51 protein-coding genes, 2 rRNA genes and 1 pseudogene (2 of these 54 only partly in view) are annotated in these 56,311 nt (G+C 65.8%); 24 read left to right on the forward strand and 30 right to left on the reverse strand.

Features of this window, described 5'->3' with window-relative positions:
* The 8 genes from ACSUZJ_RS21565 to rsmB form a co-directional block, all read right to left on the reverse strand.
* Window positions 1–114, reverse strand: the start of a protein-coding gene (locus tag ACSUZJ_RS21565) for an EAL and HDOD domain-containing protein (RefSeq protein ID WP_499411605.1). The gene continues 1,161 nt to the left of window position 1, outside the view; the window shows 114 of its 1,275 coding nt (coding positions 1–114); it begins with the start codon at window positions 112–114; the stop codon falls past the left edge of the window.
* Between the two features lie 98 nt (window positions 115–212).
* Entirely contained in the window at window positions 213–989 is a 777-nt protein-coding gene (locus tag ACSUZJ_RS21570) for a class II glutamine amidotransferase (protein WP_499411607.1), read from the reverse strand.
* Between the two features lie 101 nt (window positions 990–1,090).
* Window positions 1,091–1,348: a BTH_I0359 family protein gene (locus ACSUZJ_RS21575; protein WP_027865841.1), complete on the reverse strand. Its 258-nt coding sequence runs from the start codon at window positions 1,346–1,348 to the stop codon at window positions 1,091–1,093.
* A gap of 97 nt (window positions 1,349–1,445) precedes the next feature.
* Window positions 1,446–1,829 carry a GTPase gene (locus ACSUZJ_RS21580; protein ID WP_499411609.1) on the reverse strand — a complete coding sequence of 128 codons (384 nt, stop codon included), beginning with the start codon at window positions 1,827–1,829 and terminating at the stop codon, window positions 1,446–1,448.
* Window positions 1,826–2,554 (reverse strand): response regulator, encoded by a 729-nt coding sequence (locus ACSUZJ_RS21585; protein ID WP_499411611.1) that lies wholly within the window; start codon window positions 2,552–2,554, stop codon window positions 1,826–1,828. The genes ACSUZJ_RS21580 and ACSUZJ_RS21585 overlap by 4 nt, the downstream gene beginning before the upstream one ends.
* Window positions 2,555–2,723: 169 nt before the next feature.
* Window positions 2,724–5,000: a sensor histidine kinase gene (locus ACSUZJ_RS21590; protein ID WP_499411613.1), complete on the reverse strand. Its 2,277-nt coding sequence runs from the start codon at window positions 4,998–5,000 to the stop codon at window positions 2,724–2,726.
* Window positions 5,001–5,003: 3 nt separating this feature from the next.
* Entirely contained in the window at window positions 5,004–5,567 is a 564-nt protein-coding gene (locus ACSUZJ_RS21595) for a DUF4390 domain-containing protein (RefSeq protein WP_499411615.1), read from the reverse strand.
* Window positions 5,568–5,614: 47 nt separating this feature from the next.
* A complete protein-coding gene (rsmB, locus tag ACSUZJ_RS21600; protein WP_499411617.1) occupies window positions 5,615–7,189 on the reverse strand; it encodes a 16S rRNA (cytosine(967)-C(5))-methyltransferase RsmB in 1,575 nt (524 codons plus the stop codon).
* 176 nt (window positions 7,190–7,365) lie between these two features.
* Here rsmB and argS point away from each other — a divergent pair, with 176 nt between their 5' ends.
* The 7 genes from argS to ACSUZJ_RS21635 are packed head-to-tail and all read left to right on the forward strand — an operon-like array spanning window position 7,366 to window position 13,555.
* Window positions 7,366–9,102, forward strand: coding sequence for an arginine--tRNA ligase (gene argS / locus ACSUZJ_RS21605; RefSeq protein WP_499411619.1), 1,737 nt, complete (start codon window positions 7,366–7,368; stop codon window positions 9,100–9,102).
* A gap of 9 nt (window positions 9,103–9,111) precedes the next feature.
* Entirely contained in the window at window positions 9,112–9,819 is a 708-nt protein-coding gene (locus ACSUZJ_RS21610; RefSeq protein ID WP_499411621.1) for an SPOR domain-containing protein, read from the forward strand.
* Between the two features lie 17 nt (window positions 9,820–9,836).
* Entirely contained in the window at window positions 9,837–10,520 is a 684-nt protein-coding gene (locus ACSUZJ_RS21615) for a thiol:disulfide interchange protein DsbA/DsbL (protein WP_499411623.1), read from the forward strand.
* Window positions 10,517–11,308, forward strand: a complete 792-nt coding sequence (locus tag ACSUZJ_RS21620; protein ID WP_499411624.1) for an SDR family oxidoreductase — start codon at window positions 10,517–10,519, stop codon at window positions 11,306–11,308. The genes ACSUZJ_RS21615 and ACSUZJ_RS21620 overlap by 4 nt, the downstream gene beginning before the upstream one ends.
* Complete coding sequence (locus ACSUZJ_RS21625; RefSeq protein WP_499411625.1) at window positions 11,305–12,072, forward strand: biotin--[acetyl-CoA-carboxylase] ligase; 768 nt, start codon at window positions 11,305–11,307, stop codon at window positions 12,070–12,072. Before ACSUZJ_RS21620 ends, ACSUZJ_RS21625 begins: the two co-directional genes overlap by 4 nt.
* Window position 12,073: 1 nt before the next feature.
* Window positions 12,074–12,814, forward strand: coding sequence for a type III pantothenate kinase (locus tag ACSUZJ_RS21630; RefSeq protein ID WP_499411627.1), 741 nt, complete (start codon window positions 12,074–12,076; stop codon window positions 12,812–12,814).
* 3 nt (window positions 12,815–12,817) lie between these two features.
* Complete coding sequence (locus tag ACSUZJ_RS21635) at window positions 12,818–13,555, forward strand: SPOR domain-containing protein (protein ID WP_499411629.1); 738 nt, start codon at window positions 12,818–12,820, stop codon at window positions 13,553–13,555.
* Window positions 13,556–13,729: 174 nt separating this feature from the next.
* Here the strand turns inward: ACSUZJ_RS21635 and ACSUZJ_RS21640 are convergent, their stop codons facing one another.
* The 6 genes from ACSUZJ_RS21640 to ACSUZJ_RS21665 form a co-directional block, all read right to left on the reverse strand.
* On the reverse strand, window positions 13,730–14,731 hold the full coding sequence (locus ACSUZJ_RS21640) for a septal ring lytic transglycosylase RlpA family protein (protein WP_499411630.1): 1,002 nt from the start codon (window positions 14,729–14,731) through the stop codon (window positions 13,730–13,732).
* 15 nt (window positions 14,732–14,746) lie between these two features.
* Window positions 14,747–15,862 carry a rod shape-determining protein RodA gene (gene rodA / locus ACSUZJ_RS21645; protein WP_499411631.1) on the reverse strand — a complete coding sequence of 372 codons (1,116 nt, stop codon included), beginning with the start codon at window positions 15,860–15,862 and terminating at the stop codon, window positions 14,747–14,749.
* 4 nt (window positions 15,863–15,866) lie between these two features.
* A complete protein-coding gene (mrdA, locus tag ACSUZJ_RS21650; RefSeq protein WP_499411633.1) occupies window positions 15,867–17,876 on the reverse strand; it encodes a penicillin-binding protein 2 in 2,010 nt (669 codons plus the stop codon).
* Between the two features lie 41 nt (window positions 17,877–17,917).
* The gene (mreD, locus tag ACSUZJ_RS21655) at window positions 17,918–18,436 is read right to left on the reverse strand and encodes a rod shape-determining protein MreD (protein ID WP_499411635.1); all 519 of its coding nucleotides are present in this window, start codon (window positions 18,434–18,436) and stop codon (window positions 17,918–17,920) included.
* On the reverse strand, window positions 18,437–19,639 hold the full coding sequence (mreC, locus tag ACSUZJ_RS21660; RefSeq protein WP_499411637.1) for a rod shape-determining protein MreC: 1,203 nt from the start codon (window positions 19,637–19,639) through the stop codon (window positions 18,437–18,439).
* A 110-nt stretch (window positions 19,640–19,749) separates the two neighbouring features.
* Window positions 19,750–20,793: a rod shape-determining protein gene (locus ACSUZJ_RS21665; RefSeq protein WP_056338938.1), complete on the reverse strand. Its 1,044-nt coding sequence runs from the start codon at window positions 20,791–20,793 to the stop codon at window positions 19,750–19,752.
* A 319-nt stretch (window positions 20,794–21,112) separates the two neighbouring features.
* Between ACSUZJ_RS21665 and gatC the strand changes: the two genes are divergently transcribed.
* The 3 genes from gatC to gatB all read left to right on the forward strand — a co-directional run bounded on the left by gatC (window position 21,113) and on the right by gatB (window position 24,494).
* The gene (gene gatC / locus ACSUZJ_RS21670; protein ID WP_499411639.1) at window positions 21,113–21,412 is read left to right on the forward strand and encodes an Asp-tRNA(Asn)/Glu-tRNA(Gln) amidotransferase subunit GatC; all 300 of its coding nucleotides are present in this window, start codon (window positions 21,113–21,115) and stop codon (window positions 21,410–21,412) included.
* A gap of 27 nt (window positions 21,413–21,439) precedes the next feature.
* Window positions 21,440–22,915 (forward strand): Asp-tRNA(Asn)/Glu-tRNA(Gln) amidotransferase subunit GatA, encoded by a 1,476-nt coding sequence (gene gatA / locus ACSUZJ_RS21675; protein WP_499411640.1) that lies wholly within the window; start codon window positions 21,440–21,442, stop codon window positions 22,913–22,915.
* A gap of 118 nt (window positions 22,916–23,033) precedes the next feature.
* Window positions 23,034–24,494: an Asp-tRNA(Asn)/Glu-tRNA(Gln) amidotransferase subunit GatB gene (gene gatB, locus ACSUZJ_RS21680; RefSeq protein ID WP_499411642.1), complete on the forward strand. Its 1,461-nt coding sequence runs from the start codon at window positions 23,034–23,036 to the stop codon at window positions 24,492–24,494.
* 97 nt (window positions 24,495–24,591) lie between these two features.
* Here gatB and pyrE read toward each other — a convergent pair whose 3' ends face one another.
* Both pyrE and ACSUZJ_RS21690 read right to left on the reverse strand, forming a co-directional pair.
* Window positions 24,592–25,254 (reverse strand): orotate phosphoribosyltransferase, encoded by a 663-nt coding sequence (gene pyrE / locus ACSUZJ_RS21685; protein WP_499411644.1) that lies wholly within the window; start codon window positions 25,252–25,254, stop codon window positions 24,592–24,594.
* A gap of 72 nt (window positions 25,255–25,326) precedes the next feature.
* Complete coding sequence (locus ACSUZJ_RS21690) at window positions 25,327–27,882, reverse strand: hybrid sensor histidine kinase/response regulator (protein ID WP_499411646.1); 2,556 nt, start codon at window positions 27,880–27,882, stop codon at window positions 25,327–25,329.
* 253 nt (window positions 27,883–28,135) lie between these two features.
* Here ACSUZJ_RS21690 and ACSUZJ_RS21695 point away from each other — a divergent pair, with 253 nt between their 5' ends.
* Window positions 28,136–28,906: an exodeoxyribonuclease III gene (locus ACSUZJ_RS21695; protein WP_499411648.1), complete on the forward strand. Its 771-nt coding sequence runs from the start codon at window positions 28,136–28,138 to the stop codon at window positions 28,904–28,906.
* A 92-nt stretch (window positions 28,907–28,998) separates the two neighbouring features.
* Here ACSUZJ_RS21695 and ACSUZJ_RS21700 read toward each other — a convergent pair whose 3' ends face one another.
* From ACSUZJ_RS21700 to gshB, 8 genes are all read right to left on the reverse strand, one after another.
* A complete protein-coding gene (locus ACSUZJ_RS21700) occupies window positions 28,999–29,922 on the reverse strand; it encodes a pseudouridine synthase (RefSeq protein WP_499411650.1) in 924 nt (307 codons plus the stop codon).
* Window positions 29,923–29,926: 4 nt separating this feature from the next.
* Complete coding sequence (locus ACSUZJ_RS21705) at window positions 29,927–30,808, reverse strand: M48 family metallopeptidase (protein WP_499411651.1); 882 nt, start codon at window positions 30,806–30,808, stop codon at window positions 29,927–29,929.
* A gap of 337 nt (window positions 30,809–31,145) precedes the next feature.
* A complete protein-coding gene (gene metW, locus ACSUZJ_RS21710) occupies window positions 31,146–31,760 on the reverse strand; it encodes a methionine biosynthesis protein MetW (protein WP_499411652.1) in 615 nt (204 codons plus the stop codon).
* Complete coding sequence (metX, locus tag ACSUZJ_RS21715) at window positions 31,757–32,878, reverse strand: homoserine O-succinyltransferase MetX (RefSeq protein ID WP_499416638.1); 1,122 nt, start codon at window positions 32,876–32,878, stop codon at window positions 31,757–31,759. Before metX ends, metW begins: the two co-directional genes overlap by 4 nt.
* Before the next feature lie 83 nt (window positions 32,879–32,961).
* Entirely contained in the window at window positions 32,962–34,716 is a 1,755-nt protein-coding gene (gene ptsP, locus ACSUZJ_RS21720) for a phosphoenolpyruvate--protein phosphotransferase (RefSeq protein ID WP_499416640.1), read from the reverse strand.
* 35 nt (window positions 34,717–34,751) lie between these two features.
* Window positions 34,752–35,021, reverse strand: coding sequence for an HPr family phosphocarrier protein (locus tag ACSUZJ_RS21725; protein ID WP_499411654.1), 270 nt, complete (start codon window positions 35,019–35,021; stop codon window positions 34,752–34,754).
* 74 nt (window positions 35,022–35,095) lie between these two features.
* A complete protein-coding gene (locus tag ACSUZJ_RS21730; RefSeq protein WP_499411656.1) occupies window positions 35,096–35,500 on the reverse strand; it encodes a PTS sugar transporter subunit IIA in 405 nt (134 codons plus the stop codon).
* Window positions 35,501–35,518: 18 nt separating this feature from the next.
* A complete protein-coding gene (gene gshB / locus ACSUZJ_RS21735; RefSeq protein ID WP_499411658.1) occupies window positions 35,519–36,466 on the reverse strand; it encodes a glutathione synthase in 948 nt (315 codons plus the stop codon).
* A 179-nt stretch (window positions 36,467–36,645) separates the two neighbouring features.
* On the opposite strand from gshB, the gene ACSUZJ_RS21740 reads away from it, so the two are divergent.
* Entirely contained in the window at window positions 36,646–37,359 is a 714-nt protein-coding gene (locus ACSUZJ_RS21740; protein WP_499411659.1) for a class I SAM-dependent methyltransferase, read from the forward strand.
* A 415-nt stretch (window positions 37,360–37,774) separates the two neighbouring features.
* Here the strand turns inward: ACSUZJ_RS21740 and gshA are convergent, their stop codons facing one another.
* The 4 genes from gshA to ACSUZJ_RS21760 form a co-directional block, all read right to left on the reverse strand.
* Complete coding sequence (gene gshA / locus ACSUZJ_RS21745; RefSeq protein ID WP_499411661.1) at window positions 37,775–39,076, reverse strand: glutamate--cysteine ligase; 1,302 nt, start codon at window positions 39,074–39,076, stop codon at window positions 37,775–37,777.
* Between the two features lie 137 nt (window positions 39,077–39,213).
* The gene (gene amt, locus ACSUZJ_RS21750) at window positions 39,214–40,617 is read right to left on the reverse strand and encodes an ammonium transporter (RefSeq protein WP_499411662.1); all 1,404 of its coding nucleotides are present in this window, start codon (window positions 40,615–40,617) and stop codon (window positions 39,214–39,216) included.
* A 10-nt stretch (window positions 40,618–40,627) separates the two neighbouring features.
* Window positions 40,628–40,966: a P-II family nitrogen regulator gene (gene glnK / locus ACSUZJ_RS21755; RefSeq protein ID WP_499411663.1), complete on the reverse strand. Its 339-nt coding sequence runs from the start codon at window positions 40,964–40,966 to the stop codon at window positions 40,628–40,630.
* A gap of 12 nt (window positions 40,967–40,978) precedes the next feature.
* On the reverse strand, window positions 40,979–41,716 hold the full coding sequence (locus ACSUZJ_RS21760; RefSeq protein WP_499411664.1) for a TorF family putative porin: 738 nt from the start codon (window positions 41,714–41,716) through the stop codon (window positions 40,979–40,981).
* A 270-nt stretch (window positions 41,717–41,986) separates the two neighbouring features.
* On the opposite strand from ACSUZJ_RS21760, the pseudogene ACSUZJ_RS21765 reads away from it, so the two are divergent.
* The 12 genes and pseudogenes from ACSUZJ_RS21765 to ACSUZJ_RS21820 form a co-directional block, all read left to right on the forward strand.
* Window positions 41,987–42,217: pseudogene (locus ACSUZJ_RS21765) on the forward strand (accessory factor UbiK family protein); the annotation flags it as partial.
* A 148-nt stretch (window positions 42,218–42,365) separates the two neighbouring features.
* Entirely contained in the window at window positions 42,366–44,843 is a 2,478-nt protein-coding gene (locus ACSUZJ_RS21770; RefSeq protein WP_499411666.1) for an adenosylcobalamin-dependent ribonucleoside-diphosphate reductase, read from the forward strand.
* 65 nt (window positions 44,844–44,908) lie between these two features.
* Window positions 44,909–45,835 (forward strand): protein phosphatase 2C domain-containing protein, encoded by a 927-nt coding sequence (locus ACSUZJ_RS21775; RefSeq protein ID WP_499411667.1) that lies wholly within the window; start codon window positions 44,909–44,911, stop codon window positions 45,833–45,835.
* Window positions 45,836–45,843: 8 nt separating this feature from the next.
* Entirely contained in the window at window positions 45,844–46,353 is a 510-nt protein-coding gene (locus ACSUZJ_RS21780; protein WP_499411668.1) for an OmpH/Skp family outer membrane protein, read from the forward strand.
* A gap of 102 nt (window positions 46,354–46,455) precedes the next feature.
* Window positions 46,456–47,028, forward strand: a complete 573-nt coding sequence (locus tag ACSUZJ_RS21785) for a DUF2239 family protein (RefSeq protein ID WP_499411669.1) — start codon at window positions 46,456–46,458, stop codon at window positions 47,026–47,028.
* A 127-nt stretch (window positions 47,029–47,155) separates the two neighbouring features.
* Window positions 47,156–47,536 (forward strand): DUF1801 domain-containing protein, encoded by a 381-nt coding sequence (locus ACSUZJ_RS21790; protein ID WP_499411671.1) that lies wholly within the window; start codon window positions 47,156–47,158, stop codon window positions 47,534–47,536.
* A gap of 236 nt (window positions 47,537–47,772) precedes the next feature.
* Window positions 47,773–48,285 carry an adenine phosphoribosyltransferase gene (locus ACSUZJ_RS21795; RefSeq protein WP_499411672.1) on the forward strand — a complete coding sequence of 171 codons (513 nt, stop codon included), beginning with the start codon at window positions 47,773–47,775 and terminating at the stop codon, window positions 48,283–48,285.
* 111 nt (window positions 48,286–48,396) lie between these two features.
* Window positions 48,397–49,914, forward strand: coding sequence for a YifB family Mg chelatase-like AAA ATPase (locus ACSUZJ_RS21800; RefSeq protein WP_499411674.1), 1,518 nt, complete (start codon window positions 48,397–48,399; stop codon window positions 49,912–49,914).
* Between the two features lie 461 nt (window positions 49,915–50,375).
* Window positions 50,376–50,909 (forward strand): hypothetical protein, encoded by a 534-nt coding sequence (locus ACSUZJ_RS21805; protein ID WP_499411675.1) that lies wholly within the window; start codon window positions 50,376–50,378, stop codon window positions 50,907–50,909.
* A complete protein-coding gene (locus ACSUZJ_RS21810) occupies window positions 50,909–51,640 on the forward strand; it encodes an ABC transporter ATP-binding protein (RefSeq protein WP_499411677.1) in 732 nt (243 codons plus the stop codon). The genes ACSUZJ_RS21805 and ACSUZJ_RS21810 overlap by 1 nt, the downstream gene beginning before the upstream one ends.
* Entirely contained in the window at window positions 51,637–53,193 is a 1,557-nt protein-coding gene (locus tag ACSUZJ_RS21815) for a putative ABC transporter permease subunit (RefSeq protein ID WP_499411678.1), read from the forward strand. The genes ACSUZJ_RS21810 and ACSUZJ_RS21815 overlap by 4 nt, the downstream gene beginning before the upstream one ends.
* Window positions 53,194–53,269: 76 nt before the next feature.
* Window positions 53,270–53,611 carry a DUF1840 domain-containing protein gene (locus ACSUZJ_RS21820; RefSeq protein ID WP_499411679.1) on the forward strand — a complete coding sequence of 114 codons (342 nt, stop codon included), beginning with the start codon at window positions 53,270–53,272 and terminating at the stop codon, window positions 53,609–53,611.
* 236 nt (window positions 53,612–53,847) lie between these two features.
* Here the strand turns inward: ACSUZJ_RS21820 and rrf are convergent.
* Window positions 53,848–53,960, reverse strand: a 5S ribosomal RNA gene (gene rrf, locus ACSUZJ_RS21825).
* Window positions 53,961–54,079: 119 nt separating this feature from the next.
* Window positions 54,080–56,311, reverse strand: a 23S ribosomal RNA gene (locus tag ACSUZJ_RS21830) (it continues 644 nt past the right edge of the window).

Consider the following 56,311-nt stretch of genomic DNA (forward strand, 5'->3'; position numbering starts at 1 on the left):
CAGCTCATAGCCGAACAAGGCCTGGTTGCGGTCGAGCAGCGGCTGGCGCGCCAGATAGAAGTTGCGTAGCTGCAGAGGCTGGGATGCCTGGTCAAGGCTGGCGGTATCGGTCATCGCGGTCCCGTGATCGGTTCAAGCCGCTCACTCTACCCGATTCTCGGCATTAAGTGGCTTTTTGGCATCGTTCCAGGATAAAAAAAGATGCCGGAATACTAAACCGAGCCTTCCTGCGGTTCGCCGTCGACGAACAGCTTCAACTCGCCCGGTGCGAAGTGGGTCCAGGTTTCGTTGGTGGTCAGCGGCTCGGTGACGATGATCGCGACCCGGTCGTTGGGTGTGGTCACCTGCGAAAAATCGACGGACAGGTCTTCGTCGGAAAGGCAGGCCGACGTAAAGGGATACTTGCGCACGACATAGCACAGCTTGGTCGAGCAATGGGCGAACAAGGCGGTGCCGTCGGAGAGCATCATGTTGAAGGTGCCGTAGCCGGCGATCTCGCGCACCAGTTCCGCCAGCGCCGCATGCAGCGCCGCGCGCCCGGGCGCGTCGTCACCGAAGCGGCGCCGCAGTTCCTGCAACAGGAAGCAGAAGGCCAGTTCGCTGTCGGTATTGCCGACCGGGCGGAAGGCGCCATCGAGCCGGGGCGCGAATTCCTTCAGGTCGCCGTTGTGGGCGAACACCCAGTAGCGGCCCCAGAGTTCGCGTACGAAGGGATGGCAGTTCTCGAGCGCCACCTGGCCCTGCGTGGCCTTGCGGATGTGGGCGATGACGTTGGTGGACTTGATCGGGTAACGCTTGATCAGTTCGGCAATCGGGGAAGCGATCGCGGCCTGGTGGTCGACGAAGTGACGTACACCAGCGCCCTCGAAGAAGGCGATGCCCCAGCCGTCGTGGTGGGTATCGGTGCGGCCGCCGCGGTGGGCGAAACCGGTGAAGGAAAACACAATGTCGGTCGGGACATTGCAGTTCATTGCAAGAAGTTGGCACATGGCGAGCAGCTTACCATGGCGGGAGGCAGGGACCGCGCCGCCGGGATGGACGGCGCGGGATTCCTTGTTGCGGATGCCGCATCGGGGCGGCGTTGGCGCGCTTAGTGCAGCACGACCGGTTGGCTCATCAGGGTATCGTAGGAGCCCAGGAAATCGTCGATTTCCTCCATGGTCGGCTCGCTCGCGATCAGGTTGTTGACGTCGCGCCGGAACGATTGTGCCAGTTTGCCGCCGATGAACGCTTCGCGACGGCCGGCCTTGTCGACGATCTCGTAACCACCGAAGCGCAGGGCTTCGAGGTCGCGATCGACGCCAAATTCGACCACGCTGTACTGTTCGCTGTTATAGATCATGTTCATGATGACTCCTTCTCTCGATCAGAGTGTTGGACCAGCCGCGCGGCGGCGGGCGGCTGGCTTCGACTTCAGTGAAGAGGTGGGGCTGGCCGAACCGATTTCAAGAGTGCCGGTCCGGCGTCAGTACCAACAGCTGATCGTATGGTGCGCTGCTTAACCACGATCGCAACTGATCCAGGTGCTCGCTGCTGGCGACGCCGATCAACAACCGGGCTGGACGCTGGCGCAGGAGACGGTTCAATGTAACACGCATCACCAGATTTCCCGCGCAGCAAAGGCAGCCGGGCGCGATGCGGGCCACCAACAGGCTATTGGAGGGCTCAAGGAGAGGATTGCCGTCGGGGAGGCCTTCGAGAATGACGGCAGATGCACCATTCTGGTGCAGGGCTGGCCCGGCCAGGATGGCGGCGATCGCCGCCTCGCGCCGGCTGGCGCTGGGACCGGTGACGAGGGTGGTCAGGATGGGGGCGGGCGAGCCCTTCATCCCCCGCGCTTGCCGAGCTTGCCCGGCTCGACGCCAAGCTGCTTGAGCTTGCGGTACAGGTGGGTGCGCTCGAGCCCGGTCTTTTCGGCCACGCGGGTCATGCTGCCGCCTTCGCGTCCCAGGTGGTGCTCGAAGTACATGCGTTCGAAGGCGTCGCGCGCTTCGCGCAGCGGCAGGTCGAACGAGAGCGTGTAGCCCTGCGTCTCGCCATGGCCGACTACGCCCACGCGCGCGCCGTTGACCGGCGCCGGCATCGGCGGCGGCGGCGGTGCATACATCGGTGCGCTGGCCGGCATGCTTTCGACGATCGGCGGCGGCATGCTCGGGCGCGGCGGCGGGCTTGGCGCGCGCGCCACTTCCTGGGCGCGCGAGAGGCCCTGCTGCACGGCCTTCAGCAGCTTCTGCAGGGCGATCGGTTTTTCGAGGAAATTCAGGGCGCCGATGCGGGTGGCCTCGACGGCCGTGTCGATGGTCGCATGGCCGGACATCATGATGACGGGCATGGTGAGCTGGCCGTCGCGCTGCCATTCCTTGAGCAGGGTGACGCCGTCGGTGTCGGGCATCCAGATATCGAGCAGGACCAGGTCGGGCGCCCCCGCCGCGCGCGCTTCGCGTGCCTGCTGCGCGTTTTCCGCCAGCGTGATTGCGTGGCCTTCGTCTCCCAGGATTTCCGAGAGCAGCTCGCGGATGCCCATTTCATCATCAACTACGAGTATGTTCGCCATCGTTTCGCCTTCCTGTCTCCACCCGTTGAGCGTGTGAAAAAATCGCCATGGCTGCGTTGCATCGTCTCGCCGTACCCTCGTACTGTCTTCGACGATGCGCCTGGCCCTGACGATTTTTTCACACGCTCGTTGTCAATCGTGATTTTTCAGTCGTGATTTTATGCCCGATTTACGCTTCGGCCAAGTTCGCCTCTTGTGCTAACTTTAACAGCAAAATGAATACTGACGCGCCACTTCCGTCTGGACGGTTCTGGATATCAATGCGGCCCCCGTGTTCGTCGACGATCTTTTTCACCATCGGCAGGCCCAGGCCGGTACCGCGCGCCTTCGATGTGACATAGGGTTCGAAGGCGCGCGCCAGGATTTTCGGCGCAAAGCCAGGCCCGTTGTCCAGGATCGCCAGGCGCACCGCGATGCCGGCCGCGCCGTCGGCGCCCGTGTAATGAATGATCTCGGTGGCGACGTCGATGCGCGGCGGCGGTGCGTCCGGCCCGCGGTCGACCAGGGCGTCCTGGGCGTTCTGCAGCAGGTTGTGGATCACCTGGCGCAGCTGGGTCGGGTCGCCCATCACGCGCGGCAGGTTCGGAGCCAGCGCGGCATGGATGATGTCGGAAGCGTCCTCGGCCAGGTAGAGGCTCAGGATTTCCTCGATCAGCGCGTTCAGGTCGAGCGGCTCGAGCACCGCCGGCGGCGTGCGCGCGTAGTCGCGGAAGTCGTCGACCATGCGCTTCATCGCATCGACCTGGTTGACGATGGTGGAAGTCGCGCGCGCCAGCAGGGCCGCATCGCTCTCATCGAGCTTTTCCTGCAGCTTCATCTGCAGGCGTTCGGCCGACAGCTGGATCGGCGTGAGCGGGTTCTTGATCTCGTGCGCCAGGCGCCGCGCGACCTCGCCCCAGGCCACCGAGCGCTGCGCCGAGATCACGTCGGAAATGTCGTCGAACACCACGATGAAGCCGCTGCCCGCCCCCACCGGCAGGCGCGAGCCGCGCGCCAGCAGGGTCGTGTCGTGGTCCTCGCCCGGACGCGGGATCTCGATCTGCTGCTGCCAGTGGGTGCGCTGGCGCGTGCTGCCGGCGGCCGACTGCGCGCTCTGCGCGGAGAAAGCGCGCGTGACGCAGTTGGCGAAGGTTTCCAGGCCTTCGATCCTGTTCAGCGGACCGGTCAGGTTGCAGTGCTCCATCTGCAGGATGCGGCAGGCGGCCTCGTTCGAGTTGACCACCGTGCCTTCGGCATCGAGTACCAGCACGCCGGCCGACATGTTGGCCAGCACCGACTCCAGATGGGCCTTGGCGCTTTGCAGTGCGGCGCGGTTGCGCTCGACCGCGCTCCTGGCCTCGAACAGCTGGCCGGTCATGGCGTTGAAGGACTGGGTCAGCGTGCCGAGTTCATCGTCGGTCTCGACGATCGGGCGCGGCGACAGGTCGCCTTCGGCCACCGCCTGGGTGCCTTCGGCAAGGACCAGCAGCGGCTGGGCCAGGTTCCCCGCGATCAGCACCGCGCTGCCGATGGCGCCGAAGATCGCCAGCAGCAAGGTAAGCGTCAGCGTATTCACGTACATCTGGCGCAGGCCTTCGCGCGCCACCGAGCGCTGGCGGTATTCGCTGAAGGCGCTCCTGAGCACTTCCGCATTCGAGGCCAGGTTGACCGGCACCGCCTGCATCAGCTGCAGGTAGCGCGGCGCGGCGCCGGGCGGCTCGGGCACTGCCAGCACCACGCGCAGGCGCAGGCCGGTGGCGGCGTCGAGCGCGTTCGGCTCGTCGCCCCCTTCCGCGCGGAAGTCCAGTTCGATGCCGCCCTCGGGCCTGGCGTAACCGCCCGGCATCGCCGCCTGGCGCAGCATCTGGGGATTCGGCAGGTCGGGCGTGAGGTCCGCGCGCCGGTCCTCGCTGGCGCTGGCGAGCAGCCGGCCGCCGGCGTCGAGCAGCATGGCGCTTTGCATGCCGTTGGTCTCGGTAATGGTCTGGGACAGCACCAGCTGGGCGCCGATATCGCTCTGGCCGGACAGGGTCGCGGCCACGGTCTGCGCGTTCGCCACGAGTTCGGCCTGGGCCTCGTCGAGCGCGGCGCGGCCCAGGTTCAGGCCGGACGAGAGCGCGGCCTCGATCTTGACGTCGAACCAGGAGTCGATCGAGTGCGAGACGAACTGCAGCGAGACCATGAAGATGACCAGGCCCGGCAGGATGCCGATGCCGGCGAACAGCAGCACCAGGCGCGCCATCAGGCGCGAGCCGAAGCGCTTGGCTTTATAGCGGGAATACAGGCGGCCCAGGGCCACCACCACCAGGATCAGCAGCAGGAAGGCGATCGTGGCGTTCAGGCCGAGCAGCCAGGCGTAGTAGCGGTCGAAGAAGCCGGAGTTTTCCGAGGCCGAGGCGAGCAGGAACAGCAGGATCGAGACAACCGCCCCGCCGACCACCAGCGCGTAGCGCATGGCCTGGTTCACGCCTTACTCCGCACGGTAATTGAAGGTCTTCCTGTTCGAGGCGAGGCGCCAGTCGGAATTCGAGAAGGCGCTCACCTGCAGGGGCTTCTGCAGGTAGTCGCGGTCCATGAACATGCGCAGGCTGACCTCGTAGGTTTCGCCGTGCTTGAGCGCGTTCTTCGGCGCGATCAGCCAGCGCCCCGGGCGCCGGATCTGGAACATCGCCTCGTCCAGCGTCTGGTAGGTCTGCTGCACGCTGCCCATCGCCGCCACGTAGTACTGGCGCAGCAGCACGTCGTAGGAAATGCTCACGGTGCGCCTGGCGAACACGGCGCGGTCGTCGCGCCAGTACCAGCGCGGGCGCACCAGCTCGATCTCGGTCGTGAAGTACAGCTTGACGCCATGCTGCAGGGCGTCCTCGAGGTCGCGGCTCAGGTCGAACGAGTAATTGGCGGCGAGGCGGTAGCCGTCGTCGGACGCCTCGATTTTCGCCATCGTGATGTCGATCCCGTCGGCCGCCTGCGCCGTTGCGCACGCGAAGACCAGCAGCAACTGGCAGGCGAGGAGGCGGAAAAATCGTAAAGTCACAGGTGGGCCGGAACCTAAATTAATCGAGCTTTGTTATGGAGCGGTTCTTACTTTCCCTTCTTGTGGAAGAGCGCATAGAACAGACCGTCATGATCCAGCCCGGCGCCGCTTGTGGGAAGCAGCTGGCCCGGCGCATCGAGGCGGGTGGCGTCGTCGTGGCGCGCCGCGAACGCGGCCGCCTGCGCCTCCGATTCCTGGGGCCAGAGCGAACATGTCACAAACAGCAATTTACCATCGGGCTGCAGCATCTGCCAAAGATTGTCGAGTATCTGCGCGGAAAGTGTTGTAAGTTGGCGCGTGTCGGTCTTGCGGCGCAGCCAGCGGATGTCCGGATGGCGCCGCACGATGCCCGAGGCGGTGCACGGCACGTCGGCCAGGATGCGGTCGTATTGGCGGCCGTCCCACCAGCCGCTGGCCTGGGCTTCGGCCGCGACCAGCGTGGCTTGCAGGCCCAGGCGGCCGAGGTTGTCGCCCACGCGCGCCAGGCGCTGCGGATCGGCGTCGACCGAGGTCAGCGCCACGTCCGCCAGCTCCAGGATGTGGCCGCTCTTGCCGCCTGGCGCGGCGCAGGCGTCGAGCACGCGCATGCCGTCCTGCAGGTCGAGCAGCGGCGCGGCCAGCTGGGCGCCGGCATCCTGGACCGAAGCGAGGCCGTCATGGAAGCCCGGGATCTGGGACACGTTCACGGCCTGCTGCAGGCGCAGCGCCTGCGGACCGATCCGTTCAGCCTGGACGCCGCTCTCTTCCAGCAGGCGAGAATAATCCTCGACCGAGGTCTTGCGCGTATTGACGCGCAGGGTCAGGGGCGGATGGGTATTGCCGGCCGCGAGGATGGCCTGCCAGTCGCGCGGGTAGGCCGCTTTCGTCGCGTCGATCCACCACTGCGGATAATTCCATCGGGCCAGCGGCTCGGCCAGTGCGGCCTCGACCAGCTTGTCCCGTTCGCGCAGGAAGCGGCGCAGTACCGCGTTCACCATCGCCTTGGCATGGGCGAAGTCCGGGTGGCTGGCCGCCGCCGTGACCGCCTGGTCGACGACGGTGAACGCCTCATACGGCGCGGCCTGCCCTTCCGGCGGGTCGAGCAGGGCCAGCGCGCAGCACAGCAGGCCGGCGAGCTGGGGCGCGTCCGGCGCCTTGGTCGTCATCAGGCCCAGCAGGGTCTCGCTGCGGCCCATCTGGCGCATGCTGCGATACGACAGGTCCTGGATCGCGCCGCGCGCCTGGGGCGTGACGCCCCAGGCCTGGAACACGTGGGCCAGCGCCTGCGGCAGCGCGGTGCCGGAACCGACCTGGGCGATCGCATTGGCCGCGCCCAGCAGGGCCAGGGCCAGCGAATCGCTTGGGAGGTCCGGACGGTAATCGATCTGGAAGTGCTGCTTGACCTCGTAGCTCGGGCGTGGCTGGGCGGCCGGACGCTTCGGCTCAGCCTGACCGCTCGCGCGCGTATCGGGACGCGGCCCCGGCCTGCCCTGCCCCGCTTCGCGGCCTGGCGCGGCCTGGCCAGCCGGCTTGCTGGCTGGCTTCGTGAACTGGGCCGCGGGATTGCCCACCTTCTTCGGCGCCGGCCTGGCGGCGGCGCCGGACTTGGGTTTGATGGTGAGCGTGGGGCGCTTGTCGGTCATGGTTACGGGTCAATACGAAAAGGCCACATTGTAACGGTTCAGCCTTTGGCTGCGCTTAAATACTCAGCACCTGCGCCGGCCGCAGGCGTATTCGCTGTTGCGGCAAACCAGTATAATGAATCCTTGTTTGCCGTGGCCGCGCCACCGCTCCATTCGAACTCACGGACCACTTATCCATGCTCGCCCAACAAAAACAAGAAATCGTTGCCCTGTTCCAGGCCGCCCTTGCGCCGATCATCGCCGGCACCGATTTGACACCCAACATCGTGCTGGAACGCCCGCGCGATCCAAGCCACGGCGATATCGCCTGCAACATCGCCATGCAGCTGGCCAAGCCACTGAAGACCAACCCGCGCGAACTGGCCACCCGCCTGGTCGCCGCCCTGCAGGCCGAACCAAAGGCCGCCGGCCTGGTCGAATCGCTTGAGGTCGCCGGCCCCGGCTTCATCAACCTGCGCGTGGCCGCCAGCGCCAAGCAGTCGGTGGTGCGCACGATCCTGGAAACCGGCGAGGCTTTTGGGCGCGGCACCTCGGGCGCCGGCCACCACGCGATCATCGAATTCGTCTCGGCCAACCCGACCGGTCCGCTGCACGTCGGCCACGGCCGCCAGGCCGCGCTGGGCGACGCGCTGTCGGCCCTGTTCGAGTCGCAGGGCCACGAGGTGACCCGCGAGTTCTACTACAACGACGCCGGCGTGCAGATCGCCACCCTGGCCAACTCGGTCCAGGCGCGCGCACGCGGCTTCAAGCCGGGCGACGCCGAGTGGCCCGAGTCGGCCTACAACGGCGACTACATCCAGGACATCGCCGACGACTTCCTGGCGAAGAAAACCGTCTCGGCCAGCGACGGCGAGCCGGCCACCGCCAGCGGTGACGTCAACGACATCGAATCGATCCGCCGCTTCGCCGTGACCTACCTGCGCAACGAGCAGGACCGCGACCTGCAGGCCTTCGGCGTCAAGTTCGACAACTACTACCTCGAGTCCTCGCTGTACGGCGACGGCAAGGTCGAAGCGGCCGTGCAGGCCCTGGTCGACGCCGGCGTCACCTACGAGCAGGACGGCGCGCTGTGGCTGAAGACCACCGACTACGGCGACGACAAGGACCGCGTGATGCGCAAGTCCGACGGCACCTACACCTATTTCGTGCCGGACGTGGCTTACCACATCCAGAAATTCCGCCGCGGCTTCGACCAGGCCATCAACATCCAGGGCAGCGACCACCACGGCACCATCGCCCGCGTGCGCGCCGGCCTGCAGGCCGTAAACATCGGCATCCCGCAGGGCTACCCGGACTACGTGCTGCACAAGATGGTCACCGTCATGAAGAACGGCGAAGAGGTCAAGATCTCCAAGCGCGCCGGTTCCTACGTCACCGTGCGCGACCTGATCGAATGGTCGGGCAACGGCGATATCACGCGCGGCCGCGACGCCGTGCGCTTCTTCCTCATTTCGCGCAAGGCCGACACCGAATTCGTGTTCGACGTCGACGTCGCCCTGAAGACCTCGGACGAGAACCCGGTCTACTACGTGCAGTACGCCCACGCCCGCATCTGCTCGGTGCTGGCCCAGTGGGGCGGTGACGAAACGACGCTCGGCAAGGTCGACTTGGCTCCACTGACCGCACCGCGCGAAGCGACCCTGCTGAACACGCTGTCGGCCTACCCGGAAATGCTCGAGCGCGCGAAAGCCGAGCTTGGCCCGCACCAGGTCGCCTTCTACCTGCGCGAACTGGCCGGCGAGCTGCACAGCTACTACAACGCCGAGCGCGTGCTGGTCGACGACGAGGCCGTGAAAATGGCGCGCCTGGCGCTGATGGCGGCGACCCGCCAGGTGCTGCGCAACGGCCTGGCCCTGATCGGCGTCTCGGCCCCGGCCAAGATGGAACGCAACACCACCGAACCACAAGAGTAAGAACGCAACATGACCGCCACCACCCGACTTCCTTCCCTCCTGCGCCAGCGCGGCAGCACCCTGACCGGCATCATCATCGGCCTGATCATCGGGCTGGGTATCGCGGTGGCGGTCGCGCTGATGATCACCAAGGGCAACTCGCCCTTCACCGACCGCTCGAACAAGATGGGCCGTCCGGCCGATCTCGACCCGAGCCAGGCGAACGACCCGAACAAGCCGATGTATGGCAACCGCGACGCCGCGCGCGAAGCGAACAAGCAGTTGGCCGAGCGCGAGGCCGCCCGCGCGGCCGCGCCGACGCCGGCGCCGGCAGCGGCGCGGCCGGCCGATACCGCCTCCGATCCGCTGGGTGAAGCGATCGCCGGCATGAGCGCGGCGGCCGAACCGAAGCCGGCCGCCAGCCCGGCGGCGCCCGCCCCGGCAGCGGCACCGGCCGGCGCCCCTGCCGCCCCGGCGGCGGCAAGCGCGGGCGGCGACGACAAGTACGTCTACTACCTGCAGGCCGGCGCCTTCCGCGAGATGTCGGACGCCGAGAACACCCGCGCCAAGCTGGCCCTGCTCGGCTTCGAGGCCGCAATCAGCGACCGCAGCAGCGACAGCGGCGTGCTGCACCGCGTGCGCCTGGGCCCGTTCAACCAGGTCGAAGCCGTCAACAAGGCGCGCGCCAAGCTGCTCGACAGTGGCATCGACGTGGCTATCGTCCGCAACCAGAAATAATCGATCAGGAGAACCCGATGCAAATGCTTCGCCGCCTGCTGTGCAGCGCCTTCGTCCTCGGTCTTGCAAGCGCCGCCGCTGTCGCCGCCCCTGCGGCCCCGGCCGCGCCCAAGGAAGGCGTGCAGTACCAGGTCCTGCCGCAGAAGCAGGAAACCCCGGCCGGCAAGCAAGTCGAAGTCATCGAGTTCTTCGCGTACTACTGCCCGCACTGCGCCGCCTTCGAGCCGCTGCTGTCGGAATGGGTGAAAAAACAGGGCGACAACATCGTCTTCAAGCGCGTGCACGTATCCGCCGGCCCGCGCGTGGCCCCGCAACAGCGCCTGTTCTATACGCTCGATGCGCTCGGCCTGCTCGGCCAGTACCACGAGAAGGCCTTCGCCGCGATCCACCAGCAGCGCCTGCGCTTCCAGGACGACGAAGAAGTCATCGAGTGGGCGACCAAAGCCGGGATCGACCGCGCGCGCTTCACCGACACCTACCGTTCCTTCGGCGTGCAGGGCAAGCTGCGCCGCGCCAGCGCCATGATGGACGAGTACAAGGTCGACCACTGGCCTTTTGTTGCGATCGACGGCCGCTTCATCACCTCGCCCTCGATGGCGAACCAGGGCGGCTCGACCGCCCGCACCGAAACCGAACAGCAGCAGGTGGCGCTGCAGGTGATGGACGCACTGGTCGCGAAAGCCCGAGCGGACAAGAAATGACCGCGGCGGCCCGCCTGGACCGCGTCTTCATCACCGGCGCCTCGAGCGGCATCGGCGCGGCCCTGGCGCGCGAATATGCCGCGCGCGGAGCCAGCCTCGGCCTGCTGGGCCGGCGCGCCGACGCCCTCGCCGACCTGGCCGCTTCGCTTCCCAACCCCGAACGCCACCGCAGCTACGCCGTCGACGTCTGCGACCACGCGGCGCTTGCCGCGGCCGCGCGCGACTGCATGCAGGCACTCGGCGGCGTGGATATCGTAATCGCCAGCGCCGGCATCTCGCACGGCACGCTCACCGAGCGCCCCGAAGATCTGCCGGTGTTCGAATCGGTGTTCGCCACCAACGTCAACGCCATGGTCGCCACCTTCACGCCCTTCGTCGCACCGATGAAGGCGCAGGGCACGCCCTGCCGCCTGGTCGCGATCGGCAGCGTGGCGGGCATCCGCGGCATGCGCGGCGCCGGCGCCTATTGCGCCTCGAAAGCCGCCGTGCACAGTTATGCCGAATCGCTGCGTCTCGAACTGAAGTCAACCGCCATCCGGGTCGTGACCATTGCGCCCGGCTACATCGATACACCCATGACCCGCAATAACCGTTTTCCGATGCCCTTCCTGATGCCGGCCGAGCGCTTCGCGGCCAGCGCCGCCCATGCCATCGCGCGCGGCGACAGCTACCGCGTGCTGCCCTGGCAGATGGGCTTCGTCGCCAGGCTGCTGCGCGCCCTGCCGAATCCCCTGTTCGACCTGATCTTCTCGCGCGCGCCACAGAAGCGCCGCAAGGAGGCCGCATGAACGCCCTCGAGATCGCCGCCCGTTCCAGCGCGAACGTGGCCGTCGAGGTGGTCGAAGAGACCGGCTCGACCAACGCCGACCTGCTGGCGCGCGCCGCCTCGCTGGAGGCGCCGCTGCTGCTGGTGGCCCGCAACCAGACCGCCGGGCGCGGCCGCGCCGGACGCAGCTGGCTGTCCTCGAGCGAGGGCTCCCTCACCTTTTCGCTGGCCTGGCGTTTCGAAGGCGGCGTGAACCGCCTGGCCGGGCTGCCGCTGGCGGTCGGCGTGGCGCTGGCCGAGACGCTCGGCCGCCTCGGCGTGCAGGTCGGCCTGAAATGGCCGAACGACGTGCTGCGCGACGGCGACAAGCTGGCCGGTATCTTGATTGAAACCCAGGCCGCGCCTGCCGGCGGCGTGTGGGCCGTGATCGGCATCGGCCTCAATCTCCTGATGCCCGAGGAAGCCGAAGCGCAGCTCGGGCGCAGCATCGCTTCCCTGCCCTGGCTGGCGCGCATGGACCGCAACGAACTGCTGGCCGCACTGCTCGACGGCCTGGCCGACGCCCTGCGCGAATTCGAGCGCGCCGGCTTTGCCGCCTTTGCCGCGCGCTGGAACCTGCGCCACGCCTGGCAAGGCGAGACTGTCACCATCCTCGACCGCGGCGCCGTGCTGCACGAAGGCGTGGCCGCCGGGGTCGACGATGCTGGCCGCCTGCTGCTCGACACCGTCGAGGGCCGCATCGCGATCCTGGCCGGCGACGTGTCGCTGCGCGTGAAAGGCGCCTGAGATGCTGCTCCTGATCGACGCCGGCAATACGCGGGTCAAGTGGGCGCTTGCTCACCCGGACGCCCAGCCTGGTACGTGGTTCGCCGCGGGCGCGGCGCTGCATGAAGGGCTCGATGCGCTGGGCGCCGAATGGCAGGATGCGGGCGTGACGCGTGCCGTCGTCTCGAACGTCGCCGGCCCCGAACTGCGCGCGCGCCTGGCCGCCCTGCTCGGCGCCATCGAGGTCGAATGGTTCGCCTCCAGCGCCGCGCGGGCGGGCCTGGTGAACGGCTACCGCGAGCCTGGGCGTCTCGGCTGCGACCGCTTTGCCGCCGCCATCGGCGCGCGCGCGCTGGTCCCCGGCCAGGCGCTGGTCGTGGCCACCTGCGGCACCGCCACCACGGTCGACGCGGTCACGGCCGACGGACGCTTCGCCGGCGGCATGATCCTGCCGGGCCTGGCATTGATGGCCGGCGCGCTGGCGCGCAACACCGCCCAGCTGCCCCAGGCGACGCCGGGCGCCGCACCGCCGCCCCTGTTCGCGGACAATACCAACGACGCGATCGTCTCGGGCTGCCTGTCGGCCCAGGCCGGCGCGATCGAACGCGCGGTGGCCGGCCACGACGGCGCGGCCTGCATCCTTTCCGGCGGCGCCGCACCGTATATCGCGCCCGCCCTCAAGGTCGCGCACAGGCTGGTCGATAATATCGTGCTGGTCGGCCTGCACGCGGTAGCGCTGGCGGATGCGGCGAAAGGAGACTGAAGGGTGTTGAAATTCGTATTCTGGGCTTTGCTGGCTGCGAACGCGCTGCTGTTCGCCTACGGCCGCGGCCTGCTCGGCAGCGTGGACGCCGAGGTGCGCGAGCCGGCGCGGCTGCGCAACCAGGTGGCCCCCGACAAGCTGGTGCTGCTTACCGGAGAACAGGCGCAGACCCTGGCCGCCGCCGCCAGGGTCGAGGAAGAACCGGAACCTGCGGCTGCGGCGCTCGTCGAGGCCGAGCCCGAACCGGAAGCACCTGCGCCGACGCCGGCCGCGCCCGTCTTTGCCTGCCTCGAGACCGAGGCCTTCGCCGCCGGCGACGCGCGGCGCTTCGAGACACGCCTGGCGCGCCTCGACCTGGGCGCACGCCAGACCCGCCTGGCCATCCCCTTCCAGGAAGTGACCAGCCACCTGGTCTACCTGCCGCCGCAGGGCGGCAAGGAAGGCGCCGACCGCCGCGTGGCCGAGCTGCGCGAGCGCGGCGTGACCAATTTCTTCATCATGCAGGGCGACTCGCCGCTGCGCTGGGCAGTGTCGCTGGGCGTGTTCAAGACCGAGGCGGGCGCCCGCACGCTGGCGGCGGACCTGGCGAAACAGGGTGTGCAGGGCGTGCGCATCCTGCCGCGCGGTCCGCAGACCAACCGCTTCGCCTACCGGTTCCGGGACATCGATGCGCCGACGCGCAGCAGGATCGTCGAGGCCGGGCGCGGGTTTCCGGCGGCGGTGCTGCACATTTGCAAGTGATTGATGCTGGCGCGGGGCGCCGGTGGTGTGCATGAGCACCATACAGCGTGGACTCGGGAGTCCACCCTACAAAAGCGGTTTTCGTAGGGTGGGCACCTGTGCCCACGCTGTCGTGCTTATGCAATCCACCATGGTGACTGGACCGCCCTGAGGCGCCGGCCACCACGATCCGATTTACCGCCTCACCACGATCGGCTTGATCCCCAGGCCCGACGGCAATCCCTTCGCCGCTTCCTGCGCCGCGGCACGCGTCTCGAACGGCCCGCCATACAGACGGTTCACCGACCCGCTAGGCACGACTTCGATGGTGCCGACCGCCACGCCGGCATCGGCCAGCTGGCGGCTCATTTCCTGCGCCTTCTCGGCGCGGCTGTAGGAACCGAGCTGCAGGTAGAACTGCCTCGTCGCGGCTTTCGCCGGCAGCGCCTGGGCCACGGCGGCGCTGTCGGTCTGCACGCGGTCTTCCAGCATCAACGCGGCGATTTCCGGCGGCGCCCCCGCCGACTGCGCTTCCGAGGTCGCAGCACGGCGCTCCGAAGCCAGGCGCACCTCGTCGCCGGGGAACAGGCGCTCGAGTTCGACTTCGTGGCTGCCCTTGCCCAGCAGGCCCAGCTTCAGCGCGGCCGTATAGGAAACGTCGACGATGCGGCTGGCGTGGAAGGGGCCGCGGTCGTTGATGCGCACCACGACCGAGCGGCCGGTGGCGACGTGGGTGATGCGCGCGTACGAGGGGATCGGCAGCGTCGGATGCGCGGCCGTCATCTTGTACATGTCGTAGGGTTCGCCCGAGGACGTTTTCTGGCCATGGAACTTGACGCCATACCAGCTGGCGACGCCTTTCTGGACGAAGGGCTCCTCGTTCAGGATCGGGGTGTAGGTCTGGCCGAACACGGAATACGGACGGTTCGCCCACTTGGCGTAAGGTTCGTCCCTCACCACGGCGTCCGGCGTGAATTCCAGCCCTTCGGGGATATCCGTGCCCGGGCCATCGTCCTTGTAGTAGCCGCCTCGGCCGGACTTGGCCGGCGGCAGCTTGGGCGACAGCGGTGCGTGCTTGTCGGTCACTTTGTGTTTCCACGGCAGCGGGATCAGGGTCTTGTTTTCTCCTGTCGTCCCGCAGCCGGTCATCAACGCTGCTAACGCGATGACCACTGGGAGAGTTCTCGAAGCGGTCATGCGCGCGTCCTCTTCCTAGGTCTGCACCAGCTTGCGGTGCCTTTGAATGCTCATCAATATACCAGCGCCGAGCCCGAGCGTAATGAACGCAGTTCCGCCATAGCTCATGAAAGGTAACGGAACTCCGACCACGGGGAGGATCCCACTCACCATGCCCATGTTAACAAAGGCATAAGTAAAGAAGATCATCGTGATCGAACCGGCCAGCAGCCGGGAGAACATATTCGGGGCGTTGGCCGCAATCATCATGCCGCGGCCGATCAGCAGCAGGTAAATTACCAAAAGAAATAGGTTTCCGACAAGCCCAAATTCTTCCGAATAGACCGAAAACAGGAAGTCGGTGGTTTGTTCGGGCACGAATTCGAGCTGGCCCTGGGTGCCCTGGTGGTAGCCCTTGCCGGTCAGGCCGCCCGAGCCGATGGCGATCACGGACTGGATGATGTGGAAACCCTTGCCCAGCGGGTCCGAGGTCGGGTCGATCAGCGTCATGACCCGTTCGCGCTGGTAATCGTGCAACATCGACCAGGCCACCGGCAGGCTGGCCGCGCCCGCCACGGCGAGCGCGATCAGGATTTTCCACGACAGGCCGGCCAGGAAAATCACGTAGAAACCCGAGGCGCCGACCAGCAGGGCGGTGCCGAGGTCGGGCTGCTTGGCGATCAGCGTGAACGGGATGATCAGGAGCACGGCCGCGACCACATAGGATTTCCACTCCCCTATCCTGGCGCGCTGCTGGAAGTACCAGGCAATCATCAACGGTGTCGCGATCTTCATGATCTCGGAGGGCTGGATATCGACGCCCACATGCAGCCAGCGCCGCGCGCCCTTCTTGATGATGCCGAACATCGCCACCGCGACCAACAAGGCAATCCCGAAGGTGTAGACCGGCACCGCGAGGCGCATCAGCATCTGCGGCGGCACCAGCGCGGCCATCCACATGATGCCGAAAGCCAGGATGAAGTTGCGCATCTGCGCTTCCACCCGGCCCGGGAATTCGTGGCCGGCCGAGGACATGGTGATCATGCTGGTCGTGAGCAGCATGAACAGGACCATCGCCAGGGGCCAGTCGAATACGGTGAAATACGGCTTCAGGCGGCGGCTGAGCGAGCGCCGCTCCGGATAATAGGCCATCTGCTTACTCCTTGGTGGTGGCGGGCGGCGTGGCGGCGATCACGGCGGGGACCTGGGAAGGAACAGTCCCGTTTCCGGACGGCCGGGGGCCGGCCGGAACGGCAGGCGCTGGCTTGCCCGCGGCCGTGGCGGCGCCCGCCGGCGGCTTGGGCGGCGCCGGGCGCTTGCCGAGCAGGTAATAGTCGAGCGCCTTGCGTGCGATCGGCGCCGCTGCCGCCGCGCCGAAACCGGCGTTCTCGACCACCAGGGCGATCGCGATGCGCGGCTTGTCGGCCGGCGCGAATGCCGTGTAGAGCGCGTTGTCGCGGTGGCGCTCGTCGATCGCGTGGGCGTTGTACTTCTGCCCTTTCAGGCCGATCACCTGGGCGGTACCGGTCTTGCCACCCGAGATGTAGCCGGCGTTGGCGAAAACGCGGAAACCCGTTCCGTAGTTTTCCTGGGTCACGCCGACCATGGCGCGCTTGATGAAGTCGATGTTTTCCTGCTTGAGCGGGATGCGCCGGCTTTCCTTGGGCGTCGTCAGGGTGCGCTCGCGCGTGGCGCCGTCCTCGATCAGCTTGACCAGGTGCGGCTTCATCACCACGCCGTCGTTGGCCAGGTTGGCCACCGCGTGCGCCAGCTGGATGATGGTGTAGTTGTTGAAGCCCTGGCCGATACTGACCGAGATGGTGTCGCCGCCAACCCACTTCTGGGCGGCGCGGTTGCGCCTGAAGCGGTTGGCCTTCCACTCCTTCGAGGGCAGTACGCCCGACTTCTCGTGTTCGAGGTCGATCCCGGTGGGCGAACCGAAGCCGAAGGGGGCCATGAACCTGGCGATGTTGTCGATCCCCATGTCGTTGCCGAGCTGGTAATAATAGGTGTCGCAGGACTCGACGATCGACCTGTACATGTCGACGTAGCCGTGGCCGCCCGGCTTGTCGTCGTTGAAGCGGTGCCCGCCCAGGACGAAGAAGCCGGCGTCGCGGATGCCCTGCTCGGGCCGGCGGAAGCCCAGTTCGAGCGCGGCCAGCGACATGAAGGGCTTGAAGGTCGAACCGGGCGGATAGGTGCCCGACAGCGGACGGTTCATCAGCGGGCGGTCGAGCGAGGTATTCAATTCGTTCCAGCTCTGGGTATCGATACCGTCGACAAACAGGTTCGGGTCGAAGCCCGGGCGCGAGACATAGGCCAGCACGTCGCCGGTCTCGGGCTCGATCGCCACGAAGGCGCCGCGCTGGTCGCCGAAGGCTTCCTCGACCACCTTCTGCAGCTCGATGTCGATCGACAGGATCAGGTTGCTGCCCGGGATGGGCGGACGGCGCGACAGGGTGCGGATCGCGCGTCCGCCGGCCGAACGCTCGACTTCCTCGTAGCCGGTGGTGCCGTGCAGGTAGCGCTCGTACTTCTTCTCCAGGCCTTCCTTGCCGATGTGGTCGGTGCCGTTGTAGTTGGCGGCGTCGTCGCTCTCCTCGATCGCCGCGGCTTCACGGGCATTGATGCGGCCGATGTAGCCGACCACGTGCGAGGCGACTTCGCCCAGCGGATACTGGCGGAACAGGCGCGCCTGCACCTCGACGCCGGGGAAGCGGAAACGCTGGGCCGTGAAGCGGGCCACTTCATCGTCGGTCAGGCGGGTGCGCAGCGGCACGCTGGCGAAGCTGCGCGACTCTTCCAGCAGGCGCTTGAAGCGCTTGCGGTCCCTCGGCTCGATCGCCACCAGCTTGGCCAGCTCGTCGATCACCGAGTCCATGTTGGCCTGCAGCTTGGACGGTGTGATCTCGAGCGTATAGGCCGAGAAGTTCTGCGCCAGGACGACGCCGTTGCGGTCGACGATCAGGCCGCGGTTGGGTACGATCGGCACCAGCGCGATGCGGTTGTCCTCGGCCTGGGCGTGGTATTTGTCGTGCTGGATCACCTGCAGCCAGACGAAGCGGGCCACCAGGATGCCGAAGCAGACGAACACCAGCACCGCCAGCGCGGTCATGCGCATGCGGAACTGGTGGATCTCGCGGTCGCTATCTTTAATCTCGGTCATCTACTGCGTCGGTCATTTACTGCGTCGTCATTCGAACGGACTCAGATCGGGCGGGTATGGTCCCGGTCCACGGCGCGGCGCTGGGGCGCCAGCAGCAGCCAGGTGATCGCCGGCCACAGGGCGACGGCCACGGCGCTCTCGACGAAGTGCAGCCAGCCGCCGAAGCGGCCGGTCGCGAACACGTGCACCAGCGCCTGGATCGCCTGGGCCAGCAGCAGCAGCGGGAACACGTGCATGGCCTGGGTCAGCACCGGGAACCACAGCACGCGGCGGTGGATCATGATCGCCACGTAGGACAGCAGCGTGTAGGCCAGCGCGTTCTCGCCCAGCAGCGTGGCGTCGTGCACGTCCATCAGCAGGCCCATGCAGAAGGCCACGCCGATGCCGACCTTGCGCGGCTGGTGGATGCCCCAGAACACCAGCACCAGCGCGACGAAGTCCGGCGCGCCGATCCAGCGCCCCCAGGGCAGCAGGTTGAGCATGAAGGCGCAGGTCAGGCTGAAGGCGATGAACAGCGGGCTGACCGGCAGCAGGATGTAATGGGGACGGTTTCCGGGCATTTACGCGCCCTCCTTCATAGTGGCCGGCCGGACCGGCTGGGTCGCCGCGGCCGGTACCGCGCCGGGGCGGGCCGCGCCTTGGGTGGCCGCGGCGCTCGCCGGCCGCTGGCCGGCCGTGGCGGGCGCCGCGCCGCGGGCTGCGCCGCCGGGCACGGCGGCATTGGTGGGGGCGGCGTTCGGCGTGGCGGCGCCCGGCGCAGCGGCGGCCGGCGCCACACCCGTCGTCCCGCCCTGGGTGGCTGCCGGCGGCACCTGCGCCGGCAGCGGCGTGGCCGGCAGCGGCGGCAGCGGCACCGGGGCCATCTTCGGCAGGTTGCGGCGGCCGCCCTGGGCTGTCGGGGCCGGCGCATCGTGCGGACGCGGTTCGCGTGCGGCCTGCGACATCACGATCAGGAGCTGGCGGTTGCGGTCGATGCCGGCCAGCGGCTGGCACACCACGCGTCCGAACGCGCCGGCGGCGACGCTCTCGACCTGCACCACCTTGGCCACGGCCAGGCCGGCGGGATACATGCCGTCCAGCCCGGACGTGATCAGGATGTCGCCGACCTGGATGTCGGCATTCGGCGCGACGAAGCGCAGGTCGAGCAGGCCCGAGCGCCCGCGGCCGTAGGCCACGCTGCGCAGGCCCGAGCGCAGCACCTGCACGGGAATCGCCTGGTCCTTGTCGGTCAGGAGCGTCACTTCCGAGGTGAAGGGGAACACGCGGGTGACCTGGCCGACCACGCCGGCGTTGTCGATCACCGGCAGGCCGAGCTGCACGCCGTTGCGCGAGCCGCGGTCGAGCACGATGCGGCGCGTCGACGGATCGCGCGCGTCATACAGGATCTCGCCCATCATCGACTTGACCGGCAGGTGCTCGCGCGCCTCGAGCAGGCGGCGCAGGTGGGCGTTCTCGGCCATCTGGAGCTGGGCCTGCTGCATCGCCTGGGCCTGGGCCACCTGCTGGTTCTTGAGCTCGGCCACTTCCTTCTGCAGGCTGGAAAGCGAGGAAAAATAGTCGCCCATGCTGTAGATGGCGTCGCGCGGCATCAGCGCCGCCATCTGCAGCGGGTACAGCACGGTGGCGGCTACCTGGCGCACGGAGCCGAGCAGGTGCATGCGCGCGTCGACCACCAGCAGCACGATCGACAGCAGCGCGAACACGGTCACTTTCACCCGCGCGGGGGCGCCCTGTTTGAAAAGCGGCGGAGGACTGTATTCCATGACTTTCGATTAAGACGGGCCAGGCCCGGATAGCCACGTGGGCAGGCGGGCGGCTGACACCGCTCCCCTGCCCACGCTATTTACCAACTTGTAATCTGACCGCTACGCGCTTACTCGTACGAGAAGATCGAGCCCAGCTTGTCGTTGTGCTCCAGCGCCATGCCCGAGCCGCGTACCACGCAGGTCAGCGGGTCTTCGGCCACCAGCACCGGCAGGCCGGTCTCTTCCATCAGCAGGCGATCCAGGTCGCGCAGCAGTGCGCCGCCGCCGGTCAGCATCATGCCCTTCTCGGCGATGTCGGCGCCCAGTTCCGGCGGCGTCTGCTCGAGTGCATTCTTGACGGCCGAGACGATGTTGTTCAGCGGGTCGGTCAGGGCTTCCAGGATCTCGTTCGACGAGATCGTGAATGCACGCGGGATGCCTTCGGACAGATTGCGGCCCTTGACTTCCATTTCCTTCACTTCCGAACCCGGGAAGGCCGAACCTATTGCCTTCTTGATCGCTTCGGCGGTCTGTTCGCCGATCAGCATGCCGTAGTTGCGGCGGATGTAGTTGACGATCGCTTCGTCGAATTTGTCGCCGCCCACGCGCACCGAGCCCTTGTAGACCATGCCTCCCAGCGAGATGATGCCGACTTCGGTCGTGCCGCCGCCGATGTCGACCACCATCGAGCCGGTCGCGTCCGACACCGGCAGGCCGGCGCCGATCGCGGCAGCCATCGGTTCCTCGATCAGGTAGACCTGGGAGGCGCCGGCGCCCAGCGCCGATTCGCGGATCGCACGGCGCTCGACCTGGGTCGAACCGCAGGGTACGCAGATGATGATGCGCGGCGACGGACGGAAGAACTTCGAGTCGTGCACCATGCGGATGAACTGCTTGAGCATCTCTTCGGTGACGGTGAAGTCGGCGATCACGCCATCCTTCATCGGACGGATCGCCTCGATATTGCCCGGCACCTTGCCCAGCATCTGCTTGGCCTTCTTGCCGACCGCCTGGATCGTCTTCTTGCCGTTCGGGCCGCCCTGCTGGCGGATGGCCACGACCGACGGCTCATCCAGCACGATGCCCTGGCCGCGCACATAGATCAGCGTATTGGCGGTACCCAGGTCGATGGCCAGGTCGTTCGAGAAGTAACTGCGTAAAGAACCAAACATGTATGTCCTGATGCGCGCTAGCCGCGCCTAAACTATTGATCGGGAATTCTCGCCGCGCCGGCCCCAACACCAGGCCTACGGTCTTTTCATGCCGCGGCGGCTCTCATTCGGCGCCAACCACGCATTAGCCCGCCATTCTACCTTATAATTTACCGCTTAAACGCTGAAAACAGGTGGTTTTACCCCCCGGTTCCTCAAGCGAGATCGACGGGATTAGCAAGGTTTTATCGGCTGTAGCAAGGCGTTCAACAATCCGCGCCGCGATCCCGTCATGCGCCCAACCCCATTTTGAACGCGGCACTGCGCCGCGCCTTTTGCCATGTCCCTGACTCTTTCAGACGTAAAACGGATCGCCAATCTGGCCCAGCTCGATATGGATGAAGCCCACGCCGAGACCGCGCTGTCCGAGCTGAACGGCATTTTCGCCCTGGCCGAACAGATGCAGGCGATCGACACCACCGACGTTGCGCCCCTGTCGCATCCGCTGGCCGCGATCATGGCGCTGCCGCTGCGCCTGCGCGAAGACGTGGTCACGGAAGAAAACCGCCGCGACGCCTACCAGGCGCCGGCGCCGAAGACCCAGGACGGCCTGTACCTGGTGCCGAAGGTGATCGAGTAACCCAGCATCCACGAACAGAACACGCATATGCATAACAAGACTATCAAAGAGCTGTCCGCGCTGCTGCACGCGAAAGAGGTGTCGGCGACCGAACTGACCCGCCACTACCTGTCGCGCATCGAAGCGAGCGGCCACAACGCCTTCCTGCACGTCGATCCGGAGCTGTCGCTGGCCCAGGCCGCCGCCGCGGACGCGCGCATTGCGCAAGGCTCCGCAGGCCCCCTGACCGGCGTACCGATCGCCCACAAGGATATCTTCGTCACGCGCGGCTGGCGCACGACTGCCGGCTCGAAGATGCTGGCCAACTACGTCAGCCCGTTCGATGCCACCGTGGTCGAGAAATTCGCCGCGGCCGGCATGGTCACCCTGGGCAAGGTCAACCTCGACGAATTCGCGATGGGCTCGTCGAACGAGAACTCGGCGTTCGCTCCGGTGCAGAACCCCTGGGACCCGTTGGCCGTGCCGGGCGGCTCCTCGGGCGGCTCTGCCGCCGCGATCGCCGCGCGCCTGGCCCCCGCCGCGACCGCCACCGACACCGGCGGCTCGATCCGCCAGCCGGCCGCCTTCTGCGGCGTCACCGGCATCAAGCCGACCTACGGCCGCGTCTCGCGCTTCGGCATGATCGCGTTTGCCTCCTCGCTCGACCAGGGCGGCCCGATCGCCCAGACCGCCGAGGACTGCGCCCTGCTGCTGAACGAAATGGTGGGCCACGACGAGCGCGACTCGACCAGCCTCACCCCTGAACAGGGCAACGGCCGCGAAGACTTCACGCGCGACCTGAACCAGCCCTTGACCGGCCTGCGCATCGGCGTGCCGAGCGAATACTTCGGCGAAGGCCTGGCAAGCGACGTCGAACAGGCCGTACGCGCCGCGCTCGAGCAGTTCGTCAAGCTGGGCGCGACCCTGGTCGACATCTCGCTGCCGAAGACCGCCCTGTCGATCCCGACCTACTACATCATCGCCCCGGCCGAGGCCTCGTCGAACCTGTCGCGCTTCGACGGCGTGCGCTACGGCCACCGCGCCAGCGAGTACAAGGACCTGCAGGACATGTACAGGAAAACCCGCGCCGAAGGTTTTGGGCGCGAGGTCCAGCGCCGCATCATGGTCGGCACCTACGTGCTCTGCCATGGCTACTACGACGCCTACTACGTCCAGGCGCAGAAGATCCGCCGCCTGATCGCCGACGACTTCCAGGCAGCCTTTGCCGACAAGTGCGACGTGATCATGGGCCCGGTGGCCCCGACGGTGGCGTGGGACCTGGGCTCGAAGGCGAACGACCCGGTCGCCAACTACCTGGCCGACATCTTCACCCTGTCGACCAGCCTGGCCGGCCTGCCTGGCATGTCGATCCCGGTCGGCTTCGGCCAGGGAGAAAAGAACGCCAAGCGCCCGGTCGGCCTGCAAATCATCGGCAACTACTTTGCCGAAGCGAAGCTGCTGAACATCGCGCACCAGTACCAGCAGGTCACCGACTGGCACCAGCGCACACCCGAAGGCATCTAACGCATCAGGAATCGGACCGTAGGGTGGGCACCCCGTGCCCACGCGAAACGCATGAACAGCCCGCGGCGGCATTGATGAACAGCCCGCGGCCCGAACCGAACAGAAAAGAGAGAACACCATGCAATGGGAAGTCGTCATCGGTCTTGAGAACCACGTCCAGCTCACGACCAACTCGAAAATCTTCAGCGGCAGCTCGATCCAGTTCGGCGCCGAGCCGAACACGCAGGCCAGTCCTGTCGACCTGGCGCTGCCGGGCGTGCTGCCCGTGATGAACAAGGGTGCGGTCGAGCGCGCGATCCGCTTTGGCCTGGCGGTCGGGGCGAAAATCGCGCCGCAGTCGGTCTTCGCGCGCAAGAACTACTTCTACCCCGACCTGCCGAAGGGCTACCAGATCAGCCAGTTCGAGGACCCGGTGGTCCAGGGCGGCACCCTCACCTTCGGTTACGAAAAGGACGGCAAGCTCGAGACCAAGACCGTCAACCTGACCCGGGCCCACCTGGAAGAGGACGCCGGCAAATCGCTGCACGAGGACTATGCCGGCATGACCGGCATCGACCTGAACCGCGCCGGCACGCCGCTGCTCGAGATCGTCTCGGAGCCGGAAATGCGCAGCGCCGCCGAAGCGGTCGCCTACGCGAAGGCCCTGCACGGCCTGGTGATGTGGCTGGGCGTCTGCGACGGCAACATGCAGGAAGGCTCGTTCCGCTGCGACGTCAACGTCTCGGTGCGTCCGCTGGGCCAGAAGGAATTCGGCACCCGCTGCGAGATCAAGAACCTGAATTCCTTCCGCTTCATGGAAGAAGCGATCCACTACGAAGTGCGCCGCCAGATCGAGCTGATCGAAGACGGCGGCAAGGTGGTGCAGGCCACCCGCCTGTGGGACCCGGACCGCAAGGAAACCCGCGCCATGCGCTCGAAAGAGGACGCGCAGGATTACCGCTATTTTCCGGACCCGGACCTGCCGCCCCTGATGATCTCGCAGGAATGGATCGAGCGCGTGAAGGCCGAGATGCCCGAACTGCCGGGCGCCATGCGCGCGCGCTTCACCGGCGACTACGGCCTGCCGGAGTACGACAGCCTGATCCTCACCTCTTCGCAGGGCATGGCGACGTACTACGAAGCCGTGGTGGCGAAAGCCGGCAAGGAAAACGCGAAGGCGGTCGCCAACTGGATGATGGGCGACGTCTCCTCGACCCTGAACCGCGAAGGCGTGGACATCAGCGAGTCGCCGGTCGCGGCCGCACAACTGGCGCTGCTCATCAAGCGCATCGCCGACGGCACCATCTCGAACAAGGCGGCGAAGGAAGTGTTCGCGGCGATGTGGGAAGCGAAGTCGCCCGATGAAAACCTGGCCGATACCGTGATCGAACAGAAGGGCCTGAAGCAGATCTCGGACACCGGCGCCCTCGAAGCGATCGTGGACGAAGTGCTGGCCGCGAACGCCAAGTCGGTCGAGCAGTACCGCGCCGGCAAGGAAGCGGCGATCAACGCCCTGATCGGCCAGACCATGAAGGCCTCGAAGGGCAAGGCGAATCCGGCCCAGGTGACGGAGCTCTTGAAGAAGAAGCTGGCCGGCTGATCGGTCTGGCATCGTGAAGCAAAAAAAACCGAAGCAACGCTTCGGTTTTTTTATGCCTGCAGGCGCTTGCAGAAGGACGTAGGGTCACCGCATCCGCTTACACGCCGTAACGCGCCCGGTACGCCGCCACCGCTTCCTTGTGCTGGCCCAGCTCGGCGCCCGCCGCTTCGCCCGACAGATAGGTGAACAGGTCGTCCAGGTTGGCGATCGAGATGACGGGAATGCCGAATTCCTTCGCCACCTGCTGCACCGCCGAGCCCTCCGACAGCGCGTCGTCCTTGCCCGAGCGCTCCATGCGGTCGAGCGCGATCAGCACCGCTGCCGGCTCGGCGCCGGCGGCGCGGATCATGTCGACCGATTCGCGCACCGAGGTGCCGGCCGAGATCACGTCGTCGACGATGACGACCTTGCCCTGCAGTTTGGCGCCGACGATGGTGCCGCCTTCGCCGTGGTCCTTGGCTTCCTTGCGGTTGTAGGCGAACGAGGCGTTGCGGCCCTGGGCAGCCAGCGCCACCGCGGTCGCGGACGCCAGGGTGATGCCCTTGTAGGCCGGGCCGAACAGCATGTCGAACTCGACGCCGGAGGCGAGCAGGGTCTGGGCGTAGAACTGCGCCAGGCGGCCGAGGGTGGCGCCGTCGTGGAACAGGCCGGCATTGAAGAAGTAAGGCGAGAGCCGCCCGGCCTTGGTCGTGAATTGACCGAATCGTAAGACTTCGGTCTCGACCGAAAACGCAATAAACTCCTGGCGCAGATTGCTCACGCTGTTCTCCTGAAATTCGAAAACAGGTATTGTAATCCGCGCCGCCGCGCCCGCGCCGGCCAAGCCCTGCTTTTATGGCGCCGACGCCAGGCGCGCGACCTGCTCGGGACTGATCGGCTTGACCAGGTGCTGGGCGAAGCCGGCCTGCTCGCTGCGCAGCCGGTCCGCGTCCTGGCCGTAGCCGGACAGCGCGATCAGGCGGCACGGGTGCGTCCCCAGCAGCGCGCGCAGGCGCACGGCGAGCTCGTAGCCGTCCATGCCCGGCAGGCCGATGTCGAGCACGGCGATGTCGGGCTGGATGCGCGCCGCCGCCTCGAGCGCCGTCAGCGGATCGTTGAACACCTCGACCTCGTGGCCGTGCGCCGTCAGGAGCAGGCCGAGCGTCTCGGCGGCGTCGGCATTGTCGTCGACGAGCATGATGCGTTTCCCGGACGCCGCCGGGACAGGCTGCTCCGGCATGCCGGCCGCATCGGGGAGCCTGCCCCGGCTGCGCTCCGGCAGGCGCACCACGAACTCGCTGCCCTGCCCCAGGCCCGCGCTGTGCGCCTCGACCGTACCGCCGTGCAGCTCGACGATGTTCTTGACCAGCGCCAGGCCGATGCCCAGTCCGCCGTCGCTGCGGTCGACGCTGCGTTTGCCCTGGAAGAACAGGCCGAACACCTGGGTCAGCATGTCCGGCGCCAGGCCGATGCCGCTGTCGCTGACCGCGATACGCAGCCAGCCGGCGCCGTCGCGGCCAGCGCGCAGGCTCACCTGGCCGCCGGGCTCGGTGTAGCGCGCGGCATTGGTCAGCAGGTTCGACACCACCTGGGCCAGGCGCATCGGATCGCCCGTCCAGTGCACGCCTGGCTCGATGTCGACCGCGAGACGGTGGCCGCGCTGCTCGAGCAGCGGGCTGGCCATCTCGACCGCCTTCGACAGCGGCCGCTGGATGTCGACCTCCTCGAACTTCAGCTCGATCTGGCCGCGCGTGGCGCGCGCCACGTCCATCAGGTCGTCCACCAGGCGTACCAGGTGCTCGACCTGGCGCTCGATGATCTCGCGCTCGCGCAGCGCGCCGGCGTCGCCGCGCATGCGCATCAGCTGCAGTGCGGTGACGATCGGCGAGAGCGGGTTGCGCAGTTCGTGCCCGAGCATGGCCAGGAATTCGTCCTTGGTGCGGTTGGCCGCCGTTAGTTCCTCCAGCAGGCGCTGGCGTTCGGCATGGGCGCGCTCCAGGCTGCGCCGGCTACGCACCTGCCCGGTCTCGTCGACGGCGACAACGATGATGCCGCGCTCGTCCCCGGCAATGGCGTCGAGCGGCTCCAGGCTGAACTTCAGGAAGCGTTCCTCGGTCCCGCCGTCGGCCCGCAGCAGTTCGACGCGCAGCTCCTCGGCCGTGTACGCCTGCCCGGTCTGGTAGACCTGGCGCAGCAGGCGCATCACCTCGCTGTCGGCCAGCTCCGGGAAGACCTCGGCGAAGGTCTTCGCTTCCAGGTCATTGCGTTCGACCAGTTCGCAGTAACGGCGGTTGGCCAGCCGGAAGGTGAACTCGGGGCCCATCAGCAGCGCCGTGGCGACCGGTGCGTTGAGCAGCATGCGGTCGCGTTGCGCCAGTGCCTGGTCGCGCTGGTGGCGCTCGGTCGCGTCGCGGGTGAAGCAGCGCGTGTAGCGCAGCTCGCCGTTTTCGAAGGCCCCGTTGGAATGGATCAGCACATGCTTGACCGAGCCATCCTTGCAGCGCAGGCGGGCCGGCTGGTCGTACAGCGTCCCGCCGCTGCGCAAGGTCGTGAGGATGTGCCGGATGACCGTGGGATCGACGTGGAAGTCGGCGATGTGGCGGCCGACATATTCTTCCCACCGATAGCCGAGCATATGCAGCTCGGCCTTGTTGGCCCAGAGAATGGTGCCGTCGGGCCCGACCCGGTGCAAGCCCTCGGCCGCGTTCTCGACGAAATCGGCCAGCTCGCGTTCGCGCTGGCGCAGCGCCTGTTCGGCCTCCTCGCGGCGCGCGATCTCGGCATCGAGCCGCAGCGCCCTGCGCTCGAGCTTCACGAGATCGAGCGGCTTGCCCTTGACGTCGTGCACATGTCCGGCCGGCGCATGCGCGCAGGCGTGCGTGTGCTCGGCACAAACCTGTTCGAAGTGTTCGGCCAGCTCCACGCTTGGGAACACCTGCCACGGATAGGCGCAAAACAGCGAGAAATGCATTTCATCGGCCGGCTCGTTCCACAGCTGTTCGAGGCGGATCGCCCCCTTGTAGTTGCCGTCCGCGCAGAGCAGCGCCACCATCTCGCCGAAGGCATGCAGCGGACCGCCACGGGCGACCGCCGGCGCGGCGGCACGGCGGATGAGGTCCTTGAACGCGTGCGCGTCCGGCCAGCCATCGATCATGAAGCGGTCCAGGCTCGCGCGCGTGTCGAGGAAGACGAGATGGGCAGGTGCGCCATCGCCCTCCGCCAGCCGCGTGCGCAGCTGTGCAGTGTGCTCCGGGGTCGCAATGACGAGGCCGCTACCGCACGTTCGCAAGGCAAGCGCGACGTACTCGGCAACTTCGTCGACCAGAACAGCATCGTCTTCGTAGAACCGCACAAAGTGTGCGTTGCCGCCGTGCTTCTCAAGCGGCGTTTCGCCATGATCGATGAACACGTTGATTCCTTTGCTTTATTGCCACACAACATGAAATGTGTCGTCAGCACTGGGCAGTGTAACAGACTACGGCCGGGCTGCTCCGCCTTTGGCCAAGCACTGCCGATGCCGGCCGCCGCCATTCCGGCTGCGCGGAAAAAGCGCTACACTGTCGCCCGCAACGCTCTACCAAGCGTCAGCATGCACAGCACGGCCGCGGATCCTGCCGCGGCCCGGACCCGGGGCGGCGCCGCCCTTTTCTATTTCCCGATCCATGCCAAGAATTATTTCCGCGAACCTGAACGGCATCCGTTCCGCCCACAAAAAAGGTTTCTTCAACTGGCTGGCGTCGCAAGACGCCGACTACATCTGCGTGCAGGAACTGAAGTGCCAGGAAGCCGACATGACCGAGGAGCTGCTGGGGCCGCACGGCTACCACGGCCACTTCCACTACGCCGAAAAGAAGGGTTATTCGGGCACGGGCGTGTACAGCCGCAATGCTCCCGACAACAAGCGCATCGGCTTCGGCTGCGCCGAATTCGACGCCGAAGGCCGCTACACCCGCTGCGATTTCGGCAACCTGACCGTGATCTCGCTGTACGCCCCGTCGGGCTCCTCGTCGCCCGAGCGCCAGCTGGCCAAGTTCCGCTTCATGGACGTCTTCCTGCCGCACCTGCAGGAGCTGAAGGCGGAAGGCCGCGAGGTCGTGATCTGCGGCGACTGGAACATCGCACACAAGGAAATCGACCTGAAGAACTGGAAGAGCAACCAGAAGAATTCGGGCTTCCTGCCGGAAGAACGCGCCTGGATGACGCGCATCTTCGACGAGCTGGGCCTGGTAGACGTGCACCGCGTCGTGGCGCCGGACACTGCCGACTACACCTGGTGGAGCAACCGCGGCCAGGCCTGGGCCAAGAACGTCGGTTGGCGCATCGACTACCACGTCGCGACCCCGGGTATCGCCGCCACGGCGCATGCGGTGTCGGTCTACAAGGACGAGCGCTTTTCGGATCACGCGCCGCTGATCATCGATTACAGGCTGTGATGCATGGTGGGCACGGGGCGCCCACCCTACGATGGTTCCGTGCCCGACATTCAATAAAGCCGTAGGATGGGCGCCCCGTGCCCGCCAATGCCCTATGCTGGCCAGTCCAGCGTGCGCTCGCTGTGGAAGGTACGCTGCTCGCCCGTCAAAGGATCCTCGAAGCCGATCGAGCGCGCCAGCAGCTGCAGCGGCGCGCTGAAATCGTCCCCCTTGCAGGGCAGCGCCACCGGATAGAAGGCATCGTTCAGGATCGGCGCCCCCAGGGACGCGAGGTGCAGGCGCAACTGGTGCTTGCGCCCTGTGTGCGGATGCAGGCGGTAGCGCACCACGTCACCGCGGCGCTCGATCATCTCCACCACCGTTTCCGAATTCGGCTCGCCCGGCACCTCTTCGCTGACGAAAAACTGCGCCGCATCCTGCATCCGGCTGCGGTAAGTGAAGGGAAATTCCCGTCCTTCGATCGGCCCCGCCAGGGCTTCGTAGACCTTTTTCACCACACGCTTCTGGAACATCGACTGGTATGTGCCGCGCGTCTCGATATTGTGCGAGAAGATCACCACGCCGGCGGTCTCGCGGTCGAGCCGGTGGATGGGCACCAGGTGCGGCAGCTCGAGCTGGGCCTTCAGGCGCACCAGCAGGGTCTCGTGCAGGAAGCGCCCGGTCGGGATCATCGGCAGGAAGTGCGGCTTGTCGACGATGAGCAGGTGCTCGTCCTGGAACAGGATCTGTTCCTTGAACGGGATCGGCGTCTCGGCCTCGTCGAGCTCGCGGTAATACCAGATGCGCATGCCCTTGCGGACATGGCTGTCCGCCTGCAGGGGCCGGCCTTGCGCGTCGACGACTTCTCCGCGCTGCAGGCGCGCGGCCCAGGACGCGCGCGACACGTCGGGAAAACGCTCGGCCAGGAAACGCAGCATGCCGCCGGCGAGCGTCTCGGTCAGCCACAGGTAGCTGGGCGCGACCCCCTTGCGGACCGGCAGGGGGACGTAGGAGTTGGCTTCGGCCTGCTGCCCCATCTGCTTACTTCAGTGCGACGTTGGTGCGGTAGGGCGGCAGCCTGTTGACGGTCGTGCCTTTCGCGCGCGCGTACAGCGGCAGCAGCACGTTCATGTGCCGCTCCATGTCGCCGATGCGGGTTTCGCCGCCCGGGTGGGTCGACATGAATTCCGGCGGCGCCGCCTTGTTCAGCGCGCCCATCTTGCGCCACAGGGCCACGCCCGCACGCGGATCGTAGCCGGCGCGGGCGGCGATATCGAGGCCGACCAGGTCGGCCTCGCGTTCCTCGTCGCGCGAGAATTTCAGGACGACGCCCTGCCCGACCAGGCCGGTGACGGTATTGGTGATGCTCGGGTCGATGCCGAAGATGGCCGCGCCCAGGGCGCCGGCGCCGCGCGCCACCATCGAGGTGATGCCCGACTTGGCGGTGCGCTCGCGGCCGTGTTCACGCAGCGCGTGCGCGATCTCGTGGCCCATGATGGCGGCCATCTCGTCGTCGGTCAGTTTCAGCTGGTTGATGATGCCGGTGAAGAAGCCGATGCGGCCGCCCGGCATGCAGAAGGCATTGACCTGCGGGGAATCGAACAGGTTGACCTGCCATTGCCAGTTTTTCGCCGACTGGTTCCAGCGCGGCGTATGCGGAATGATGCGCTGGGCGACACCGCGCAGGCGCTTCACCTGCGGGTCGCTGGCCGGGACCAGCGCCCCTTTCTGCTGCGCCTCCGACACCATTTGCTGGTATTGCTGGGCCGCCGCTTCGTTCATCTGCTCTTCCGGGACGAGCACGCGGACCCGGGACAGCGGCTTGACGGCGATGCCGTCCTGGACAACTTGCTCCTGGGCATAGGCGGTGCCGATGCTGGCGAGCATCGTCAGGCTGAGAGCGAGGTGTTTGAGTTTCTTCATGGTATCGGTAGCCGTGCTGTTTTTGATAACAACATCGTCGCAGAAATACGTGGATGGGGTACGCACGAATGGTATGCACAAGCGCGGTCGCCATGATGGCGCAAGGTGGCGGATGGCGCAACCGTTGGGGTTCAGGTCGGTCGTCTCCTCAAGCGCTTCCTGTAGGGTGGGCACCCCGTGCCCACGCGGATGCTCGCTCTACGTTAGCCATTTTAAGGCTGCGGAGTGAGCTCATGGTGACAGTGTGCCCTGATCTGCCGATAACGTCGTAACGCAGCCAACATCTGCGGATTTTCGCGTGGGCACGGAGTGCCCACCCTACAGTCGCCGTCAACAATCAGGCCGGCTTCGCCTTCTTGCGCAAACGGAACACCGCCAGGCTGCCACGCAAATTCGGCAGGAAGCTCACCGGCTTGCCCTCGGCCAGCGCCACGTAGTCCAGCACTTCCAGCCCGCACTCCTCGGCCAGTTCCTTGAAGTCGTAGATCGTGGCGTAGCGCACGTTCGGGGTGTCGAACCACTGGTAGGGCAGCGTGCGCGAGACCGGCATGCGGCCCTTGAGCAGCGCCATCCTGTGCGGCCAGTAGGCGAAGTTGGGGAAGGAGACGATGGCCTCGGTGCCGACGCGCACGATGTCGCGCAGGCGCGCCTCGACATGCAGCATCATCTGCAGCGACGAGAGACACAGCACCGTGTCGAAGGAATTGTCGCCGAACAGGTCCAGCCCTTCTTCCATGTCGTGCTGGATCACGCTGATGCCGCGGCGCGTGCTCTCGAGCACCTTGTCGTCGGCGATCTCGATACCGTAGCCGGTGCAATTCTTGCCCGTTTCCAGGTAGCGCAGCATGGCGCCGTCGCCGCAGCCGACGTCGAGCACATGCGCGCCCTTGCGCACCCAGTCGGCGATGAAGGCCAGGTCGGGGCGCAGGGTTTTCAGATCTTCGAATTTCATACCGCCTCCTTGGCCTTGCCCTGTTCCCAGATGCGGTCGTAATAGGCCCGCACCACGCCCATGTAGCGCGCGTCTTCCAGCAGGAAGGCGTCGTGCCCGTGCGGCGCGTCGATCTCGGCGTAGGTCACCTTGCGGCGATTGGACACCAGGGCTTCGACGATCTCGCGGCTGCGCTCCGGCGAGAAGCGCCAGTCGGTGGTGAAGGAGGCGATCAGGAACTGGGCGCGGGTGCCGGCCAGCGCCTTGGTCAGGTCGCCGCCGTGCTCGCGCGCCGGGTCGAAGTAGTCGAGCGCCTTGGTGATCAGGAGGTAGGTATTCGCGTCGAAGTATTCCGAGAACTTGTCGCCCTGGTAGCGCAGGTAGGACTCGATCTCGAAGTCGATGCCGAAGTCGAATTTGTAGTCGTTGGTCTCGGCGGCGTTGCGCAGCTTGCGGCCGAATTTTTCCGCCATGTCGTCGTTCGACAGGTAGGTGATGTGGCCGACCATGCGCGCGACCTTCAGGCCGTTCTTCGGGACCACGCCGTGTTCATAGAAATCGCCGCCGCGGTAGTCCGGATCGGTGAGGATGGCCTGGCGCGCGACGTCGTTGAAGGCGATGTTCTGGGCCGACAGTTTCGGCGTGGAGGCGATCACGATGCAGTGGCGCAGGCGCTCGGGGAACATGATGCTCCACGAGAGGGCCTGCATGCCGCCGAGCGAGCCGCCCATGACGGCCGCGAACTGTTCGATGCCGAGGCGGTCGGCCAGGCGCGCCTGCGCGGCGACCCAGTCCTCCACCGTCAGCAGCGGAAACGCCGCGCCGTAGGGCTTGCCGGTGGCCGGGTTGGTGTGCATCGGGCCGGTCGAGCCGAAGCAGGAACCGAGGTTGTTGACGCCGATGACAAAGAAGCGGTCGGTGTCGACCGGCTTGCCTGGCCCGACCATGTTGTCCCACCAGCCGGCGCTTTTCGGCTGGTCGGCATAGGTGCCGGCCACGTGGTGCGAGGCGTTCAGCGCGTGGCAGATCAGCACCGCGTTCGAGCGATCGGCATTCAATGTGCCGTAGGTTTCATACATCAGCGTGTAGTCGCCGATGCTGGCGCCGCTTTGCAGGCGCAGCGGTTCGGCGAAATGCATCGCTTGCGGTGAGACGATTCCAATGGATCCCATGAGACTTTCTTCGGTGTTGTAGACGGCGGCTCGCAGGGCCGCCTGTGGCATTACATGAGTTGCAGCTGTTCGACGGCGTCCTGGATGTCGCCAGGCTCCATCGAGCGCATGATGCGTCGCATTCGCGGCGCGATCTGCGCCAGGTCGGCGCCGAGGATTTCCTGCTTCACCGCCAGCAGCTGGGCCGGGTGCATCGAGAATTCGCGCAGGCCCATGCCCAGCAGCAGGCGCGTCAGCTTGATGTCGCCCGCCATCTCGCCGCACACGGCGACGTCGATGCCGGCCTTCTGCCCGGCCGCGATGGTCATGCCGATCAGCTGCAGCACCGCCGGATGCAGCGGGTTGTACAGGTGCGCGACTTCGTAGTCGACGCGGTCGATCGCCAGCGTGTACTGGATCAGGTCGTTGGTGCCGATCGACAGGAAGTTCATGCGCTTGACGAACATCGGCAGCGCCAGCGCGGCGGCCGGGATCTCGATCATGGCGCCGACCTCGATCGCCGGGTCGTACTTGATGTTCTGTTCGCGCAGCTGGAACTTGGCCTGCTCGATCATGTGCAGGGTCTGGTCGATCTCGAAGGCATGCGCCAGCATCGGGATCAGGATCCGCACCTTGCCGAAGGCGGAGGCGCGCAGGATCGCGCGCAGCTGGGTCAGGAACAGCTGGGGCTCGGCCAGGCAGTAGCGGATCGCGCGCAGGCCCAGGGCCGGGTTCAGGGCGGTGTGCTCGGTCGGGTCGAGCGGCTTGTCGGCGCCCACGTCCAGGGTGCGGATCGTCACCGGCCGGCCCTTCATCGCCACCACCGCCTTGCGGTACTGCTCGAACTGCTCGTCCTCGCTCGGCACCTTCAGCGCATGGCCGCCGCGTCCCATGAACAGGAATTCGGAACGGAACAGGCCAACGCCGGTCGCGCCGGCTTCCAGCGCATGCGGGCAGTCGTCGGGCAGCTCGATGTTGGCCAGCAGGCGGATCGCGGTGCCGTCCTTCGTCACCGCCGGCGTCTTCTTCAGTTTCAGCAGGCGCTTCCTGGCCTTGACCAGCGCGGCCTGGCGCGCGCGGTACTGCTCCAGCACCAGCTGGCTCGGATTGCAGATCACGACGCCCGCATCGCCGTCGATGATGACCCAGTCGTCCTGCTCGATCAGGCGCGAAGCCTGGCTCATGCCGACCGCCGCCGGAATGTCGAGCGAGCGCGCGACGATCGCGGTGTGCGAGTTCTGGCCGCCGACGTCGGTGACGAAACCGATGAAGGAGCGGTCGCGGAAGGCCAGCATGTCGGCCGGCGAGATGTCGTGCGCGACGACGATCATCTGCGGATGGTAGTCGTCTTCGCCGGCCAGCACCGGCGGCACGGACAGGGCCGTGCCCATCAGGACCTTGAGCACGCGCTCGGCGACCTGCTGGATGTCCTGCTTGCGCTCGCGCAGGTACTCGTCCTCGATCTCGTCGAACTGGGCCGAGAGCTCGTCGATCTGGGTCACCAGCGCCCACTCGGCGTTGTAGTGGCGCGTGCGGATGATCTCGAGCGGCGCTTCCGAGATCATGGGGTCGGACAGGATCAGCGCGTGGACGTCGATGAAGGCGCCAAGCTCGGTCGGGGCATCCTTTGGCAGGTCGGTCCACAGCTCCTGCAGGTTGCGGTGCACTTCGGCGATCGCGTCCTGCAGGCGCTTGACTTCGGCTTCGACCTGCTCTTCCGGGACGAGATAGTGCTTGACGTCCAGCGCCGCCGGCGTGAGCAGGTGCGCGCGGCCGATCGAGATGCCGCGCGAAACCGGAATGCCATGGAGCGTGAACGAAGCCATCGAAGGTCCCGAACGGTAGCGGCCGGAGTCGGGCATTACTCGCCTTCGCCGAACTTGTCGTTGACCAGCCCGGCGAGGGCGGCGATGGCCTCGCCCTCGTCCGGACCGTCCGCCTCCAGGGTCACTTTCGCGCCCATGCCGGCGGCCAGCATCATCACGCCCATGATGGACTTGGCGTTGATGCGGCGGCCGTTGCGGGTGAGCCAGACGTCGCTTTTGTACTTGGCGGCCAGTTGGGTGAATTTGGCGGATGCGCGGGCGTGCAGGCCCAGTTTGTTGATGATCTCAAGTTCCTGTTGAATCATGTTGTCGTTGTCTTCTTTGTCTTCAGAACCGCGCTACGCCAAAAGGACGCACAGCGCCCTCGCTACTTCGAACCTCAGGACCCGACCCGGATGCGGTTGTCGACCCGCACCGCGCCGTTCTGGGCGCCGGCCAGCGCCATTTCCACCACCACGTCGAGCGTGTCGCGGCGATAGGTGATCGCGCGCAGCAGCATCGGCAGGCTGATGCCGGCGATGACTTCCACATGCCCCGCCTCGGCCAGCGAATTGCAGCAATTCGAAGGCGTGCCGCCCTTGATGTCGGTGATGACCAGCACGCCGTCGCCATCGTCCAGGCGTGCGATCGCTTCCTTGGCCTTGCAGTTGACGTCGACCAGGTCCTGGTCGGCCGTCACGTCGATGGCCTCGAAGCGTTCGGTTGGTCCGCGAAACACGTGCGCGACCGCCGCGATGAATGCCTGCCCCAGTGGTGCGTGGGTCAGGAGCAATATCCCTACCATGATGTGTATGTTCCCGCTTTATTTGCCCGCCACCTGCTGTTCGACCGCTTCGATGAACATCGCGGCCACGTCGAAACCGGTCTGGTCGGTGATCTCCTGGAAGCAGGTCGGGCTGGTGACATTCACCTCGGTCAGGAAATCGCCAATCACATCTAATCCTACCAGCAACAGCCCACGCTCGGCCAGCACGGGGCCGATGGCTTCGGCGATCTGGCGGTCGCGCTCGGTGATCGGCTGGGCCACGCCGATGCCGCCGGCGGCCAGGTTGCCGCGCACCTCGCTACCTTGCGGGATGCGCGCCAGCGCGAACGGCACTGGCTTGCCGCCGATGACGAGGATGCGCTTGTCGCCCTTGACGATCTCGGGGATGTATTTTTGCACCATAATGGTGCGTTTTCCGTTGTCGGACAGGGTTTCGATAATCGCGCCCAGGTTCATGGCATCGGCCTTCACGCGGAAGATGCCGGTGCCGCCCATGCCGTCGAGCGGTTTGAAGATGACGTCGCCGTGCTGGGCGTGGAAGGCGCGCAGGCGCTTTTCCGAGGAGCTCACCAGGGTCGGCGAAGTGAATTCGCTGAACTGGCCGATCGCCAGCTTCTCGTTGTGGTCGCGGATCGCCGAAGGCTTGTTGAATACGCGCGCACCCTGCTTTTCCGCCAGTTCGAGCAGATAGGTGCCGTAGACGTATTCCATGTCGAAGGGCGGGTCCTTGCGCTCGATGATCGCGTCGAAGCTCGACAGGCGCACATCGTGCGCATCGTCCGCGCGGTACCACGCGTCCGGTTCGCCGGTCAGGTGGATGCGCGCCACCTCGGCGGTGACGACGCCCTGCTCCAGGGCCATGTCGCGCTGCTGGAAGGCGTAGACTTCATGGCCGCGTCGCGCCGCTTCGCGCATCATGGCGAAGGTCGAGTCCTTGTAGATCTTGAAGCTGGAGAGAGGATCGGCGAGGAAAGCGATTTTCATGGATGTGTCCATCGAAGGTAATGCCCACGATTTTAGCTGGAAACCCGAAACCGCGCGGCCGACCGGCCCGGTCGCCATGATGTCGGCAAGCACGCAATTCCGATGAGCAATTTGCGCCACATCGCACACACGCCTGAGCGCGCGCAAATCCCCTCCTTGTCGGTGCGCGAGGATGGGCCATGGACGCTCAACTTGACCACCAGGCCGACCGGGAGCGCAGCGCGCCTGCCTACCGCGGCTGGCATGGCGGCGCGGCGCTGGCGCGCTACGCCTGGCACCGGCCCGACATCGTGCTCCAGCAGGGGATGCGCACGCGTGTGCTCGCGCGCATGCTGGTCGCGACCGTCGGCACCGATCTCACCCATGTCCGGGTAGTGGATGCCGGCTGCGGCACCGGCGCCTTCCTGCGCCAGCTGATCGAGTGGGGCGCCACGCCGGCCAACCTCACCGGCGTCGAACCGCAGCAGGATCGGCTCGAGCTGGCCGCCCTGCGCACCGCGCCCGGGGTACGCTGGCATTGCGGGACGCTGGCGGCGCTGCCGGCGGGCAGCAGCGATCTCGTCGCGGCGCACACCATGTTTTCTTCCCTCCTCGACCCCGGCTTGCGCCAGCAACTCGCGGCCGACATGTGGCGCGTGCTCAAGCCCGGCGGCTGGTGCATGGTGTTCGACTTCCGCAACAACAACCCGAAGAATCCCCACGTGCGGCGCGTCACCCGCGAGGAGCTCGACGGCTTCTGGCCCGGCGAGCGCCAGCAATACCAGACCCTGCTGCTGGCCCCGCCCATCAGCCGCGCGCTGGCCGGACTGCCCGCCCTGGTGACCGAAACCCTGGCCGCGGTGGCGCTGCCGCTGCGCTCGCAGTTCATCTACATGTGCAGGAAAAGGCCGTAGGGTGGACCGCTCTGCCTGGCGAGCGGCACTCACGCGAAAACTGCGCCGTCCACGCGTTCAACGAACACATGAACCGCCGCGGCAGCGTCGTAGGGTGGGCACGCCGTGCCCACGCGGTACGTGCGCACCCTTTCTATGTTGGCTGGAACTTATCGCCCGCTAACCTCGCCTCCCGCCCCGGTTTGCGTCCATCGCACACTTTGCGGGCGGGACATCGCCGCTCGCGACCACCGGTCACATGCGGCAACGTGTCGCCCGCAAAGTTTGCAACGGACGCACACGGGCTGAGGCTGGCGCTAGCAGGCGATAAATTTCAGCCAACGCAAAACGGATATGCACGTAACGCGTGGGCACTCCGTGCCCACCCTACGAATCACACTGCGCAAAAAAAGGGACCGTCGAGGTCCCTTTCCGTTCAATACACTTCCGGATTCGGATCGGTGCGCTCCATCTCCAGCGAGGCCGCCAGCAAGCCCAGGCGCGCCACCACGCCGTAGACGTAGAAGCGGTTCGGCGCCGCCGTGCCCGGCTTGGCCTTCAGGTCCGGCACCGCGTGCTGCTGGGCAAAGGCCAGCGGCACGAACTGCGAGCCCGGCGCATTCAGGTTCTGGTCGACGCCGCGCTCGGCGTGCACGCGGTAGAAGCCGCCGACCACGTAGCGGTCGATCATGTAGACCACCGGCTCGGCGACCGCATCGTCGATGCTCTCGAAAGTCGGCACGCCCTCCTGCACCACCAGGTCGGTCACGGCCAGGCCGTCCTTGATGACCGACATCCTGGCGCGCTGCTTCAGGGTCAGGTCGCGCACTTCGCTGGCATCCTTGATCGTCGTCACGCCCATGCCGTAGGTGCCGGCGTCGGGTTTCACGATCACGAAGGGCTTCTGCTCCTTCATGCCGTATTCCTTGTACTTCTTCTTGATCTTCGAGAGCAGCGACGACACGGCGTCGGCCAGCGCCTCGGTGCCCTGGTCGTGCTCGAGGTCGACGTCGCCGACCTTGGCGTGTAGCGGATTGACCATCCACGGGTCGATGTCGATCAGCTTGCCGAACTTCTTGGCCACTTCGTCGAGCGCCTTCAGGTGGTTGCTCTTGCGGCGCAGCGCCCAGCCCGCGTGCAGCGGCGGCAACAGCGACTGCTCGTGGACGTTTTCCAGGATGGACGGGATGCCGGCCGACAGGTCATTGTTCAGCAGGATGGTGCAGGGATCGAAGTCGGCCAGGCCGAGGCGGCGTCCGTTGGGCGAACGCACCAGGGGCTCGACCACCAGCATGTTCCCGTCCGGCAGCGCCAGCGGCGTCGGCTGGGTCACTTCCGGCGACAGCGAACCGAGGCGCACGTGCAGGCCGGTCTGGCGGAAGATCTGCATCAGGCGCGCGACGTTCTGCAGGTATTGCGGATTGCGCGTGTGGGTTTCGGGAACCAGGAGCAGGTTGCGCGCGTCCGGGCAGTATTTGTCGATGGCCGCCATCGCCGCCTGCACGGTCAGGGGCAGCATTTCGGTGGCCAGGTGGTGGAAACCGCCCGGGAACAGATTGGTGTCGACTGGCGCCAGCTTGTAGCCGGCATTGCGCAGGTCGACCGAGCAGTAGAACGGCGGCGTATGCTCCTGCCACTCGAGACGGAACCAGCGTTCGATGGCCGGGGTGGCGTCGAGGATTTTCTTTTCTAAGTCGAGCAGCGGGCCGGTCAAGGCGGTGGCGAGGTGCGGAACCATGTGGTGCGTCCTTATTGGCTTCTTGGCAATGAGTGCCATTATCTTGGGGCAATCCAGCCATTTTAAAGGCTTCGCCTGCAAGTCCGCACACAAAAAAGGCGCCCCGCGGGGCGCCCTCATCTACCGGCTCGCGGCTATCACGAATGGTACGCCCTTTCGCCGTGGCTGGTAAGGTCCAGGCCCTCGCGTTCCTGCTCTTCGGTCACGCGCAGGCCGATCGCCAGGTCCACCAGCTTGAAGGCGACGTAGGCGACCACGGCCGACCAGACGATGGTCACGCCGACCGCCTCTGCCTGCACCCACAGCTGGTGCGCGATCGAATACGGCTCGCTTGATGCCTTGTTGGCGACGTAGTCCCAGACGCCCTGGCCGCCCAGTTCGGGCGAGGCGAACACGCCCGTCAGCAGGGCGCCGACGATGCCGCCGACACCGTGCACGCCGAACACGTCGAGCGAATCGTCGACGCGCAGCATGCGCTTGAGGCCATTCACGCCCCACAGGCAGACCAGGCCGCCGACCAGGCCGATGACCAGCGCGCCCATCGGGCCGACGAAACCGGCTGCCGGGGTGATTGCCACCAGGCCGGAGACCGCGCCCGAGGCGCCACCCAGCATCGAGGGCTTGCCCTTGGTCGCCCATTCGCCGAAGGTCCAGGCGACGGTGGCGGCAGCGGTGGCCAGCAGGGTGTTGATGAAGGCCAGGGCGGCGACGTCACCCGCTTCCAGCGCCGAGCCGGCGTTGAAGCCGAACCAGCCGACCCACAGCAGCGAGGCGCCGATCATGGTCATGGTCATCGAGTGCGGCGCCATCGATTCGCGGCCGTAGCCGACGCGCTTGCCGATCACGTAGGCGCCGACCAGGCCGGCGACCGCCGCGTTGATGTGCACCACGGTGCCGCCCGCGAAGTCGAGCGCGCCCTGCTGCCACAGCCAGCCGGCATCAGCCGTGACGCTGGCCAGCGAGGCGGCGTCGGTGATGGCGTCAGGGCCGGCCCAGAACCAGACCATGTGCGCGATCGGCAGGTAGCCGAAGGTAAACCAGATCACGATGAAGAGCAGCACGGCGGCGAAACGCGCGCGCTCGGCAAAGGCGCCGACGATCAAGCCGCAGGTGATGGCGGCGAAAGTGCCCTGGAAGGCAACGAAGATGAACTCGGGGATCATCGTTTCCTTGCTGAAGGTCGCAGCCATGCTGAAGACGCCGGTAGCCGGGTCGAAGATGCCGTTCAGGAAGGCGCGGTCGAAACCGCCGATGAAGGGGCTGCCGCCGGTAAAGGCCAGCGAGTAGCCGTACAGGCACCACAGCACGATGACCAAGGAGAAGATCATGAAGACCTGCAGCAGCACCGAGAGCATGTTCTTGGCGCGCACCAGGCCGCCGTAGAACAGGGCCAGGCCCGGGATCGACATCATGATCACCAGCAGCGTGGCGACGAACATCCAGGCGGTGTCGCCCTTGTTGATCGAGGGCGCGGCCATGGCCGGCAGGGCCAGGCCCAGACCCAGCGCGGCTGCGAGAATCTTGCTCGTTATCGTTTTCATTGGGGTTCCCTTACAGTGCGTCGTTGCCGGTTTCGCCGGTACGGATACGGATGACCTGGTTGAGGTCGGAAACAAAGATCTTGCCGTCGCCGATCTTGCCGGTGCGGGCGGCGCCCTGGATCGCGTCGATCACCTGGTCGACCACGGCGTCGTCGACGGCCGCTTCGATCTTGATCTTCGGCAGGAAGTCGACCACGTACTCGGCGCCGCGGTAGAGCTCGGTGTGGCCCTTCTGGCGGCCGAAGCCCTTCACTTCGGTCACCGTCATGCCCTGCACATTGATTTCGGAGAGGGCCTCGCGCACTTCGTCGAGCTTGAAGGGCTTGATGATGGCGGTAATCAGTTTCATGGTATTACCTCTTCAGAAAGTTTTTGATACGGAAAACACGGCCGCCGACTTGCCGAGGTTCTTGCCGCGCGGGCTGAGATAAGCGTCGGTATTCGCCTTGATCCAGGCCAGCGAGGCGGTGGCGACGCCGAAGTCGTAAGTCAGGCCGACCTTGTAGTCGTTGTACGAGAAGGCGTCGTTGTTCTTCACGCGCTGGCGTCCCGCATGCAGGTTCAGCACGAGCTTGTCCATGACTTCGAGGTTGGCGCCGATGTCGAGGTAGCCGCTGCCCTTGCTGTCGGCGGTGCCGAACAGGTTGCTGGTCGCATGCGAGTACTTGACGTAGGCCGGGCCGAAGCCCAGCTGGCCGTAAAGCTCGAAGGTGTTGGCGTTCGTCGGCAGGCCGTTCGACGGATACACGTAGTACAAGCCGCCCACGTCGTAGCTGATGCTGTCCGAAAGCTGGCCGCGCTTGCCGGCATACAGGTCGACCTCGACGTTCGCGTCGCCGCCGGCGTCGTCGATCCACTTGATGGTCGACAGCCAGGTGCCGGCGTAGAAACCGCTCGGGCTGTGGGTATAGTCGGCGCCGCCCTGCAGGGCCGGTTCGAAGCGCGTCTGCGACAGGCCGCGGTAGCGGTATTCGCTGGTGAGCGCGGCGTTGTAGCTGACTTGGTGCGCGGACGCGGGCGCTTCCTGTGCCCGGGCCAGGTTGCTACCAGCTACTACCAGCGTGAACGCCGCCGCGCTTGCTGCCATCCTGTTTTTCATGACGATTCCCCTCGTTATTGGAACTTTTGGAACGATGACGACGATGCGGTTTACAATCTGTGTGTCATTCGGCTTACCTTTCCTTTAGCAGAATGCGTGCCAGCTCGAGACGGCACCCGTGTGCTTGATTTTTCATACAGGTGCCACACTTCTGGTTCAACAATCACAAACGGGTGCGTCCCTGCCATACGCCGCGTCACGGCGCACCAAAGCAGGCCACTGCACCCCATTTCGCACCAGCGTGGTGCAACGGCCGGAACACTAGGACAGATGGACATGAACAATTTCTTCAACGACTTGCAGGGCAAAATCAACCAGGCCATGGAAAGCTCGCCCGCCAAGGACATCGAACGCAACGTCAAGGCGATGATGACCCAGGGCTTTTCCAAGCTCGACCTGGTGACCCGCGAGGAATTCGACATCCAGGCCCAGGTGCTGGCCAAGACCCGCGCCAAGCTCGAAGCGCTCGAGCTGCGCGTGGTCGAGCTGGAAGCTCGCTTGGCCGCGCAGGCCCCGACAGCGGCTCCAGCGGCCACGTCGGCCAGCTCGGCCAGCCCGCTCGCCGGCGCCACCGACCCGGCCGCGCCGCACATCATCATCGACAAGCCGTGAATGGGGCGGCGGCATTCATGCACCGGAGACGCCTGACATGAATGCCGCCGACCAGTTGTCAAAAGCGCATGCGCCGCAGGAGGTCTCGCTCGACGTCCTGCGCGAGAAATATGCGAAAGGCGATGAAACCTCGATCGCCGACGTGCGCCGGCGCGTGGCCACGGCGCTGGCCGCGCTGGAGGCGCCCGAGCGGCGCGCCGAGTTCACCGAACGCTTTCTCCGGGCCCAGGAACAGGGTTTCATTCCCGGCGGACGCATCAATTCCGCCGCCGGCCTGAACATCAAGGCCACCCTCATCAACTGTTTCGTGCAGCCGGTCGGCGACTCGGTCACGGGTGTCGAAGACGGCCTGCCCGGCATCTATACCGCGCTGTCGGAAGCGGCCGAGACCATGCGCCGCGGCGGCGGCGTCGGCTACGACTTCAGCGCCATCCGTCCCTTCGGCAGCCTGGTGCGCGGCACCCGCTCGCGCGCTTCCGGGCCGGTGTCGTACATGGAGCTGTTCGACGCCTCCTGCAAAACGGTCGAATCGGCCGGCGCCCGGCGCGGGGCCCAGATGGGCGTGCTGCGCATCGACCATCCCGACATCGAGCGCTTCATCGCCGCCAAGGACCTCGGGGGCCTGTCGAACTTCAACATCTCGGTCGGCGTGACCGACGCCTTCATGCGCGCATTGGAAGCCGATGCGCCGTTCGCCCTCGTGCACCGTGCAGAACCCGGCGAAGACGCGCTCGCCATGGGCGCCCGGCTGCGCGAGGACGGTCTGTGGCTCTACCACGAAGTGCGCGCACGTGAGCTGTGGGACAAGATCATGCTGTCCACCTACGACCACGCCGAGCCGGGCGTGCTGTTCGTCGACCGCATGAACGAGGAGAACAACCTCTGGTATGCCGAAGAGCTGCGCGCCACCAATCCCTGCGGCGAACAGCCCCTGCCCGCCTACGGCTGCTGCGACCTCGGCTCACTGAATCTCACCTGCTTCGTCGACAACCCGTTCGAGCCCGAGGCCCGCTTCGACTTCGAACGCATGCGCGAGGTCGCCGCAGTGGCCGTGCGCATGCTCGACCTGGTGCTCGACGCTACCGAGTGGCCGCTGCCGCAGCAGGCGCGCGAAGCCCAGGCCAAGCGCCGCATCGGCCTGGGCTTCCTGGGCCTGGGCAGCGCGCTGGTGATGCTCGGCCTGCGCTACGACACCCACGAGGGCCGGGCCCTGGCCGCGCGCATCGCCGAACAGTTGCGCGATGCGGCCTATGCGGCATCCAGCGAACTGGCGCGCGAAAAAGGCGCCTTCCCCCTGTTCGACGCCACGCGCTACCTTGAAGGCCGTTTCGTCGCGCGCCTGCCCGAGGCGCTGCGCGACGCCATCCGCGCGCACGGCATCCGCAATTCGCACCTGCTGTCGATCGCCCCGACCGGCACCATCTCGCTGGCCTTTGCGGACAACGCCTCGAACGGCATCGAGCCGCCCTATTCCTGGACCTACCAGCGCAAGAAGCGCATGCCCGACAACAGCATGCGCAGCTACGCGGTCGAGGACCACGCCTGGCGCCTGTACCGGCGGCGCCATCCCGAGCTCGACCCGGATGCGCCTTTGCCGGCGCAGTTCGTCACCGCACTCGAGATGCGCGCCGACGACCACCTGCGCATGCTCGAAGCGGTGCAGCCCTTCATTGATACCGCGATCTCGAAGACGGTGAATGTGCCAGCGGACTATCCCTACGAGGACTTCCGCGACCTCTACAGCGAAGCCTGGCGCGCCGGCCTGAAGGGGCTGGCGACCTACCGGCCCAACACGGTCGTCGGCCAGGTGCTCGGCGCGGCGCCCCAGCCGGAGGCGCCGGCGATGCTGGAAGAAGACCCGCTGCGCAAGCGCTTCGAGAACCGCCCGCTGGGCGAACTGGAATCGGTAACGTCAAAGATCGAGTACGCGACCCAGGAAGGCCGCAAGACCTTCTATCTCACCGTGAGTTTCATCCGTGTCGAGGGCGTGAGCGAGGGCCAGCCAGTCACCATCGAGCGCCCCTTCGAATTCTTCATGCCTGCCGGCCAGCGCACCGACGGCCAGCAGTGGATCACCTCCTCGATGCGCCTGCTGTCGATGCTGGCGCGCGCCGGCGGGCCGATCGCCAAGGCGCTGGCCGACATGCGCGACGTGGTCTGGGAAAAGGGTCCGGTGCGCTGCGGGACGCTCACGCGCGAGGACGGCGTGGAAGTGCCGGTGTTTCACGATTCGGAAGCCGCGGCGGTCGGCTTCATGCTGCAGCGGATGCTGGTGCGGCGCGGCTTTCTCGACAGCCAGGGCAACCAGGTGCCGGTGGCCCAGCTGGCGCGCGTGCTGGCGGCGCGCGGCGACGCCGTGGTCCCGGCAGCGCCGCCGGCCCTGGCGCCGGCAGCCCAGGCATTCCCGGTCCAATCGGCCGCGACCAAGTGCCCGGAGTGCGGCGCGCGGGCCCTGCGCAAGCTCGACGGCTGCACCCGCTGCGACAACTGCCAATATGTCGGGGAATGTGGCTGAGATAGCGTTCAGGCGGGCCGATGCGGTGATAACATCATGTCATCGCCAGCTAATGAACGACCTGAATGACGATCGAGCGAATTTCCTGCGCACCCGGTTCCGGCAACACCGAAGGCATCAATGAAGACCTCGTGGCCGTCTTCGAGACGGACGGCGTGCTCGACCTGCTCGTCCTCGATGGCGCGACCTCGGTCGCCGATCAGGACTACGTCGACGCCAGGATCGGCGACGTCGCCTGGTTCGTCCAGGCCTTTGCCGGCCAGCTCGGTCACGCCATCGATGCAGCGCGCTCCCAGGCCGACAGCGTGCGCCTGGCGGTGCAGGCCGTGCGCCGCGCCTATGCGGACAGGACCGCCGGCCGGACGGTCCCGCTCTACGCCCATCCGCTCGCCGCGATGACGTGGCTGCGCATCCACCACGGGAGCGGCCAGACCGAGGTGTCCCTGTACTGCCTGGGCGACTGCAAGGCCTTCGCCATTGATGCGGACGGCAGGGTCACCGACCTCGACCCTTACGAGAATCCTTTCGAGACGATGGTGCAGGACGCGGTGGCGCAACTGAACGCGCAAGGCGTGGTCGATCCCGTGCTGCGGCGCCAGCGCCTGCTGCCGATGCTGCGCGCGCGGCGCGAAACCCAGCATGCGTCGCCCTGCCCCACTGTCCTGTGCCTGGCCCCCCAAGGCGAATTCGGCGCCCGCGCGACATCGGTGCGGCTGGCGCCAGGCGCCGCCGTGCTGGCGATGAGCGACGGCTTCTATCGGCTGGCCGATCCCTACGGCGTGATGACCCGGGACGAGCTGGCCAGGCGCTGCCGGGCCGAAGGCCTGGACAGGTTGATGCGCGAGCTGCGCGCCTTCGAGACGGCGCGCGCCGCCGGCGCTGCGCTGGCCGTGAAGAACGCGGACGATGCCTCCGCCATCATGTGGATTCCCCCGGCCCCGAACAACGACGGGCGCGAACGGGCGGCGCCAACAGCAGAGGATCAATCTTGAAACCCACCATGAAACACCTTGCGGCCGCCGGCCTGTGCATGGCGCTGGCCGGCGCGAGCGCCCCGCTCGCGGCGCAGGAAGCCCGGCGCGAAGCGCGCATCGTCGTCATCAATGTCGAGCGCCTCCTGAGCGAGTCGGCGCACGCCGAGACCGTGGCCAGGCGCATCGAAGCCGATTTCGGCCCGCGCCGGCTGCAGATCCAGGCCGACCTGCGCCGCCTGCGCGACATGTCGGACCGGCTCGCGCGCGACGCGCCCCACCTGAGCGAGCGCGAACACATCATGCGTTCACGCGAAGTCGGCGAGCTCGAACGCATGGTGCGACGCGAACAGGCGAAGCTCCAGGAGGACCTGGCGGAGCGCAAGCTGAAGGAACGCACGCTCATGGTGGCGCGCATCAACGAGATCATCACGGCGCTGCGCGAGCAGCAAGGCATCGAACTGGTGCTGACCAGGACCGTCTGGCATCGGCCGGACATCGATGTGACGGACAAGGTCGCGCGCATGCTGGACAAGTAAGCGAAGATTGTTTTACCCGGATCTTATTGCTCTTCATATTTTGCCCGGGTAGTATTTGCGCATGCACGCGTCTGCGCGCTCCTGTTATCGATTGGAGAAATCATGCTGCCTACCCACTGCATTGCATTCGCTGGAACCGAGCTCCTGGCCAAGGGGCCCTTGCCCGAGGTCGTGCGCGCCGTCAAGCGCGCCCTCGACAGCGGCGCCGAGCAGTCGATCGCCATCCTCGACCTGGTGACCAGCCGTCCGGTCGAGATCAATTTCATCGGCACGGAAGAGGAAGTAATGCAGCGCCTGCCGCGCATCCAGCCGCGCGCTGCCGGCCGCCCGAAGCTGGGCGTGGTCGCGCGCGAGGTGACCCTGCTGCCGCGCCACTGGGAATGGTTGTCCTCGCAGCCGGGCGGCGCCTCGGTCGCGCTGAGGAAGCTGGTCGAGCATGCCTCGCGCGACGCCCGCCAGGCCGACCAGATGCGCGAAGCGCGCGATGCCGCCTACCGCTTCATGCACGAGCTGGCGGGCGACGAGCCGGGCTTCGAGGAAGCCTCGCGGGCGCTGTTCGCCGGCGACGCGGCGCGCCTGAAGGAGCTCGTGGCCGGTTGGCCGGCGGGCGTGCGGGAGCATCTGCTCGAACTGGCGCAGCCGGCCTTTGCGCCGGCGGGCGAGGCGGAAGGCTGAGTTTTCGCTCCAATCCGGATCCTTGTCAGTGTCTTGACATGAAGGCTGAACTCGCTCAGCCTGTGGTGTTCAAATACCAATGCCCCGGCATCCTGCGCCGGAGCAGATAACGACCTGGAGCGATCCCATGGAGACGAACATCCACGACAGCATCAACCCGGATGCGCCAGCCTCGGCGCTGATCGACGCCCGCATCGCAGAGCTGGCCGGCTGGCGCGGCGAGACGCTGGCCCGGGTGCGCGCGCTCATCAGGCAGGCGCTGCCCGACGTCGTCGAAGAATGGAAGTGGAGCGTTCCCGTCTGGTCGCATGCGGGCATCCTTTGCACTGGCGAGGCCTACAGGAAGGCCGTGAAGCTGACCTTCCCCAAGGGCGCCGCGCTGGCCGATCCCGCCGGCCTGTTCAACGCCAGCCTGAAAGGCAATGTCCGGCGCGCCATCGATATTCCGAAGGCGGCGCCATCGACGACGAGGCCTTCAGGACGCTCATCCGCGCCGCCGCAGCGCTGAATGCCGCTTCCGCAGCCAGGCGCAAGAAAGCCTGATATCCATGCGCGCTGCGATCCCGACGCTGCACACCGGATGCGCAGGGACGCCGGTCGGCCGGCAAACCTTCCCGGAAGGCGTGGAGCGCGACCTGTTCCGCTTTCCCCGGCCCTGATGCGGCGAGCGGCGCGCCGCCTTCCGGCAGACCGGCGATAATCGTCGTACACTCACGCGCTTTACCTACACGGGCACATACTTACATGTTGGACTTCGACAGCGTTCCGCTGGAATTTTTTCAGGATTATCCCGAACCGGGCGTCAATTTCATCGACGTCGGCTGCATTTTCGATAACCCTGAGCATTGGCGCCTCGCCATCGACACCCTGCACGCGCGGACCGAGGAATTGCACTTCGACTTCATCCTCGCCATGGATGCGCGCGGCTTCATGATCGCCGGCGCCCTTGCGCTCGAGCACAAGGTCGGCTTCGCCATGGCGCGCAAGGCGGGCAAACTGCCCGGCAAGGCGATCAGCATCGATTACAAGCGCGAATACGGCAGCGCGACCATCGAGATCCAGCCGGAACGCATCAAGGGGCAGCGCGTGCTGATCGTCGACGACGTGCTGGCCACCGGCGGCACCATCGAAGCGGCCGCGGCCCTGCTGCGCCAGATCGGCAAAGAGGTCGTCGGCGCGGCAGCCCTGTTCGATATCGCTTTCTTCAAGGACAAACGCGCGCTGACCATGCCGGTCGTGAGCTTGCGCGACGTTTGAGTCTGCCTGCAGGCGCCCTGAACCTGGAAAGGGCGCAGGCTTGGGTGCGCTCAACAAGTCATCCGTAAAGCGGTGCCACCATCCTGCGAGTCTTCACTCGTCAGGAATCCCATGAGCCTCGCCGTCTTGCGAAGCCGCGCCCTTGCCGGCATGGAAGCCCTCCCTGTCAGCGTCGAAGTGCACCTGGCAAATGGGCTCCCCAGTTTCACGATCGTCGGCCTGCCGGACGCCGAAGTGCGCGAAGCCAAGGACCGGGTGCGCGCGGCCTTGCAGAACGTCGGTTTCGAAATTCCCGCGCGGCGCATCACCATCAATCTGGCGCCAGCCGACCTGCCGAAGGAATCGGGCCGTTTCGACCTGCCGATGGCGCTGGGCATCCTGGCGGCGTCCGGCCAGATCCCCGCGAAGGAACTCGACAAATACGAGTTCGCCGGCGAGCTGTCGCTGTCGGGCCAGTTGCGCCCGGTACGCGGCGCGCTGGCCATGACCTTCGCTATTCAACGCAGTGGCGCCGGCAGCGGCCGCGCCTTCATCCTGCCCAAGGCAAACGCCGACGAGGCCGCGCTGGTCACCGACGCCCGCGTCTACCCTGCCGACACGCTGCTGCAGGTGTGCGCCCACTTCGCGGCGACCGAAGAAAATGCGCGGTTGCCGCGCTACAGCAAGGAAGCACCGGTGCAGGCGCCGCGCTATCCTGACTTCTCGGACGTGAAGGGGCAACTGCACGTGAAACGCGCGCTCGAGATCGCGGCGGCAGGCAGCCATTCGATCCTGCTGCTCGGCCCGCCTGGCGCCGGTAAAAGCATGCTGGCTTCGCGCTTTCCCGGTCTGCTGCCGCCGATGACGGACGAGGAGGCGCTGGAAGCGGCCGCCGTCCACTCGCTGACCGGCAGGTTTTCCGCCGAACAGTGGCGTGCCCGGCCGTTTCGCAGTCCGCACCATACAAGTTCGGGCGTTGCTCTGGTTGGCGGCGGCAATGTGCCGCGTCCCGGCGAGGTCTCGCTGGCGCACTGCGGTGTCCTGTTCCTGGACGAACTTCCCGAGTTCGACCGCAAGGTGCTGGAGGTGTTGCGCCAACCGTTGGAGTCGGGCCGTATCACCATCTCCCGTGCCGCCCACCAGGCGGATTTCCCGGCGCGCTTCCAGCTCGTGGCCGCGATGAATCCCTGCCCCTGCGGCTGGTACGGTCACCCTTCCGGCAAGTGCCATTGCACCAACGAGGCGGCGCAGCGCTACCAGGACCGTATTTCCGGTCCCCTGCTCGACCGCATCGACATGCAGATCGAGGTCGCCGCCATGGCGCCGGAGGCCATGAGCGTCCAGGCCGACGGCGAATCCACGGCCGACATCGCCGCCCGCGTAGCCGGCGCGCATGCGTTGCAGATCGCACGCCAGGGGAAACCGAACCAGCGTTTGACGACGCACGAGATCGATCGCTTCTGCGTGCTCGACAAGGCCAGCGACCGGACGCTGCGCGCGGCGATGTCGCACATGAACTGGTCGGCGCGGGCTTATCACCGGGTGCTGAAGGTGGCCCGCACCATCGCCGATCTGGCGCAGTCGGCTGCGATCGGCCCGGCGCACATGGCCGAAGCCGTCCAGTACCGGCGCGGGCTACGCGAAAGGTAGCGTCCGCACGTCCTTACGCCGCGCCGGCCGCGCTTTGGCAAGGCCCGAACTTCCAACAGGACGGCGGTCAGACGGCTAAGCATCCTGGACTGCAGCCGGCGGCCACAAGCGGCCAACCAGGCGCCTGCAAGGAGGCTCGATATGTTTCGAATTCCCGGCGCGGTCTCTTTCACCTATTGTTCATGGTCTGCAGGTTCGGTTCTCGCGGTATTGCTGGTTAGATATGGCAGCGCGCACACTGGGCAGTGAGCAGCAAGGCCTGACAAAACTTGAGCATAAGAGACGCGACCACCCGACGCAGGCCGACAGCAGGCTTGTACGGCGCGGCGATACAACCAGCCATGCCTGGTTTTGCCAGGTGCGCTGACAGTCTCATGGGCACAAGCTCGCTTGCTCACCGCTGCTGACGGTGGCCTGCACAAAAGCTGGCCCTGGCAAGTCCGCTTTGTTACCATCAAGGCATGCGAAAAAATAAACTGTCCGCAACACTGGTACTGGTGGCTGCGCTGCTGGCCGGCTGCAATCCGACCTATAACTGGCGCGACTACCGCAGCCCGGACGCACCTTACCAAGTGATGTTCCCGGCCAAGCCGGCGACGCACACGCGCAGCGTCGACCTGAACGGCATGAAGGTCGAGATGACCATGACCGCCGCCGAGGTCGAGGGCGTCATGTTCGCGGTCGGCTCCGGTGTTGCGCCGGATCCAGAGCTGGCCAAGGCGGCGGTCGACGCGATGCGGACGGCGATGCTGCGCAATATCAATGCGACCGTGCAGCGGGAAAGTGCCAGTGCCGCCAGCAATGGGACGCCTGACAGCGAGCGCAAGAGTGTCGATATCGATGCGACCGGCACAGGCAGGGGCGGGCCGATGAAACTGGCCGGACATTTCGAGTCGCGCGGCAAGCGCTTTTACCAAGTCATCGTGCTGGGTCCGGAAAAAGACGTGACGGCGGAGCAGTCCGAGCAGTTCGTCAAATCGTTCACGCTGCTGTGATGCCGGACTCGCCCGCCCTCCTCCTGGCCGGCCTGCATAAAGCCTTCGGCCGCCCTGCCGTCGACGGAATCAGCCTGTCTGTGCCGCGCGGCGAGCTGTATGCGCTGCTGGGCCCGAACGGTGCCGGCAAGACGACCACATTACGCATGGTGGCCGGACTGCTGGCGCCTGATGCCGGCCGTATCGAAGTCAACGGGATCGACCTGGCGCGCGATCCCGCCGGCGCGAAACGCACGATGGCCTACCTGCCCGACGACCCCATGCTGTATGGGAAACTGAAACCGACCGAGTACCTGGAATTCGTCGCCGGCCTCTGGGGTGTCGATGCCGCGGCGGCCGAGCCGCGTGCGCGGCGCCTTCTGGACTGGCTGGATTTGAGCAAGCACGCGCACGAACTGACCGAAGGTTTTTCGCGCGGGATGAAGCAGAAACTGGCGCTGGCCGGTGCACTGATCCATGAGCCGCAACTGTTGATCCTGGACGAACCGCTCACGGGACTCGATGCCGGAGCCGCGCGCCAGGTCAAGGACCTGCTGCAGTCGCATGTGGCGGGCGGCGGCACCGTCATCCTGACCACGCATATCCTGGAGGTGGCCGAGCGCCTGGCCCAGCGCATCGGGATTATCCAGCATGGCCGCCTGATTGCCGAGGGCACGCTGGCCGAACTGCGCGAGCGGACGGCAGCGCAGACGCTGGAGGACATGTTCCTGCAACTGACGGGGCAGGCTTGAGCGCTCGTCCCGGCAGCGCATGGTGGCTGCTGCGGCACAAGCTGCGCATGTTCTGCTACACGAGCCTGTCCTCCGCCACTCCTGAGCAGCCGCGCCGTTTTCACTGGTTGATGGTCGTGGTCGGGCTGGGCCTGTGGCTGCTGTTGCATGTCGGAGCCTACTTCCTGCTGAGGCGAGCCGTGCCTGGCGGGGGCCAGCCGCCGCACGCGCTCGTCGTCGCTGCCAGCGCGCTCCTGCTGGCGACCTTCCTGTTCATGCTGTCGGGCGCGCTGAAATCCAGCGTCGAGGTCCTGTTCGACCGCGGTGACATGGACCTGCTGCTGTCCTCGCCCCTGCCCTCGCGCAGCATCTTCACGGTGCGGCTCGCGGGCATCGTGGTCAAGATCGCAGCCATCTACCTCTTCTTCCTGACGCCGCTGGCCCATGCCGGTGTGCTGCTCGGGCAGCCGCGCTGGCTGGCGGCCTACCCTGTCCTGCTGGGCATGGCGGCGATCGCGGCATCGGCCGCCATGCTGTTGACGCTCGGCCTGGTACGCTGGCTGGGTGCGCGCCGCACGCGCGTCGTGGCGCAAGTGCTCGGTGCGATCGCGGGCGCCCTGCTATTTCTGTTGTCGCAGTTGCCGAACATGATGGGCATGGGCCAGCCGGACCGGGAAGCCGACCTGGTGCGTATTCTGAGAACCGGGGGCGGCGTCGACGCGGCCAGCATGTTGTGGCTGCCGGGACGGGCTGCGCTGGGTGATCCGCTGGCGAACGTCTTCATGGTCGCGCTGGCAGTGCTGGCCTTCGGGCTCACGGTCGCCCTGACCCATCTCAGTTTCACACGCGGGCTGCAGCTGGCGGCCGGGAGCGGACGCGCAACCCGGGCTGCGAGCGGTGCGCTGCGCTTCCGGTTCGGGCGCAGCCTGTTCGCTGTCCTCATCAGGAAGGAGTGGCAGTTGATCCTGCGCGACCCGCATCTGATCTCCCAAGTGCTGTTGCAGTTGCTATACCTGCTGCCGCTGGCCTTCCTCGCCCTGCGCAGCGAAGGGCCGCAGCCGATGGCCCTGGGCGCCGGGCTGACGATGCTGGCCGGCTCCCTGAGCGCATCTCTGGCGTGGATCGTCCTGCTGGCCGAGGATGCGCCGGACCTGCTGCAATCCTCCCCCGCACAGGCGGGCACGATCCGCAACGCCAAACTCATCGCGGCGCTGGGACCGGTGCTGGTGCTGGTCGGGGTGCCGGCGCTCTGGCTCGCGCTCGACCAGCCGCTCGCGGGCGCGCTTGCTGCGTTCACTGTCGGCGGAGTCAGTCTTGCGGCGGCCCTGATCGTAATGTGGAGCGGCAAGCCGGGTAGCCGCGACAAGTTCACCTCACGCGGACAGCGCAATGGACTGAGCGTGATCCTCGAGCTGAGCAACGTCCTTGGCTGGGGCGCGCTGGCGTTTCTCTTGCCCATGGCTGCCGCTATGGTGCAACCCGGCCTTGGCATGGTGCTGGGCATTGCCGCCGCCGCCGCAGTCGCGCTGGGCATGCCGGTGCTGGCCTGGTCGTTTCGGCACCGTTCGCGCTAGCGGACACGCGCGGGATGCCCCATAATGAGCACTCGTGTTATCGTTTAGTCACGACGCTAACAAAACGAGTACCCATATGCTAATCACCTTCAAAAGCAAAGCTTATCCTGACGTGATGATGTATCAGGAGCACGCCAAGCGCATCCTCGACCTGCTCAACAAGGAGCCGGAGATGGGTGTCATCACCTCGGAAGAGGCCGGCCGCGCAGTCCAGTTGCTGGAACACGAAATCGAAGAGAGCCGCAAGCATCCGTCGACCGACGAGGTGGAGCAGGACATCAAGGCCCATCGCGTGGATGAGGACGATCCCGAGCACGAACCGGTCGAAATCGTCAGCTTTTCGACCCGCGCCTATCCAATGCTGGAAATGCTGCGCGCAGCACGTGACCAGCACTGCGATATCCTTTGGGGCGTGTAAAGCAGCGGCTTGTCTGGCCAACCGGCTGTCCAGCCGCGGACTGCATCAAACAAAAGGGAGCGCTTGCGCTCCCTTTTTTGCTTTTGTAGCTCGTGCCGCCATGTAGCCGGCCCTACTGTCCACGCGGTCTCACCGGTTGATCGGCCTGCGGCCCGGAGAGAAACGGGCAGCGGAAACGACGGCCCAAAAGCAAAAAACCCCACCGAGATCACTCGGTGGGGTTTTTCTTATAACTAGCCTGACGATAACCTACTTTCACACTGGTTGCAGCACTATCATCGGCGCAAAGTCGTTTCACGGTCCTGTTCGGGATGGGAAGGGGTGGGACCGACTTGCTATGGTCATCAGGCATGACTTGTACGAGTTTCGCTCACCCATGTGAGCGCCACTCTGAATCTGGAAGAAGTATTGGGTAGCGACTGTATCAACAAACAGCGCTGTATCCTGACCTGTACCTGCTAAGGTTATAGGGACAAGCCGTACGGGCAATTAGTACTGGTTAGCTTAATGCATTACTGCACTTCCACACCCAGCCTATCAACGTCCTGGTCTCGAACGACCCTTCAAGGAGCTCAAGGCTCCGGGAAATCTCATCTCAAGGCAAGTTTCCCGCTTAGATGCTTTCAGCGGTTATCTCTTCCGAACTTAGCTACCCGGCAATGCCACTGGCGTGACAACCGGTACACCAGAGGTTCGTCCACTCCGGTCCTCTCGTACTAGGAGCAGCCCCCTTCAAATTTCCAACGCCCACGGCAGATAGGGACCAAACTGTCTCACGACGTTTTAAACCCAGCTCACGTACCACTTTAAATGGCGAACAGCCATACCCTTGGGACCGGCTACAGCCCCAGGATGTGATGAGCCGACATCGAGGTGCCAAACTCCCCCGTCGATATGAACTCTTGGGAGGAATCAGCCTGTTATCCCCAGAGTACCTTTTATCCGTTGAGCGATGGCCCTTCCATACAGAACCACCGGATCACTATGTCCTACTTTCGTACCTGCTCGACTTGTCGGTCTCGCAGTTAAGCACGCTTATGCCATTGCACTATTAGCACGATGTCCGACCGTACCTAGCGTACCTTCGAACTCCTCCGTTACACTTTAGGAGGAGACCGCCCCAGTCAAACTGCCTACCATGCACTGTCCCCGATCCGGATAACGGACCAAGGTTAGAACCTCAAACAAACCAGGGTGGTATTTCAAGGATGGCTCCACGGGAACTGGCGTCCCCGCTTCAAAGCCTCCCACCTATCCTACACAGATTGGTTCAAAGTCCAATGCAAAGCTACAGTAAAGGTTCATGGGGTCTTTCCGTCTAGCCGCGGGTAGATTGCATCATCACAAACATTTCAACTTCGCTGAGTCTCGGGAGGAGACAGTGTGGCCATCGTTACGCCATTCGTGCAGGTCGGAACTTACCCGACAAGGAATTTCGCTACCTTAGGACCGTTATAGTTACGGCCGCCGTTTACTGGGACTTCAATCAAGAGCTTGCACCCCATCATTTAATCTTCCAGCACCGGGCAGGCGTCACACCCTATACGTCCACTTTCGTGTTTGCAGAGTGCTGTGTTTTTATTAAACAGTCGCAGCCACCAGTTTATTGCAACCCTTTCGCCCTCACACAGTAAAGTGATCAAGCTACCGGGGCGTACCTTTTCCCGAAGTTACGGTACCAATTTGCCGAGTTCCTTCTCCCGAGTTCTCTCAAGCGCCTTAGAATACTCATCTCGCCCACCTGTGTCGGTTTGCGGTACGGTCTCGTATGACTGAAGCTTAGAGGCTTTTCTTGGAACCACTTCCGATTGCTTCGTGGCGCATGGCCACCCGTCTCGACCCCTTGAATTCCGCGCCCGGATTTGCCTAAGCGCCTTCTATGAGTCAAGAACCAGCTATTCCAACAGCTGGACAACCTTCCGCGATCCGTCCCCCCATCGCATCATACGACGGTGCAGGAATATTAACCTGCTTCCCATCAGCTACGCATCTCTGCCTCGCCTTAGGGGCCGACTCACCCTGCTCCGATGAACGTTGAACAGGAAACCTTGGGCTTACGGCGTGCGGGCTTTTCACCCGCATTATCGCTACTCATGTCAGCATTCGCACTTCTGATACCTCCAGCATCCTTTACAAGACACCTTCGCAGGCTTACAGAACGCTCTCCTACCATATGTCATAAGACATATCCGCAGCTTCGGTGACTGGCTTAGCCCCGTTACATCTTCCGCGCAGGACGACTCGATCAGTGAGCTATTACGCTTTCTTTAAATGGTGGCTGCTTCTAAGCCAACATCCTGACTGTTTTAGCCTTCCCACTTCGTTTTCCACTTAGCCAATCTTTGGGACCTTAGCTGGCGGTCTGGGTTGTTTCCCTCTTGACGCCGGACGTTAGCACCCGACGTCTGTCTCCCAAGCTCGCACTCATCGGTATTCGGAGTTTGCAATGGTTTGGTAAGTCGCAATGACCCCCTAGCCATAACAGTGCTCTACCCCCGATGGTGATACTTGAGGCACTACCTAAATAGTTTTCGGAGAGAACCAGCTATTTCCAGGTTTGTTTAGCCTTTCACCCCTACCCACAGCTCATCCCCTAATTTTTCAACATTAGTGGGTTCGGACCTCCAGGGCGTGTTACCGCACCTTCATCCTGGCCATGGGTAGATCACCTGGTTTCGGGTCTACACCCAGCGACTGTCG

The organism is Telluria sp. B2 (assembly GCF_051789535.1).
Lineage (GTDB): Bacteria > Pseudomonadota > Gammaproteobacteria > Burkholderiales > Burkholderiaceae_D > Telluria.

What these genes read in the sequence shown, in the direction of transcription:
- mreD (WP_499411635.1), bottom strand. Translation starts at nt 18,436, where the DNA reads ATGCCCGGAAACCGTCCCCATTACATCCTGCTGCCGGTCAGCCCGCTG.
- ACSUZJ_RS21740 (WP_499411659.1), top strand. Translation starts at nt 36,646, where the DNA reads ATGGACGCTCAACTTGACCACCAGGCCGACCGGGAGCGCAGCGCGCCT.
- ACSUZJ_RS21620 (WP_499411624.1), top strand. Translation starts at nt 10,517, where the DNA reads ATGACCGCGGCGGCCCGCCTGGACCGCGTCTTCATCACCGGCGCCTCG.
- gshB (WP_499411658.1), bottom strand. Translation starts at nt 36,466, where the DNA reads ATGAAAATCGCTTTCCTCGCCGATCCTCTCTCCAGCTTCAAGATCTAC.
- ACSUZJ_RS21640 (WP_499411630.1), bottom strand. Translation starts at nt 14,731, where the DNA reads ATGACCGCTTCGAGAACTCTCCCAGTGGTCATCGCGTTAGCAGCGTTG.
- mrdA (WP_499411633.1), bottom strand. Translation starts at nt 17,876, where the DNA reads ATGACCGAGATTAAAGATAGCGACCGCGAGATCCACCAGTTCCGCATG.
- metX (WP_499416638.1), bottom strand. Translation starts at nt 32,878, where the DNA reads ATGCATTTCGCCGAACCGCTGCGCCTGCAAAGCGGCGCCAGCATCGGC.
- ACSUZJ_RS21570 (WP_499411607.1), bottom strand. Translation starts at nt 989, where the DNA reads ATGTGCCAACTTCTTGCAATGAACTGCAATGTCCCGACCGACATTGTG.
- ACSUZJ_RS21575 (WP_027865841.1), bottom strand. Translation starts at nt 1,348, where the DNA reads ATGAACATGATCTATAACAGCGAACAGTACAGCGTGGTCGAATTTGGC.
- ptsP (WP_499416640.1), bottom strand. Translation starts at nt 34,716, where the DNA reads ATGGCTTCGTTCACGCTCCATGGCATTCCGGTTTCGCGCGGCATCTCG.
- gatB (WP_499411642.1), top strand. Translation starts at nt 23,034, where the DNA reads ATGCAATGGGAAGTCGTCATCGGTCTTGAGAACCACGTCCAGCTCACG.
- ACSUZJ_RS21760 (WP_499411664.1), bottom strand. Translation starts at nt 41,716, where the DNA reads ATGAAAAACAGGATGGCAGCAAGCGCGGCGGCGTTCACGCTGGTAGTA.
- ACSUZJ_RS21810 (WP_499411677.1), top strand. Translation starts at nt 50,909, where the DNA reads ATGCCGGACTCGCCCGCCCTCCTCCTGGCCGGCCTGCATAAAGCCTTC.
- ACSUZJ_RS21695 (WP_499411648.1), top strand. Translation starts at nt 28,136, where the DNA reads ATGCCAAGAATTATTTCCGCGAACCTGAACGGCATCCGTTCCGCCCAC.
- ACSUZJ_RS21580 (WP_499411609.1), bottom strand. Translation starts at nt 1,829, where the DNA reads ATGAAGGGCTCGCCCGCCCCCATCCTGACCACCCTCGTCACCGGTCCC.
- rodA (WP_499411631.1), bottom strand. Translation starts at nt 15,862, where the DNA reads ATGGCCTATTATCCGGAGCGGCGCTCGCTCAGCCGCCGCCTGAAGCCG.
- ACSUZJ_RS21730 (WP_499411656.1), bottom strand. Translation starts at nt 35,500, where the DNA reads ATGGTAGGGATATTGCTCCTGACCCACGCACCACTGGGGCAGGCATTC.
- ACSUZJ_RS21630 (WP_499411627.1), top strand. Translation starts at nt 12,074, where the DNA reads ATGCTGCTCCTGATCGACGCCGGCAATACGCGGGTCAAGTGGGCGCTT.
- ACSUZJ_RS21785 (WP_499411669.1), top strand. Translation starts at nt 46,456, where the DNA reads ATGCTGCCTACCCACTGCATTGCATTCGCTGGAACCGAGCTCCTGGCC.
- ACSUZJ_RS21790 (WP_499411671.1), top strand. Translation starts at nt 47,156, where the DNA reads ATGGAGACGAACATCCACGACAGCATCAACCCGGATGCGCCAGCCTCG.
- ACSUZJ_RS21725 (WP_499411654.1), bottom strand. Translation starts at nt 35,021, where the DNA reads ATGATTCAACAGGAACTTGAGATCATCAACAAACTGGGCCTGCACGCC.
- ACSUZJ_RS21770 (WP_499411666.1), top strand. Translation starts at nt 42,366, where the DNA reads ATGAATGCCGCCGACCAGTTGTCAAAAGCGCATGCGCCGCAGGAGGTC.
- ACSUZJ_RS21820 (WP_499411679.1), top strand. Translation starts at nt 53,270, where the DNA reads ATGCTAATCACCTTCAAAAGCAAAGCTTATCCTGACGTGATGATGTAT.
- argS (WP_499411619.1), top strand. Translation starts at nt 7,366, where the DNA reads ATGCTCGCCCAACAAAAACAAGAAATCGTTGCCCTGTTCCAGGCCGCC.
- gatA (WP_499411640.1), top strand. Translation starts at nt 21,440, where the DNA reads ATGCATAACAAGACTATCAAAGAGCTGTCCGCGCTGCTGCACGCGAAA.
- ACSUZJ_RS21610 (WP_499411621.1), top strand. Translation starts at nt 9,112, where the DNA reads ATGACCGCCACCACCCGACTTCCTTCCCTCCTGCGCCAGCGCGGCAGC.
- ACSUZJ_RS21780 (WP_499411668.1), top strand. Translation starts at nt 45,844, where the DNA reads ATGAAACACCTTGCGGCCGCCGGCCTGTGCATGGCGCTGGCCGGCGCG.
- ACSUZJ_RS21700 (WP_499411650.1), bottom strand. Translation starts at nt 29,922, where the DNA reads ATGGGGCAGCAGGCCGAAGCCAACTCCTACGTCCCCCTGCCGGTCCGC.
- ACSUZJ_RS21585 (WP_499411611.1), bottom strand. Translation starts at nt 2,554, where the DNA reads ATGGCGAACATACTCGTAGTTGATGATGAAATGGGCATCCGCGAGCTG.
- gatC (WP_499411639.1), top strand. Translation starts at nt 21,113, where the DNA reads ATGTCCCTGACTCTTTCAGACGTAAAACGGATCGCCAATCTGGCCCAG.
- ACSUZJ_RS21800 (WP_499411674.1), top strand. Translation starts at nt 48,397, where the DNA reads ATGAGCCTCGCCGTCTTGCGAAGCCGCGCCCTTGCCGGCATGGAAGCC.
- ACSUZJ_RS21665 (WP_056338938.1), bottom strand. Translation starts at nt 20,793, where the DNA reads ATGTTTGGTTCTTTACGCAGTTACTTCTCGAACGACCTGGCCATCGAC.
- metW (WP_499411652.1), bottom strand. Translation starts at nt 31,760, where the DNA reads ATGAAATTCGAAGATCTGAAAACCCTGCGCCCCGACCTGGCCTTCATC.
- amt (WP_499411662.1), bottom strand. Translation starts at nt 40,617, where the DNA reads ATGAAAACGATAACGAGCAAGATTCTCGCAGCCGCGCTGGGTCTGGGC.
- ACSUZJ_RS21705 (WP_499411651.1), bottom strand. Translation starts at nt 30,808, where the DNA reads ATGAAGAAACTCAAACACCTCGCTCTCAGCCTGACGATGCTCGCCAGC.
- rsmB (WP_499411617.1), bottom strand. Translation starts at nt 7,189, where the DNA reads ATGACCGACAAGCGCCCCACGCTCACCATCAAACCCAAGTCCGGCGCC.
- ACSUZJ_RS21775 (WP_499411667.1), top strand. Translation starts at nt 44,909, where the DNA reads ATGACGATCGAGCGAATTTCCTGCGCACCCGGTTCCGGCAACACCGAA.
- ACSUZJ_RS21625 (WP_499411625.1), top strand. Translation starts at nt 11,305, where the DNA reads ATGAACGCCCTCGAGATCGCCGCCCGTTCCAGCGCGAACGTGGCCGTC.
- ACSUZJ_RS21615 (WP_499411623.1), top strand. Translation starts at nt 9,837, where the DNA reads ATGCAAATGCTTCGCCGCCTGCTGTGCAGCGCCTTCGTCCTCGGTCTT.
- gshA (WP_499411661.1), bottom strand. Translation starts at nt 39,076, where the DNA reads ATGGTTCCGCACCTCGCCACCGCCTTGACCGGCCCGCTGCTCGACTTA.
- glnK (WP_499411663.1), bottom strand. Translation starts at nt 40,966, where the DNA reads ATGAAACTGATTACCGCCATCATCAAGCCCTTCAAGCTCGACGAAGTG.
- ACSUZJ_RS21805 (WP_499411675.1), top strand. Translation starts at nt 50,376, where the DNA reads ATGCGAAAAAATAAACTGTCCGCAACACTGGTACTGGTGGCTGCGCTG.
- ACSUZJ_RS21795 (WP_499411672.1), top strand. Translation starts at nt 47,773, where the DNA reads ATGTTGGACTTCGACAGCGTTCCGCTGGAATTTTTTCAGGATTATCCC.
- mreC (WP_499411637.1), bottom strand. Translation starts at nt 19,639, where the DNA reads ATGGAATACAGTCCTCCGCCGCTTTTCAAACAGGGCGCCCCCGCGCGG.